We start from the raw sequence: 55,581 nt of genomic DNA on the forward strand, positions 1-55,581 counted from the left end.
CAGCCAATGCAGCCCGCTCGAGCGCCGTGGCCGACCTGGCCGCCCGCCGCGACAGCGCTTCGGCCGCCAAGGCGCAGATCGGCGCCGCCCAGGCCGCGCGCGACGTGGCCAAGGCGCAAGTGGCCGTGCTGCGCGTGCAACTGAAGGACGCGGAACAGCAGCTGCAATACAACCGCATCCTGGCGCCCGTCGCCGGCCGCATCGGTAAGCGCAACGTGGAAACGGGCATGCGCGTGCAGCCTGGCCAGCAATTGACGGCCATCGTGCAAGACAACGTCTGGGTCACCGCCAACTTCAAGGAAACGCAGCTGGCCGACCTGCACCGCGGCCAGAGCGTGCACGTGACGATCGACGCCATGCCGGGCAAGAAACTGGTGGGTACCGTGGACAGCTTCGCCCCTGCCTCGGGCGCGCAGTTCGCCCTGCTGCCGGCCGATAACGCCACCGGCAACTTCACCAAGATCGTCCAGCGCGTGCCGGTGAAAATCGTCTTCCAGCCGGAAGACATCAAGGCCATGAATGGCCGCCTGGTGCCTGGCATGTCGGTGATCGCCGAAGTGGAAGTGAACCAGCCCGTGTCGGAAAAGGATGCGCGCCACGCCGCCGCTCCTGCCGCCCAGACCGCCACCCGCTAAGCTTCCATGAGCAGCTCCTCCACCACGCTGGCGAAGCCGCCAGCGTTTCCCGTGATCGACGAGAAAGTCTCCGGGCGCACCTGGCTGGCGGTCGCCGCCGGCATGCTGGGCGCCTTCATGGCGGTGCTCGACATCCAGATCACGAACTCCTCGCTCAAGGACATCCTTGGCTCGCTGTCGGCCACCCAGGAAGAGGGCTCGTGGATTTCCACGGCCTACCTGGTCGCCGAAATTATCGTCATTCCCCTCACCGCGCTGCTGGCGCGCGTGTTCGGACTGCGTACCTACATGATCGGCACCACCGCCTTCTTCCTGCTGTTCTCCACCCTGTGCGGGGCGGCGTGGAACCTGGAAAGCATGATCGTCTTCCGCATGCTGCAGGGGTTTACGGGCGGCGCGCTGATACCGATGGCGTTCACCCTGGTGATGCTCAAGCTGCCGGCGTCGAAGCGCGCCGTCGGCATGGCCATCTTCGGCCTGACGGCCACTCTGGCGCCGGCCATGGGCCCGACCCTGGGCGGGTATCTCTCCGAGCTGTATGGCTGGCCTTCGATCTTCTACATCAACTGGGTACCGGGCGTGCTGCTGATCGCCGGCATGATCTATGGCCTGGACAAGGAGCCGATGCAACTGAAGCTGTTCTGGAAAGCCGACTGGCTGGGCATCTTCTTCATGGCCCTGGGCCTGGGTTGCCTGACCATCTTCCTGGAAGAGGGCAATTCGAAGGACTGGTTCGACTCGGGTTTCATCATCGCCTTCGCCGCGCTGGCCCTGACGGGCATCCTGGGCTGGGTCGTCACCAGCGCCACGCGCGCCGAACCGTTCGTCAACCTGGCCCTGTACGGTCAGCGCAATTTTCTCGTCGCCACCGTGCTGTCGGCCGTGACGGGCATGGGCCTGTATGGTTCGGCCTTTTTGCTGCCCCTGTTCCTGGGCCAGATCGCCGGCTATTCGCCGATGCAGATCGGTGAAGTCATCATGTGGGTGGGCTTGCCGCAGCTGTTCATCATGCCGTTTGTCGCCAAGCTGTCGTCGAAGGTGGACAACCGCATCCTGTGCTCGTTCGGCCTGCTGCTGTTCGGCGGTTCGTGCATGATGAATGCCTACATGGACGCTTCCACCGGCTACGACCAGTTGCTGTGGTCGCAGGTGGTGCGCGCGCTGGGCCAGCCCTTCGTCATGCTGACCCTGTCGAACTTCGCCATGAAGGGCATCGCGCCGAAGGACATGGCGTCCGCTTCGAGCCTGTTCAACATGACGCGCAACCTGGGCGGCTCGATCGGCATCGCCCTGCTGGCCACCGCCCTGAGCACCCGCGAGCACTTTCACTCGCAGCGCCTGGGTGAAGCGATCAACGCGTATTCCAGCGCCACGCAGCTGCGCATCGACCAGTTGACGTCCTCGTTCATGGCCAAGGGCTATGACGCCGTCACGGCCGGCAACCAGGCCTTGCAGGCGATCGACGGCATCGTGCGCCGCGAAGCGTATGTGATGGCTTACAACGACGGCTTCTTCCTCGTCGGCGCCATCCTGCTGGCCTGTATCGTGCCCCTGTGGCTGGCCGACAAACTCAAAGCCCCCGGTGGCGGTGGCGGCGGTCATTGACCGCGCACAGGCCGCACGTGCAGCACCTCAAGAACAAGAAGGTACACATCATGAACACAGTTATGACCAAAATCGCCGCAGCCGCCTCGCTGGCCGTGCTGCTTGCCGCCTGCGGCACCGTGGGCCAGGATTTCAAGGCGCCCGCCAATCTGGCCGGCATCGACACGGCCACGTTCCGCCACGGCGCGGGTAGCGCGGACGCCGCGCAATTGCCGGCCGAATGGTGGAGCGTGTTCGGCGACGACACCCTGAACCGGCTGGAACAAGCCGCGTTGCGCGACAACCCGAGCGTGAAAGCGGCCGGCGAACGCCTGCTGCAGGCGCTGGCGCAAAGCGGCACGGCGCGCGCCAACCAGGGCCCGAGCGTGAACGTCAGCACGGGCATCTCGAACTCGCGCACCTCGGCCAACACCTCGCAGGGCCTGGCCCTGGGCAACCGCTCCATCAGCGGCAACAATTTTTCCGTCGGCGGCACGCTGTCGTATGAAGTCGACTTGCTGGGCCGCGTCAAACGCATGGTCGAAGCGGCGGACTCGCAGGCGCTGGCGGCGCAGGCGGACCGCGACGGCGTGCTGCTGATGCTGTCGGCGCAAGTGGCCAGCAATTACTGGCAGCTGCGGGGGCTGGACGCGGAAATGGCGATTTTGAACGGTGCGCTCGATACGCGCCGCGAATCGGCCCAGCTGGTCGAGGCGCGCTTCAACGCGGGCCTGACGAATGAGCTGGACCTGGCGCGCGCGAAAGTGGAACTGTCGAACGCGCAAGCCGACCTGCATGAAGTCAAGCGCCAGCGCAACCAGCTGGAAAACAGCCTGGCCACCCTGACGGGCAAGCCGCCGTCGGCGCTGCAGCTGCCGGTGGCCGCCGAACCCTCGTCCTTGCCGCTGCCGCCAGGTATCCCTGTCGGCTTGCCTGCCAGCCTGCTGGCGCACCGCCCGGACCTGGTTTCCAGCGTGGCGGGCCTGCGCGCGGCGAATGCGCAGGTGGGCGTGGCCGAAGGCGCGTTTTACCCGTCGCTGCAATTGACGGGCAATTTCGGTTATGCGTCCGAAAAGCTGCGCGATCTGGCGCAGGGCGGTTCGCGCCAGTTCAGTTTTGGTCCGCTGGCCCTGTCCCTGCCCATCTTCGACGGTGGCCGCAACCAGGCCAACCTGGATTTGTCCAAGGCGCGCTATGCGGAAGCCGTGGCGAATCATGAAACCAAGCTCCTGACGGCCTTGCGCGAAGTGGAAGACGCCTTGTCCGACGTGGAGCAGCGCCAGTTGCAGGGCGACGCCCAGGCCCTGTCGCAGGCAGCGGCGGCGCGCGCCTACCTGGTGGCGCGCACGCGCTACGAGCGCGGCATCTCGACCTACCTGGACGTCACCGATGCGCAGCGCAGCTCGCTGGCGGCGGACCGTGCCGCCGCGCAGATCAAGACCCAGCGCCTGCTGGCCACCGTCGCCGTGGCCCGCTCGCTAGGTGCCGGCTGGCAGCCGGACGGCGAGCTGGCCAAGCTGGCGTCGGCGTCCGCCGCAAAGGTGAACTAAGCTTCCCGGTTACGTGAGCGTGGCCGGCGGCGGTGTCGCCGCCGGCCCGTAGCGTTCCAGCAGAAAATCGATGAAGGTCGTCAGCTTCGGCGTGGGCTGGCGGTCGCGCGCATACACGAGGTGCATGGGGCGCGGCGCCGGCACGTAGTCGGCCAGCAGCGGCACCAGCTTGCCGGCGGCGATATCGCCGGCCATCAGGATTTCCGCCTGCATGACGATGCCGAAGCCGTGCAGGGCCGCCACGCGCAGCGCCTGCCCATTGTTCGAACGGAAGCGGCTCTCGCGCACGGGGCTGCCGTCATCGTCGCCGCTCCTGGCCAGGCGCCAGCGCACATGGCGCGTCCATTGCATGAAATCCAGGCATTCGTGGCGTGCCAGATCGGCCGGTGTGCGCGGCGTGCCGTGTCTGGCCAGGTAGGCGGGCGCGGCGCAGATCACCATCGCATACGGCCGCAGCGCGCGCGCCACCATGGCGGAATCTTCCAGCTTGCCGATGCGGATGGCGGCGTCGAATCCTTCTTCCACCAGGTCCACCGTCCTGTCGTTCAGGTTCAATTCCAGGCTCACTTCCGGATACGCATCGAGGTAGTCGGCCAGCAGCGGCGCGATGCACTCGCTGCCGAACGACACGGGCGCCGTGATCTTCAGCTTGCCGCGCGGCGCCGTGCGCATGGCTTCCGCACCCCGTTCGGCCGCATGGATGCTGGCCAAAATCTGGCGGCACTGCTCCACATATTGCTGGCCGATTTCCGTCAGGCTTTGCCGCCGCGTCGTGCGCGCCAGCAGCCGCGCGCCCAGCCGCTCTTCCAGGTATTTGATGTGCTTGCCCACCATCACGGGCGAGATCTGGAACGCCTCGGCGGCGGCCGTGAAACTGCCCGCATCGACGACGGCGACAAAAATTTCCATGCTGCGCAATTTATCCATGGCGCCTTGATTGCAAACTGTAAATTAGTAATCTTGTAAATTCTAGCGTATTTATTCCTTTTTGTAAGCGGCGCATACTGGCTCCATCGTTCAACCAGACAAGGAAGCATCATGAAAATCGTTATCATCGGCGCCAGCGGCACCATCGGCACGGCCGTCGCCGCCCAACTGGCGCAACGCCATGAAATCATCGAGGTGGGCAGCCGCAGCGGCACGCATCAGGCGGACATGGGCGACATCGCGCAAGTGCGCGCCTTGTTCAAGCGCATCGGCAAGGTCGATGCCGTCGTCGTCACGGCCGGCAAGCTGCATTTCGGCCCGCTGGCCGAATTTACGCCCGAGCAATTCCAGCTGGGCCTGGACAGCAAGCTGATGGGCCAGGTCAACGTGGCGCTGGTGGCGCAGGAATACCTGAACGACGGCGGCTCGATCACGCTCACGAGCGGCATCGTGGCCGACCAGCCGATCCGTTTCGGCACGGCCGCCACCATGACCAACGCGGCCGTGGAAGGTTTCGTGCGGGGCGCCGCCATCGAGTTGCAGCGCGGCGTGCGCATCAATGTCGTCAGCCCCACGGTGCTGGAAGAGTCGCTGGAGTCGTATGGCCCCTTCTTCTACGGCTTCGAACCGGTCGCCGCCAGCCGCGTGGCCCTGGCTTACAGCCGCAGCGTGGAAGGGGCGCAGACGGGGCAGGTGTACAAGGTCTGGTAAGCCGCTTGCCATGCCATGGGGGCAGGTGGGACAATCGCAGGCTGAACAAGGAAGCGGCCGCGCCGTGATGGTGCGGCGCGCTTGCTTGCTGTGAACCATACACCGAGGCCCCATGAAAAACATCCTGATTCCCCTGCTGATGGCCGCCGCCGTCGGCAGCGCCTGCGCCGCGCCACAGGCAGCCACGCCGGCAACACCGGCCACCGCGCAACAACTGACCAGCATGAGTGCCCGCTATGCGCCCGTCGCCCTGACGGCCGATGTCACGCACCTGTCCGCAGGCGACCGCCTGGCCATCGCCAAGCTGGTCGAGGCGGCCAAGCTGGTCGACGTGCTGCAGCTGCGCCAGCGCTGGTCCGGCAATGAAGCGCTGTGGGCGGCCTTGAAGAAGGACAAGTCGGCCCTGGGCCAGGCCCGTCTGAACTATTTCTGGATCAACAAGGGGCCCTGGTCGGTGCTCGACGCCCACGCCTCGTTCATGCCGGCCAGCTATGCCGGTATCGCCATTCCCGCGCACAAGCCGGAAGCGGGAAACTTCTATCCGCAGGGCGCCACCAAGGCCAGCCTGGAAACGTGGATGAATGGTTTGTCGCCAGACGACAAACAGCAGGCGCAATGGTTTTTCACGACCATCCGCGCGGGCAAGGACGGCAAATACCAGACGATCAAATACTCGGACGAGTACAAGGTGGAACTGAAGCAACTGGCCAAGCTGCTCGACGAAGCGGCGGCCGCCACGGACAATGCATCGTTGAAGAAATTCCTGACCCTGCGCGCTAAGGCTTTCCTCGACAACGACTATCTGCCGTCCGACTTCGCCTGGATGGACCTCGATTCGCCCGTCGACATCACCATCGGCCCGTATGAAACGTATAACGACGAGCTGTTCGGCTACAAGGCCGCCTTCGAAGCCTACGTGAACATCCGCGACCAGGCGGAAACGCAAAAGCTGAACTTCTTCGCCAAGCACATGCAGGAGCTGGAAGACAACCTGCCGCTCGACGCCCAGTACCGCAACCCGAAAGTGGGCGCGCTGGCGCCGATGGTGGTGGTCAACCAGGTGTATGGCGCGGGCGACGGCAACATGGCTGTGCAGACGGCCGCCTACAACCTGCCGAACGACGAGCGCATCATCAGCGCGCGCGGCTCCAAGCGCGTCATGCTGAAAAACGTGCAGGAAGCCAAGTTCAAGGCCACCCTGACGCCGATCTCGAAACTGGTGCTGACGCCCGAAGCGCAGCAGGACGTGGATTTCAATTCTTTCTTCACGCACATCCTCGCGCATGAAATCATGCACGGCCTGGGCCCGCACTCGACCGTGGTCGACGGCAAGCCATCGACGCCGCGCCAGGACTTGAAGGAAGCGTATTCCACCATCGAAGAAGCGAAGGCCGACATCACGGGCCTGTTCGCGCTGCGCCACATGATGGACAAGGGGCAGCTGAACGATACCCTGGGCCAGGGCGACGTGGCCGAGCGCAAGCTGTACAACACTTTCCTCGCCTCCGGTTTCCGCACCCTGCATTTCGGCTTGACGGATTCGCATGCGCGCGGCATGGCCATCCAGATGAATTACATCCTCGACAAGGGCGGCTTTGTGTCGCTGGGCGATGGCAAGTTCGGCGTCGATTTCAGCAAGATCAAGCAGGCCGTGATCGACCTGGACCGCGAATTTCTGACCATCGAGGCGACGGGCGACTATGCGCGCGCGCAAGCGATGATGAGCAAATACGTGGTCATCCGCCCGGAAGTGCAGGTGGCGCTGGACAAGATGAAGGCCGTGCCGAACGATATCCGCCCGGAATTCGTCACGGCCCGCGCACTGGACAAGGCGGCGAAGAAATAAGCCCGAGCTTGATTATTATCAGTGTGAAAAGCCGGCGCTTTTGCGCCGGTTTTTTTTCGCCTTTATTTATGAAAAGTTGCCAGTTTTTCCTTGTGGAAATATCCGCGCCGCTTACCCTGCAATGGTTGCTGCCCCATTTGTCCTGTCGCCCCCATGCCCAATCCGCTTTTGCTGATGAGCTTGCTCATCGCCCTATCTCCTTTGCCTGCCGTGGCTGCCGCCAGTCTCACGGATCTGGAAGTGCGCTGGCTGCAGGCGGGCCAGCCCGTGATCGCGTTTGCGCGTGCGCAAGGTTTGCCCATCGATATCATCGTCCAGCCGCAGGAGGCCCCCGGCGCCGTGCCGCTGGCGCTCGGCTACGCAGCCGGGCGCTGCAAGCTGGTGCTGTCCTTGCGCGGCAATGCGCAGGCGGAGGGTATCTTGCAAGATGTCTTGCCCGCGCGCCAAGGTGTGATGATCGAAGCGATGACGGCGCATGAGATCGGCCATTGCCAGCGCTACGCGCAGGGCGACTGGCATGCCTTACCGCGCGGTTTTGTCGAGCCGCGCAGCATGCAGCGGGGCAAGTTGACACCGCTGGCGCAGGAGTTGCGCGAGACGCGCCGCGAAGAGGGCTATGCGGACCTGGTGGCCCTGGCCTGGACGCATGCACGCCACCCCGGGCAGTACCAAGAGGTGCTGGCCTGGATGCGCGGCGTGCGCGCGGCTGGCGAGGCCGTGGATGGTTCGCACGCCACGCAGGCATGGCTGGCGCTGGCCGATGGCGCGGGTGCATTTGATGACTCCGCTTCACCATTTGAACAGGCGCAAGTATTGTGGCGGAAGGGCTTGAGCGGCGACAAATAAACATGATTTTTTCCGCGGATGGCCTGTCAGCGTGTGCTGTCGCACGGAGCTTTGCGTCCGGCAGGGGTCTAATCTGGGCATCAATTAACCAGAGAGGAACCATCATGAACAAAATGATCGCACTCATGCTGGCCGCCAGTGCCAGCGCCTTGCTTGCCGCCACGCCCGCGTATGCGCAGGATGCCTCATACAAGAGTTTGACGGACAAGGCTTCAAATGATTACAAGCAGGCCAAGGCCGCCTGCGACAGCCACAGCGGCAACGCGAAAAAAGTCTGCGTGGAAGAAGCCAGGGTGGCGCGCGCCAAGGCCGATTCGGACGCCGTGGCCCAGTACCGCAACACGCCGCGCGAGCTGGGCAAGGCCCGCAAGGACGTCGCCAATGCCGAGTATGACCTGGCCAGGGCCAAGTGCGGCGACCGCACTGGCGCGGATAAAACCACGTGCATGAACGATGCCAAGGCAGCGAAAACGGCCGCGCTGGCTGATGCCAACACGGGCGCCAGGGCCGGCACCAACGTCGCGCAAAATCCGCCCGCCACGACGAAGGAAAATTGCGACGCCATGGAGGCGACGGCCAAGGCCGCCTGCGTGACGCGCAACGCGGCCGGCAGCACCAAGACGGCCGTGGCCGACTCCGTCATCACCACCAAGATCAAGGCCGACCTCGTCAAGGACAATGACTTGAAAGCGCTTGATGTGCACGTGGAAACGGTGAACGGCGTCGTCATGCTCAGCGGCTTCGTGCCTTCCCAGGCGCAAGTGAAAAAAGCGGCCGACCTGGCCCGTGGCGTGGAAGGCGTGACGGATGTGAAGAATGGCTTGAAAGTGAAGTAAGCGCATTTTGCACAGGCGTTAAAGCCAGGACTGGAGCCGCACGCAACAGTGCAGCTCCAGCTTTTTTTGATTGTATAAATTACGATCATCATATAACATGGGGGAGCCCGCCAGCAGGCGGCGCTGGGCTAACTCTTTTCTCATGGGGACTGCATGCTTTCCTATCCTTTTTCGCAATGGCTGGAGCGGCGCGGCATGCACTTTGCCTGGGTTATCGTCGCCATCACTTTTCTCACGGCATTAACCTCGTCTGCCGCGCTGGGCTTGCCGGGCGCGCTGATGCAACCCTTGAGCCGAGAATTCGGCTGGGATGCGGAGCAGATTTCCTCGGCCTTGGCCGTGCGCTTCGTGCTGTTCGGTTTGATGGGCCCGTTTGCCGCCATCCTGATGGAGCGCTTCGGCTTGCGCAATATCATTTGCGTGGCCCTGGGCCTGATCGCCGCCGGCATGCTGCTGGCCACGCGCATGACGCAGTTCTGGCACCTGGTGGCCCTGTGGGGCATCTTGCTGGGGTTGGGTTCGGGCATGACGGCGCTGGTCTTGAGCGCCGTGGTGGCGAACCGCTGGTTCGAGACGCACCGGGGCCTGGTGGTGGGCGTGCTGACGGCCAGCTCGGCCACGGGCCAGCTGCTGTTCCTGCCCGTGGGCGCCTGGCTGATCGAGCACTACGGCTGGCGCACGGCCGTCATGCCCGTGTTTGCCGCCTGCGCCATCGTCGCCGTGCTGGCCTTCCTGTGCATGCGCAACCGTCCGCAGGATGTGGCCTTGCGTCCATATGGCGCCGATCCGGCCACGCCGCTGGCGCCACCGCCAGCAGCGAAGATGACGTTTGCCACGCCCTTTTTGATCTTGCGCAGTGTTGCCGCGAATCGCACCTTCTGGATCCTGTTCGGCACCTTCTTCATCTGTGGCCTCAGCACCAACGGCTTGATCCAGACGCATTTCATTTCCCTGTGCGGCGACTCGGGCCTGTCCGCCGTGCCGGCCGCGTCCGTGCTGGCCATGATGGGCGCCTTCGACCTGTTCGGCACGATCCTGTCGGGCTGGCTGTCGGACCGCTATGACAACCGGAAATTGCTGTTCTGGTACTACGGCTTGCGGGGCTTGTCGCTGTTCTGGCTGCCGTATTCGGAATTCACCTTGTACGGCCTGTCGCTGTTCGCCATGTTCTACGGCCTGGACTGGATCGCCACCGTGCCGCCCACCGTCAAATTGGTGGGGGCCACGTTCGGCCGGGAGCGGGCGGGCATGGTGTTCGGCTGGATCTTCGCTGGCCACCAGCTGGGGGCCGCCGCGGCCGCGTATGGGGCGGGCCGTATCCGCACCCTGATGCTGACCTACAACCCGGCCCTGTTCGCGGCCGGCGCCGCCTGCCTCGTCGCCGCGCTGATGGTGCTGGCAATTCAACGCCAGAAGGCGGCCGTGGCCGCCGCCCAGCCCGCATGAAAAAAGCCAGGCCCGCGTGTGCGGAGCCTGGCTTTTTCATTTTTCAAGAACGTTTCAGGACTTATTTGAGGTACTTGGCCAGCCAGCCTTCCAGTTCGCTGTAGAAGAAGCGGCTGTTCTCGCCCTTCAAAATCCAGTGGTTTTCGTCCGGGAAGACCAGCAGTTTCGCCGGCACGTTCAGGCGTTGTTGCACGGCAAAGTTCATCAAGGCATTGTTGGCCGGCACGCGATAGTCGAGCTCGCCCACGGTGATCAGGATCGGCGTGGTAAAGCCCGTGCCTTTTTCGTGGTTGCCCGCTTGCATGACGGGGCTTTGGTCGCGCCACACGGGCAGGTTCGACCAGACGGGGCCGCCTGCATTCGTTTCTCGGCCGAAACCGCCGTCGCTGGTGCCCCACTGCATGATCAGGTCCATTTCGCCCGCGTGCGAGACGATGGCCTTGTAGCGCGTGGTGGTCGCTTGCAGCCAGTTGGCCAGGTGGCCGCCATAGCTGGCGCCGCCGGCGGCCAGTTTCGTGCCGTCGATGAATGGATATTTCTTGATGGCTTCATCGACGCCCTGGTTGACTTCGTCGCCCGGGCCCTTCAAGGGGTCGAACTGAATCGAACGCGAGAATTCCTCGCCATAGCCGGTCGAACCCTTGTAGTCCGTCAGCAGCACGACATAGCCGGGCTTGGCCAATAAATGATAGTTCCAGCGCAGCACGAACTGGTCGCGCCACATGCTGGCCGCGCCGCCGTGGATGACGGTAAACAGCGGATATTTCTTGTTCGGGTCAAAGTTGGCCGGCTTGACGAGCATATTGTGGATCTGGCGGCCGTCGGCCGTCGTGAACCAGAAGTGCTCGGGCGCCTGCCAGTCGATCTTGCTCGCCTTGTCTGTATTGAAAGCCGTCAGGCGTTTCGGTTGCTTGCCGTTGAAGGCATAGATTTCCGGCGGGTTGATGGCGGACTCCCACACGCCGACCAAGGCCTTGCCGCCGCTGCTCAGCGAGTTGATGGTGCCCGTAGGCAAGGATGGCTCTTCGCGCACGTCGCCGCCCCTGGCGTCGATCGAGTACAGCTTTTCCAGGCCCGCATGTTCATAGCTGAAGAGGACGCGCTTGCCGCCTTCGGGCAGCACGAAGCGGGAGATCGAACGGTCCAGCTTGGCCGTCAGGATGGTCGGTGCAGGGTTGCTCATCGGCCAGGCGAAGCTGGCCAGGCGCTTCACGTCATACACTTTACCGGGCGTTTGCGCGTCGCTGAGGGCGAACAGGGTCTTGCCGTCGGCGGCAAATTTCAGGGAACCGTAGCTATGTTTGTCCTGCGTCAAGCGCTGCGCTTCGCCGCCCGCCACGGGCAGCAGATACAGTTGCGAGTAGACGGCTTCGCGCTGGGCCGCATCGCGGTTGGTGGCGGCGTTGAAGACGACGGCTTTGCCGTCCGGCGTCCAGACGGCGTCCAGCGATTGTCCCTCGTCGCCCTGGCCGCCGCCAAAGCCCGGCAGAGTGACGAGTTGCGTGCCCGACAGGATGTCGCGCGGCGTGTTTTCACCTTTCGTATCAGGCTGCGCATCGACGATGAACAACCGCACCTGCTTGTCGGTCAGCCACTTGTCGAAATAGCGGGGCGCCGTCGTTTCATACGAACGGGCGCTGTATTTGCGTTCCTTGCGCTCTTTCGCGCTTTGCTTGACGTCGGCTTCCGTCTTGTTGCCTGGATAGATGTCGCTGATGAACAGCAATTGCTTGCCGTCCGGACTCCATTTCGGCATGCGCGCGCCCAGGGTGAGCGAGGTCAGGCGTTGCGCTTCGCCGCCGGCGGCCACGTCGAGGCGGTAAATCTGGCCTGCTTCATCGCCGTCGCGCTTGGCAACGAAGACCAGCTGGCGGCTGTCCGGCGACCAGGCCACGGCGCTTTCGCCGCCCTTGGAAGAGGTCAGGCGGCGCGCGGGGCTGTCGTCAAGCAGCGACTTGATCCACAGGTCGGACGATTGGTCTTGGCTAGAGTAGGCGCTGTCGACCACGGAAAACACGGCCCATCGCCCATCGGGGCTGGCGACGGGCGCGCCCACCCGTTTCATCAGCCACACGTCTTCATGCGTGATGGCGTGCCTGGCGTTGGCTTGCTTGGCGGCAATTGGCGATGCCGGCGTGGTATCGGCGGCGTGGACGGTCGTTGCCAGCGAGGCGCAGGCCGCTGCGATCAGCAGCGAGCCGAGGGAACGGCGAAGACGGGGTGAGGTCATGGGCGTGGTCCGGAGTAGTGAAAAAAGTACAGCGGGCAACATTATTGCCCATCGTTTCCTGCACTGCCAAGGCTGTGTACCGTTACTTACCAGGCCGGCGCACGCATGGCGGACGGGTGGGGCGTATCCGATCAGTTAAACTTGCCGCTTTACTCACGCTGGCGCCGATTCAACATGAAAATTAGTCTACCTTTATTGAAAACGCTATTGCTGGGCGCGAACTGCCTGCTGGCCGCCCCGGTTTTTGCCGCTGCCGCCGCATCGTACCCGAATACCAGCGCCATGGGCGTGGGTCACGCGGAAAGCACGGCCTGGTATGCGGCCTGCCTGAAGGTCAAGGATGCGGCGCCGCCGCCCGCGGACTTGCCGGCGCCGTCCGCCGTGGCGTCGCTGCAGCAATGCCAGGCAACGGACCTGTATTACGATACCAAGAGTATGTCCTCGCCCAAGCCGGCAGACTGGCGTCCCGCGCGCCATTGCGCCATGGCCACGCAGAACAGCGCCGTGCTGATGATGCTGTACCAGAATGGGCAGGGCGTGCAGAAAGACCCGTTGCTGGCGCTGAAGTATGCGTGCAGCATCGATGCGGCGCCGGCCGAGATGCGGGGGCGCATCGAACACTTGCAGCAGATCAATGCCAGCGGACGCGGCATGATCGACCTGTGCGACGACATCACCAGCGGCTACATGATGGGCGTGTGCAGCGCCATCGATGCGCGGCAAAAGCAGCGCGTGCGCGCGCAGGCGACCGGCAAGATCAGCGACGCCATGCCGGCCGTGGCGCAAGCGTCGCTGCAAAAGCTGCAGGCGGCGGCAAGCAAGTTTGCCGATGCGCGCGCGGCGAATGAAACGGATTTGAGCGGCACGGCGCGCGCCGCCCTGAGCATCGCCGCCCGCACGGCCGAGCTCGACCAACTGGCGCACGATCTGCGCGAGTATGAAGCGGGCAAGTTGCCAGAAAGCATGTCCAAGGAACAGGCGGCGGCGCTCGACAAGGAGCTCAACGCCATCTACGGCAAGCTCATGAAAAAGCCGGCGGAAACCCATGCGGGCGCCGTGGGCAAGGATGGCATCCGTGCCACCCAGCGGCTGTGGCTGGCGTACCGCGACGCCTGGATGAATTTTGGCGCCGTGCGCTATCCAGCCGTGACGAGCGAGACCTGGGCCGGCCGGCTGACGTCGCGGCGCAATGTGCAACTGCAAGATTTGCTGGGGAATTGAGCCATGCGGGAAGCCTACTACCACGAAGACGATTTTTGCATGATCGAATTGTTGCCGCTGGATAATTTACAGCACTGTCTGGCGCAGATGGGCGAGCAGCAGGCGTTCGCCGACGCGCACCGCAGCGGCGCCGGCTGGACGGACATGTACGTCCAGCCGGCGCCGCCGTCGCCGCTGCGCGCGCTGGGCCTCACGGCGGACCAGCTGCGCCTGGCGCTGGCCGATGCCTTGCCGCCCTACGACGCCGTGTACACGGGCTACAGCAGTTACCGGGTGGAATGCAAGAACGTGCTGGCCTTCGGCGGCGAGCACACGGAAACCCTGTTCGCCGGCCTGGACGACAAGGGCATCGTGTGCGACCTGTGGTGCAGCGATGGCATGCCTGAGCTGTTGCTGCTGCCCTTGAAGGAACGGTTGCTGCTGGCCGACTGGGGCGCGGGGTTTGCCTGTCCGCTGGCCGATGGGGAACTGTTCGCCCGTTATCTGCAGGAATACGAACTCGACTGATTTATTCGCAGGCGATGGCGTTCGGTTGCGCCACTTTGATGACCGACGCCAGGCGCGCCATGTCGTTGCCGTCGCCTTGCTCCACATACGGTTGATACGTATCAATGACGATGCGCGCACGCGCTTGCCAACCGCAATTGTCGGCCTGGCGCGCTGGCACGCGCAGCAGCCGCCGCGCTTCGCCATCGTTGCTGAAACAAAACCACGCATCGTGCGTGGCGGCAGGCCGGGGCAAACGGCCCCACTGCGCCTTGTCGGGCGCGAAGCAGACGCGGTTGCCGATGATTTCCAGGCTCATCTCGTCAGTGCGCGCGCTGTACAGGCCGTCGAGTACGATGGGCGTTTGCGCCTGCGCGGACAGGCAGGCGCAGGTCAGGAAGAGGGCGGCGGCAAGTTTCATGTGTTGCTTTCAGGGCTGGCAAGACGAAGAGCCAGTATAACCGGGGGCTGGAAACGAAAAAAGCCAATCCCGGAGGATTGGCTTTTTAGTACTGCGCATTCGTGGTAGGCCGTGCGGGATTCGAACCTGCGACCAACGGATTAAAAGTCCGCTGCTCTACCAGCTGAGCTAACGACCCGAAAGAGGCCGCATTATATATCAGTTGAAAAAGAATGCAAAGCATTCCTGCGAGAAAGTGCCGGCCTGCTAAGGCAGGGCCGCCGTGAGCTTCAGTACTTCGTCGAGACTGGTCGTGCCATCGATGATCTTGCGCGCGCCAGCGATGCGCAGCGGCGTCATGCCGTCCAGCAGGCTCTGGCGGCGCAGCGCGTGCAGGTCGGCACCCGCCTTGACCAGCTGGCCGAACGTTTCCGTCACGCCCAGCAGTTCATAGATGCCGGCCCGCCCCAGGTAGCCGCTGTGCCGGCACAGGGCGCAGCCGACGGGGCGGTACGTTGCGGCCGGCCGTTCCAGCTGGCCGCCCGTCAGGCGCTGCCAGGCAGCGGCGCCGGGGGCGGCGTCCAGCTCCTTGCAGGCCGCGCACAGGCAGCGCAGCAAGCGCTGCGCCAGCACGCCGGCCAGGCATGCTTCCAGCAGATAGGCGGGCAAGCCCAGTTCCAGCAGGCGCATGACGGCCGAGGGCGCATCATTGGTGTGCAGGGTCGACAGCACCAGGTGCCCCGTCAGCGCCGCCTGGATGGCCATCTCGGCCGTGGCCAGGTCGCGGATTTCACCCACCATGATGATGTCGGGATCTTGCCGCATCAGCGCCCGCACGCCATCGGCAAACGACAGTTCGATGCCGGCCTGGGTTTGCACCTGCATCTGGTTGAAGGCCGGTTCGACCATTTCGATGGGGTCTTCCACCGTGCACACATTGACTTCGCTGCCGGCCAGCGCCTTCAGGGTGCTGTACAGGGTGCAGGTCTTGCCCGAACCGGTGGGACCCGTCACCAGCACGATGCCGTGCGTGCGCGCCGTCAGCTGGCGCCAGCGTTCGGCGTCCGCGGGTGGAAAGCCCAGCTCGGCGAGGCTCTTGACGGCCACTTCCGGGTCGAAGATGCGCATGACGAGCTTTTCGCCGAAGGCCGTGGGCAAGGTCGACAAACGCAGTTCGATTTCCTGGCCCTGCGCATTGCGCGTCTTGATGCGGCCATCCTGGGGGCGGCGCTTTTCCACCACGTCCATGCGTCCGAGCAACTTGATGCGCGCCGTCATGGCCAGCAGCACCACGGGCGGCAGCTGGTAGGCCTGGTGCAGGCGGCCGTCGATGCGCAGGCGCACGAGGCCCGCGTCGCGCTTCGGTTCCAGATGGATGTCGGAGGCGCGCTGGGCAAACGCGTATTGCCACAGCCAGTCGACGATGCGCACCACGTGCTGGTCGTTGGCGTCCAGGTTACCCTTGTTGCGCCCCAGTTCCACCAGTTGTTCGACATTCTGGCGCAGCGCCAGGTCTTGCGTGGAGGCTTGCCGGGCCACCTTGACGGAACTGGCCAGGCTGAAAAATTGCGCGATGGCGTCAGCGATGTGCAGCGGATTGGCGATGACCAGGCTCAGCTTGCGCGGCGCCAGCTTGCCCAGCTGGGCCTGCCAAGCGAGCGCGTACGGCTGGGCCGTGGCGATGACGATGCGCTCCGGCGTGCTTTCCACGGGCAGGATGTTGAAGCGGGCCGCATAGCCGGCCGTCATGACGTCGGCCACCTGGCTGAAATCGATGTGCAGGGGATCGATGCGCACATACGGCAGGCTTGCGCGTTGCGCCAGCCAGGCGCACAGGGTGTCGAGCGTCAGCGCACCGTGGGCGATGCTGCACAGCGGATGCAGGGCCGGCGTCGGCAGCAGGGCGGCTTGGGCGCCGATGGCGGCCGCTTGCGCCGCGTCGAGCAAGCCGTCTTCCTGCAGCCAGGCCAGCAGTTGCGGCAGTTGCAGCGGCGTATCGGGAGAAGGAGGGGATGCGGGCATGGCCGGCGCCTTTCCGGGCTGCCGGCCTTGCCTGGACTTGCCGGCGGTTACAGGGTGCTGACGATGCCCTTGACCCAGGACTTGGCGGGCAGCTTGGTCTCGGCGACGATCTGCTTGGCGCGCTCGAGCAGGGTGGCTTGCGCTTCGGCATCGAGTGCCACTTTCGTCTTGAAAGCGATGGCCACCACGTTCCCATCATGGACTTCCGGCAGGCAGATCACCTGTTCGAACGCAAACTTCATCGCCTTGATGTTCTTTGCATAGCTGGGGTGGTCGCCAAACAGGTTGACCGTCATGATGCCGTGCGGCGCCAGGCAGGCGCAGCAGGCGGAATAGAACTCGGCGCTGTCGAGCACGGGACCGCGCGCCGTGGCGTCGTACAAGTCCACTTGCAGGGCGTCCAGGCTGCCATGGTTGGCCTCATCGTTGACGTAGTCGAGCGCATCCATCTCGCGCACGTGCAGGCGCTCGTCGTTGGGCGGCAGCTTGAACATCGAGGCGCAGATGGTGATGACGGACGGGTTCAGTTCGATGGCCTCGACCTGTGCCTGCGGGAACTGGCGGTAGCAGAACTTGGTCAGCGCGGCCGTGCCCAGGCCCAGTTGGGCGAGGCGCTGCGGCTGCTCGATCCACAGCATCCACGCCATCATCTGCTGCGCGTATTCGAGTTCCGGCCAGTCCGGCTTGCGGATGCGCATGGCGCCCTGCACCCATTCCGTGCCGAAATGCAGATAGCGCACGCCATCCATTTCCGACAGGGTGACAGGGGCGTAGCGTGGCTTGCGCGCAGGGCGCGAGGATTCGACTTGTTCGATGGATTTTCGTTTGATAAGCATAAGGCGGCCTGAAAGTGTGCCGCATTATAGCCCGTGCCGGGGCGCCATAAAAAATGCCAGCCGCTGGGGCTGGCATGGTACGGGCCGGTTGCCGCGCTTACTGTTGAGCAGGCTCGATGGAGACGCGCAAGCGGATGCGTTCGCCCGGATCGTAGGACATGATGCTCGTGTAGTTGCGGCCGCGGTAGTCGTAGGTGACCTGGTAGCCATTGTTGCGCGATTCCCAGTGGTCGACCTGACGGCATTGCTTGACGGCTTGTTCCTGCATGCCGCCCTGGTAATTGTTCTGGTTGTCGACACGGTCGCCGACGACGGCACCGGCAATCGCGCCAGCGGCTGCCGCGGCCGTGCGGCCATTGCCGCCGCCGACCTGGCTGCCGAGCAGGGCGCCGGCGATACCGCCGACGATGGAGCCGCCAGCGCTGCGCTGTTGCGGTGGTGCCTGGACTTGCACATATTCCGTACGGCATTCCTGGCGTGGACGATTGATCTGTTCCACTTGCGGCACGACGCGCACGACCTTGCCGAAATCTTCAAAGTCGGCGGCCTGGGCGAGTGGCAATGCACCGATACAAAGGGCTGACATCATCAATTTGGCTTGCAAGTTCATTTGTAACCTCGTTATCTAGAGAATCTTTCAGGGTATTTTTTACAACTTGGGGCTATAGTAATCCCGCCGGGCGGCGACAAGTGTTTCGCGTGGCAACAAAATGTAACAGCCCAAGCCCCTTGCCCCACAGTCTGTAACATGCACTTTCAATCGATACAAGATGTTGAAGTGACTTGAAACCAGCGGTTTGTAACAAATCTTGCGTTTGACATCATATTCGGGTTGATTCATGCAGGACAACACGTTACCCTAATACGCGTATGGCTTATATAAAATCGCACTGAATCGCATAAAAGTTGATACAGATCGAATCACCGCGTGCGCATTGACCCGCGTGCGGGGATGCAATAAGAAGAGCAGCTAGAAGATATCCATACATAACAGGTCGATTTGAGGGAAAAATGAGTTTGTTACTAACCGTGCCGCCCAACCTTGTCCAGTCCATCCGTGCCTTTCGCGTGACCGAATTACAAGACGAGGCGATCCGTCTCGGGCAGCACTTTTTATATGCGCATTGCAACGCTGGACAGACCAAACAACAAGTCATCGGCATTATTGCAGAAGCATTCCTGTTTCCGAAGAACCTAGCGAAGAATTTCGACGCCCTGCGCCTGTGCCTGACGGATACCATGTTCAAGGCGGGCACGCAAACGGGCTTCCTGGTGGTGCTCGAGCAATTGCCAAATACGCAAAAATTCGACAAGGAAGCGCGCGAGATCCTGCTCGACGTGTTCCGCGACGCGGCCGACTACTGGGCCGAGAAGAAAGTCCCGTTCCGCGTCTTCTATTCGTTCGAGTAAATACTTACTCTTGCCGCAGCGCCCTCAAGCGGGCCTCCGGCGCAGGTGAAAACCGGCATCGCCGGGCGGCTGCGGCGCGCCGGCGCTCATGTTGCGCCGCAACAATAATACCGGCCTTTCTAGATTCGCATCGCCATAGCGGGTACAATGCGCGCTATGAAAAATATCGTTATCCTCATTTCCGGACGCGGCAGCAACATGGAAGCGGTCGTCCGCGCGGCGCAAGCCGAGCAATGGCCAGCCCGTATTGCCGCCGTCATCAGTAACCGGGCCGATGCCCAGGGACTGGTTTTTGCCGCGGAACATGGGATAGCGACGGCAGTCGTTGCCAACAAGGATTATGCCAGCCGCGAACAGTTCGATGCGGCGCTGCAAGCCGTGATCGACGGCTTCGCCCCCGACCTGGTCGTGCTGGCCGGTTTCATGCGCATCCTGACGCCGCCCTTCGTCGAGCATTACGCGGGGCGCATGCTCAATATCCACCCGTCGCTGCTGCCGCTGTTCCCGGGCATGGCGACGCACCGCCAGGCGCTCGAGGCGGGCGTGACGGAACACGGCGCGACCGTGCATTTCGTGACTGCCGAGCTTGACCATGGCCCGGCCGTGGCGAGAGCGGTGGTGCCAGTCTTGCCAGGCGACACAGAAGACAGCTTATCGGCGCGCGTGCTGGTACAGGAACATCTGCTTTACCCGCGCGCCATCCGCCTGTTCATTGACGATAAACTGTCAGTCGAGCATGGCCAGGTCCGCGTGGACCCTCAATAAAATATTACAGGAAGAATAACAATGAGATTGCCACCAGCGATACTTGCCAATGCTGAAGAAGTATTGCGCGAAATTTTACGTTTTACGGCTCCGGCCGACACCACCCTGTCGCGCTATTTCCGCGACCATCCGCGCCTCGGTTCGCGCGAACGCGGCGCCATCGCCGAAGGCATTTATGCCGTCCTGCGCAACAAATCGTTCTTCACGGACTTCGCCGAAGCGGGCAGCGGCCCGACCATGCGCCGTTTGACCATCCTCGGCCTGGCCGAAGCCGTCGGTGCCGACTCCCTGGGCGGCTTGACGGAAGAAGAAGTGGAATGGCTGGAACGCATCACGCAGATCGACCGCAGCCTGATGCCGTCGAACATGCGCGCCAACATGCCGACCTGGCTGTTCGACAAGCTGATCGCCCAGTTCGGCGAAGCGGAAACCATGAAGCTGGCCGATGCGCTGAACGCGCCGGCGCCGCTGGACTTGCGCGTCAACTCGCTCAAGGCCACGCGCGACGACGTGATGCTGGCCCTGGCCGAAGCGCCTATCCTCAGCACGCCGACGCCGTACGCCCCGCTGGGCTTGCGCGTGATCAAGAAGCCATCGTTGCAAAACCTGCCATTGTTCCAGAGCGGCGCCATCGAAGTGCAAGATGAAGGCAGCCAGATCCTGTCGCAGATCGTCGGCGCCAAGCGCGGCGAGATGGTCGTCGATTTCTGTGCCGGCGCGGGCGGCAAGACCCTCGCATTGGGCGCGCTGATGCGCAACACGGGCCGTTTGTACGCGTTCGACGTGTCGGAAAAGCGTTTGGCCAAGCTGAAGCCGCGCATGGCCCGCAGCGGCCTGTCGAACGTGCATCCGGTGCAGATCGCGCATGAGCGCGATGCCAAGATCAAGCGCCTGGCTGGCAAGATCGACCGCGTGCTGGTCGACGCCCCATGCAGCGGCCTGGGCACCCTGCGCCGCAATCCGGACGTGAAATGGCGCCAGCAGCCGAACTCGATCGTGGAATTGCAAGCCAAGCAGGCAGCCATCCTGGCCGGCGCGGCGCGCCTCGTCAAGGGCGGCGGCCGCCTGGTGTACGCCACCTGCAGCTTCCTGAACGAAGAAAACGACTTTATCGCCGAGCAATTCCTGGCCGCCCATCCGGACTTCACCCTGGTGCCGATGAGCAAGGTGCTGGCCGAACAGAAGATCGAGCTGGAAATGGGCGACTACCTGAAATTGTTGCCGCACTTGCACCAGACCGACGGCTTCTTCGCCGCCGTGTTCGAGCGCAAGGTCATGCCGAAAAAAGTCTACGCCGATGAAAAACCGGCCGACGACGCTGACGCTGAACAAGCCGAATAAGCCGTCACGGGCCGCCGCTGCACCTGGCAGTGGCGGCTTTCAATGCCGCCAGCCCGCCTGGCGGCATGGGCCTAGCCCCTCCGTATCACCTCCGTCCCACCCGTCTCACCTTCCGGACCGCATCCGCCATGAATGAAACCCCACTGCTGAATCTGATCACTGACTTTGTCGACGATTTCCGTCAACCGGCCATCCTGTGGCAGGCGCTGGTCATCGTCGCCTGCCTGGCGCTGAGCTGGCTGCTGGTGCGGCAGTTGCGCGTGTTCCTGCATCAGCGGGCGGAAGCGGCCACCGTGCCGGCCACGCCGGAAACCTTGCAGCGCACGGATAGTTTCATCCGCATCCTGACGCCCGTGCTGGCGGCCATGCTGCTGGGCATTGCGCAGCATTTCCTGGCCAAGTTCCAGTCCGTGAACCTGCTCAGTATTGCCATTCCCCTGTGCACCTCGATGGCGCTGGTGCGCTTCGGGTTTTATGTGCTGCGCCGCATTTTTGCCCGCCATGGCGACATCAGCCCGACCATGTTGCTGCTGGAGAAGATCTTCACGGTGGTGGTGTGGGCCGGCATGGCCCTGTACATCACGGGCCTGTGGCCGGAATTGCACACCTTCCTGGAAAGCATCGTCGTGCCGCTGGGTCGCAACAAGGTGTCCGTGGCTGCCATCTTGCAAGCCGCTATTTCCGTGGCCGTGCTGCTGGTGCTGGCCATGTGGGCCGGTACTTCGCTCGACGAGCGCCTGATGAAAATGCAGGGCTTGCACACTTCCTTGCGCGTGGTGTTGTCGCGCATGGGGCGCGCCGTGCTGATCCTCGTTTCCGTGCTGGTCAGCCTGTCGCTGGTGGGCATCGACCTGACGGTGCTGTCCGTGTTCGGCGGCGCCTTCGGCGTGGCGCTGGGCTTCGGCTTGCAAAAGATCGCCGCGAACTTCGTGTCCGGTTTCATCATCCTGCTGGACCGCAGCCTGACCATCGGCGACATGATTACGGTGGGTCAATTCACGGGCAAGGTCACGCAAATCAATACGCGCTATACTGTGTTATTGGGTGGCGATGGCGTTGAATCCATCGTGCCGAATGAAATGCTGATTTCCGGCGGCGTGCAGAACATGTCGCTGAGCAACCGCATGGTTTGGCTGTCGACGGCCGTGTCGGTGGGCTATGAAACGGATCTGGATGTCATCTTCCCCTTGCTGGAAGCGGCGACGGCCAAGGTGCCGCGTGTGTCGCAAAGCAATCCGCCATCGGCCACCCTCGTGCGTTTCGGCGCCGACGGCCTCGATGTGCAGATCGGCTTCTGGATCGCGGACCCGGAAAATGGCACCGGCGGCGTGAAGTCGAATGTGAACCGCGCCATCTGGCGCACCTTGCAGGAACATAAGGTCACTGTAGCGTTTCCGCAACGCGAATTGCGTATTGTTGGTACGCCTCCTGCCCCGCTCGCCAGCGCGGCAGAGGGTGAGTCCGCTCCATCCGGCACCCAGCCTTAACCTCGCTGCCTGCCTCCGATTTTGCCTGACCGCACCCATTAGGGCGTACAATCACGCCTAAAATTAACTCTGCCGGACCTCCAGAGTCACTGGAGCGACCGTGCGCACGCCCTGTCCACTTGGAGTAGTAGTAATGACATTGAGTTCCGTTTTACACGACGTTTTGCAGTTCATGGCAACTGGCATTACCGATCTGTCTGCATGGCAAGTTTTCCTGTACACCATGGTGGTCACGCATATCACCATCGCCAGCGTCACGATTTACCTGCACCGCCACCAGGCCCACCGGGCGCTGGAATTGCATGCGATCCCCAGCCATTTCTTCCGTTTCTGGCTGTGGCTGACGACGGGCCAGGTGACCAAGGAATGGGCGGCCATCCACCGCAAGCACCACGCCAAGTGCGATACGGAAGAAGATCCGCACAGCCCCGTGACGCGCGGCATCAAAAAAGTCTTCTGGGAAGGCGCCGAGCTGTACCGTGCTGAATCGAAGAACATGGAAACCATGGCCAAATATGGCCACGGCACGCCGACGGACTGGATCGAGCGCAACCTGTACACCAAATACAGCTGGCTGGGCGTGGTGTCGCTGTTCGTCATCAATTTCATCCTGTTCGGCGTGATCGGCATTTCCGTGTGGGCCGTGCAAATGATGTGGATCCCCATCACGGCGGCCGGCATCATCAACGGCATCGGCCACTATTGGGGCTACCGCAACTACGACTGCGCCGATGCGGCCACCAACATCATTCCGTTCGGCATCCTGATCGGCGGCGAAGAGTTGCACAACAATCACCATACCTATGCGACTTCGGCAAAGCTGTCGTCGAAATGGTATGAAATCGATATCGGCTGGGCCTATATCCGCGCGCTGGAAATGCTGGGCCTGGCCAAGGTGAAAAAGCTGGCTCCAGAGCCGAAGTTTTCGCACGGCAAGCTGGAAGCGGACTTCGAGACCTTGCAATCGGTCATCGCCAACCGTTACGACGTGATGGCCAAGTATGCGAAATCAATCAAGCATGCCTGGAAGGAGGAGCTGGAACACTTGAAGCACAAGGCGGAACTGGAAAAGCGCTTCCTGAAATCGTCGCGCAAGCTGATGCAGCGCGAGCCGGGCAAGCTGGCCGATGCGCACCACGAACAGCTGTCGGAATTGTTCCAGCACAGCAAGGCGCTGGAAACCATGCACCACATGCGCGTGGAGCTGGGCGCCATCTGGGAACGCTCGCACTTTACGCGTGAGCAATTGCTGCAAAAGCTGCAAGACTGGTGCACGCGCGCCGAAGCGTCTGGCATCAAGTCGCTGCAAGACTTCTCCTTGCGCCTGCGCAGCTATGCCTGAGTAAGCTGTTGCGTCATATCAAGGCCCTGGTTTCCAGGGCCTTTTTTTCGTCCCGGCACAAGGGGAGAGCGGCGAGATGAAAATCAGGGCGAAAAAAAAACCGCTCATCGGAGCGGCTCTTTTTACAGAACACAATATCAATTACTTGATTTTGGTTTCTTTGTACGTTACGTGCTTGCGTGCTTTAGGATCGAATTTCATGATCTCCATTTTCGCAGGCGTCGTACGCTTGTTTTTGGTGGTCGTGTAGAAGTGACCCGTACCGGCGGTCGATTCTAACTTGATTTTGTCGCGGCCTGATTTTGCCATGATAGCTCCCTTATTCTGCTAATTAGACTTTTTCGCCACGAGCGCGCATATCGACCAATACGGCGTCGATGCCGACTTTATCGATGACGCGCAGACCGGCGTTGGACAAACGCAGGGAGACCCAGCGGTTTTCAGATTCAACAAAAATACGACGATTCTGCAAGTTAGGCAAAAAACGACGTTTGGTTTTGTTGTTTGCATGGGAAACATTGTTGCCGACCATCGGCTTCTTCCCAGTGACTTGGCAAACACGTGCCATGGCGCACTCCTTAAAGATATTCCAAATTGGAAAAACGAGAGTATATCCAAAATAAGCCGATTTATCAATGACTTGCGAAAAACAATTGTGTCATGTTGTATTGAAATAATTTAACAATTTGACTTTTCCCCTTCTTCATAGGGAAAGGCACTGGTAAACAGCGCTGTTTACTGTTAGATAAGCGTCTCGCTGCAGTGACGTATGTCCTTGTTTACACATGGTTAACTGTCGCCTGGCCAGCCCCGGCCTAGATCTGGCCGTGTTCCGCGAACGAATGCACGTGCCGTCCGGCCACGACGAAATGGTCGAGGATGCGCACGTCGACCAGCGACAACGCTTGCACCAGCGCGCGCGTCAGCAATAGATCCGATTCGCTGGGCTCGGGCGCGCCGGACGGGTGGTTGTGCGCCAGCATGACGCTGGCCGCGTTGTGCAGCAGTGCCTGCTTGACGACTTCGCGCGGATATACGCTGGTGTGGGTGAGGGTGCCGCGAAACATTTCCTGGGTCGTGATCAGGCGGTTCTTGACGTCCAAAAACAACACGTGGAATGCTTCATGCGCCAGGTGGCCCAGGGTCAGGCGCAAATAGTCTTTCACGGCGTGCGGGGAATTGAGGGTCTGGCCCGCCTGCAAGTCTTCGATGATGGCGCGCCGCGCCAGTTCCAGCACCGCTTGCAGCTGGGCAAATTTGGCGCTGCCCATGCCGTGCACGGCGGAAAAACTCACGAGGCTGGCGCCAAACAGGCCCCGCAGGGAGCCGAAGTGCTCGACCGTGTCGCGCGCCAGTTCCACGGCGCTCTTGCCGCGCACGCCCGTGCGCAGGAAGACGGCCAGCAATTCCGCGTCCGACAGCGATTGCGCGCCATCCTCGATCAGGCGTTCGCGCGGCCGTTCGCCGGCCGGCCAATCCTTGATGCCCATCTTGCCTCCCGTTCGCGCCCGGCTGGTCGTGGCGCCTGCCGATGATTGTCGCGCCTTCCCCGGGCGGCCATGCTGCGCTAGCTCGTCTTCATGGCGAATCATATGAAAAAAACAAAAACCAAGATGCCCGACCCGGCCATTTTCAAGCGCTATGATTTGCCTGTCGTTGCATTCCATGCAAGTTGCAGCGGCGGGGAGTCAGGGCCCTGAACTCAATGTCTTCCACTTGTTTGACAGGAGTCGTCATGCCGTACATCAAAGTTATCAATGGAGTCATGCAAGAGTTCAACGCCGCCGGCGTCAACACGGGCAAGGTCAGCGGCATCGGCCTCAATGCGCACGCGTATCTGGAACACCGCAACTGGAGCGTTACCGCACCGCTGACGCCGGACGTGAAGAATCCTGATTACAGCACCGATTTTCCGTATCTTGCGGCCAACGACTTCAAGTACCTCCAGGTGATGCTGGCGCCTTTCAACGGCAAGGATGGCGGTTGGAACTGGGGCGAGGTCGTTGGCAAGCCCGATTTCGCAACCGACAACACGCTGACCGCACTCAATATCAAGCCCGCATACTGGGCCGCGATCCAGGCGCTGCTCGATTGCGCGCTGGCCAATGGCATCGGCATCATCGCCTGCCCATTCTGGAATCCCTACGCCGTGCCGCAATTGGTGGGCGAGGCGGGCCCTGCGGGCGCCACAAAAGACGAGCAGGCCGCCGCCGCGCGCGTCGCACTGGCCAATCCGCAGTCGAAAACACGCCGCTACATGCGTGCCTTTGCACAGGCTTTTGCGCAGCACTACAGCAACCACCCCGGCATCGCCGCCTGCATGGCTGCGCAGGAACTGAAGGGCGTGACGGAGATGAGCTTGAGCGTTTGCCGGGAAATCATCCAGGAAACGGCGCAATTGCTGCGTGACAACGATGGCCTGGCGCGCATGATTTCTTCCGGTAACGCGGGCATTGCCCATACTTGGCCCCGGCAAGGCTCTTTGCAGCAATACGTCACGGAAACCCTGCCATTGATGAATCCGGACCCGGTCGACTGCCTTTGTGAAAACCTGTTTCTGGGTAATGAATATGTGAGCAGCGCCCTGGACAACAGCGCGGATTTGCCGGCCGACTTCGTCTCGTCTTCGCTCGCTTACCTGCAAGTGATGCAGCGCGCGGCCAAGGCCTTGGGCAAGCCGTATTACCTTGGCAGCTTTTGCCTGTCGGAAAAGCAGGAGCAGGCGTTGCAAGATACCGAACGGCAAGACAACCTGCACGCCTTGCTGAGCGCCATACGCCGTACGGGCGTGCAACTGGCATGCTATTGGGACTGGAACGGCGGCAAGTCCATGCAAGACGACGGTCTGAACCTGGTGGAAACACCCGCCTACAGCAACGGACGCAAGGCCGTCTGGGACGCCTTGCGCGGCGACGACGCCGTCCGTCAGGCGCCGCCCACGCCTTGCTTCGGCGTCATGAAAACCTTGCAATTCCAGCCTGGCCTCCTGCTCACCGTGCCGTCATCCGTGCGCTACGAGAGCGCCGATTTCTCGCTGTCGTATTGCATCCGGCAGCAGGCATTTTCCACGATGGTGGGCCGGGGCGGGGCTTTTGTCGCGCGTCAGGCGAACCTGAAAGGATGGACGCTGCTGACGCAGGATATCCAGACGTTCCTGTTCCTGCGCAACAGTGCTGGTGCGGGCTTCAATAACAATGGTCACGGCGTGAACGTGGATGGCGCCAACCGCTGGTTTCGCTGCACCTACACCGTCAGGCATGATGGTTCCATCAGCCTGTACGTCGACGATTTCCTGATGTCGCAGGGCAGCAAGATGGTGACGCCATTCGTGCAGGCCATCGGCGCGCCCCTGGTGATCGGCCGCACCGTGGATGCGCAGGAGCAGGGCGCGCCAGCCTGGCAGTTGTCGGACGTCATCCTGTACGACCGCGTGCTGACGCCGAAGGAAGTGTATGACTATGGCCAGTATGGCATTGTGCACCGGCCCGTGGGACGCTGGAAGCTCGACGGCAACCTGGAAGACAGCTCCGGCTTCGGCAATCACGCCAGCACGGCGGGCGGGTTGACGTACGTCAACGTCTGATTCGCCGATTCGACGTCGGATGTGTTGCACGGCCATGTTTTTTGACAAAAGCATGGCCGCGCCGAGATGGCATGGGGCGCGCTGGCTCAGGGTGGCTTACAATATCGTTTTGCACCAGTTACTTGAAAACTACTATGTCCAACGAGCAACCAGCAGTCGTCACCGAAGCGGCTTACCTCACCCTGCATTATCGTCTTGCCACTGTTGACGGTACTGACATTGTCACGACCTTCAGCGGCAATCCCGCGACCTTGATGCTGGGACAGGGCCAGCTGGCGCCGTTCCTCGAGCAGCGCTTGCTGGGCTTGCCTGAAGGCACGCACCAGACGTTCGAGCTGGCGGCTGGCGAAGGTTTCGGCGAGCGCAATCCCGAGCTGGTGCAGTCCGTCTCGCGCGCCACGCTGGACGAGAACTCCGTGCCGGGCGCCGACTACAAGATCGGCGACCTGGTCGATTTCGCCGCGCCGGGCGGCGGCCGCTTTGCCGGCGTGCTGCGCGAAATGCGCGAGGACTCGGCCCTGTTCGACTTCAACCATCCGCTGGCTGGCCAGCCGCTGCGTTTTGAAGTCAAGCTCATCTCGGTCCTGTAAGGAGTAGCGATGGATAAGGAACTGTTACTGGCCCAGCCCCGCGGCTTTTGCGCTGGCGTCGATCGGGCTATCGAAATCGTCGAGCGCGCCTTGCAGCAATTTGGCGCACCGATCTATGTGCGCCATGAAATCGTCCACAACGCCTATGTGGTGGCCGACTTGCGCAACAAGGGCGCCATCTTCATCGACGACCTCGATGACGTGCCTGCAGGCAATACGCTCGTGTTTTCCGCGCACGGCGTGTCGAAAGCCGTGCGCGCCGAGGCGGAATCGCGCGGCCTGAGCATTTTTGACGCCACTTGCCCGCTGGTCACCAAGGTGCACATGGAAGTGAGCAAGATGCGCCGCGAAGGCCGCGAGATCATCATGATCGGCCACGATGGCCATCCCGAGGTGGAAGGCACGATGGGCCAGGCCGATATGGGCATGCATCTGGTGGAAACGCTCGAGGATGTGGCGAAATTGCAAGTTGCCAATCCGGAAAGCCTGGCCTATGTTTCGCAAACAACGTTGTCAGTTGACGACACTAGCGACATTATTGCGGCCTTGAAAGCGAAATATCCGAATATCGCCGAGCCGAAAAAAGGCGACATCTGCTACGCCACCACCAACCGCCAGGAAGCCGTGAAATTCATGGCCCCGCAAGTGGAAGTGGTGATCGTCGTGGGCAGCCCGAACAGCTCGAATTCGAACCGCCTGCGCGAAGTGGCCGAGAAGATGGGCACGCCTGCCTACATGGTCGACAATGCCTCGCAAATCGATCCCGCCTGGCTGGAAGGCAAGCTGCGCGTGGGTGTGACGGCCGGCGCCTCGGCGCCCGAGGTGCTGGTGCAAGCCGTCATCGACCGCTTGAAAGAGTGCGGCGTGAAGAGCGTGCGCCCGCTGGACGGCGTGCAGGAAGCCGTCACGTTCCCGATGCCGAAAGGCCTTGATGGCCTCAAGCGCGACGTCGCCTGAGTCTGCAGGACGATTGAGTATCGGTGAAATAGTTACCTCAAAACCGAATTTAATTCGGAAATGATCGATTTATTCCAAGCTTAGTTTTTGCAAAAGATCGTTATGATTGCCTCAAGCTTGAATATGTTGTCGTTATGACTAAGCAAGGTCACGCCCTTTTTGAGTGCGTGCACCATGCTGGTGAGAACGGTCCAGGGATGGCACTGCAGGAATTCTTCCTCCGGTGCCGTTTTTGTATCAGCGACCCATGTTCTGGCGGAAGTTGTTCCCGAAAAATGCATATTTGATAGGGCAATCATGGATACATTCATCCAGCAGATCATCAACGGCTTGGTGTTGGGCAGCATGTATGCCTTAGTCGCCCTCGGTTACACAATGGTGTATGGCGTCTTGAATCTGATCAACTTCGCCCACGGCGACGTGCTCATGATCGGCGCCATGGTGGGCTTGAGCATTCTCAAGCTGCTGGGCATTTATGTACCGGACTGGCCCGGCTATTTGAAACTGGCCACCGCCATCCTCGGCGCCATTCCCATCTGTATTCTGGTCAACATCATCATCGAGCGGGTCGCCTACCGCCGCCTGCGCAACGCCCCCCGCCTCGCCCCCCTGATTACCGCCATCGGCGTCTCCATCCTGCTGCAAACCTTCGCCATGATGATCTGGACGCGCAATCCCTTGCCTTTCCCGCAATTGCTGTCGACGGACCCCATCAACATAGGCGGCGCCGTGATTTCGCAAACGCAAGTGCTGCTGCTGGCCCTGGCCGCGCTGTCGATGGGCGGATTGGTGTTGCTGGTGGAAAAAACGAAAATGGGCCGCGCCATGCGCGCCACGGCGGAAAATCCCCGCGTGGCGGGCCTCATGGGCGTCGATTCCGACAAGGTCATCGTCGCCACCTTTGCCATCGGCGCCGCGCTGGCCGCCGTGGCGGGCGTGATGTGGGGCGCCAATTACGCGTCCATCCAGTTTTCCATGGGCGCCATCCCCGGCTTGAAAGCCTTTTGCGCGGCCGTGCTGGGCGGCATCGGCAATATCTACGGCGCCATGCTGGGCGGTGTCTTGCTGGGCATTATCGAGAGCCTGGGCGCCGGCTATATCGGCGACATCACGGGCGGCTTCCTGGGCAGCCACTACCAGGATATCTTTGCCTTCGTCGTGCTGATCATCGTGCTGACCCTGCGCCCGTCCGGCATCATGGGCGAACGTGTGGCCGACCGTGCCTGATGTGAAACTGGGAGACTGAATCATGGCACTACTCGATTTTGACGCTAAGAAAAACCCGACCAAAGCCTACGCCGGCATGCTGGGCCTGGCCGCGCTGCTGATGGTGTTCCCGTTTTTTGCCGCGCAGTTCGGCAACTCGTGGGTGCGCATCATCGACATGGCCTTGCTGTACATCATGCTGGCCCTGGGCTTGAACATCGTCGTCGGCTTCGCCGGCCTGCTCGACCTGGGCTATATCGCCTTCTATGCCGTGGGCGCCTACCTGACGGCCTTGCTGGCGTCGCCCCAGTTCGCCATCCTGCTCGAATCGGTGGTGAATCAATATCCGGTGCTGGGTGCATCCCTAGTGCATCTGATGGGGCCGGAAATCCGCGAAAACGGCATCCACCTGTCGATCTGGATCATCGTGCCGCTGGCCGCTGCCGTGGCAGGCCTGTTCGGCGCCCTGCTGGGCGCGCCAACCTTGAAACTGCGCGGCGACTACCTGGCCATCGTGACCCTGGGTTTTGGCGAGATCATCCGCATTTTCATGAACAATTTGAACGACCCGATCAATTTCACGAACGGTCCGCAAGGCATCAATTTGATCGATCCGATCCGCATCTTCGGCGTCAACCTGGCGGGCGAGGCGGGGACCAACAGCACCGTGACGGTGGCCGGTTTTTCCATGCCGTCCGTCAACGCTTATTACTTCCTGTTCCTCTTCCTGTGCATCGCCGTCGTGTTCGTCACCAAGCGCCTGCAACATTCGCGCCTGGGCCGCGCCTGGGTGGCCATCCGCGAAGACGAGATCGCCGCCAAGGCCATGGGCATCAACACGCGCAACGTGAAATTGCTGGCCTTTTCCATGGGCGCCTCGTTCGGCGGCGTGGCTGGCGCCATGTTTGCGTCTTTCCAAGGCTTTGTCTCGCCGGAATCGTTCTCGCTGACGGAATCGATCGCCGTGCTGGCCATGGTGGTGCTGGGCGGCATCGGCCATATTCCCGGCGTGATCCTCGGCGGCGTGATCCTCGCCTCGATACCGGAAGTGCTGCGCCATGTGGTGGAACCGGCCCAGCAGGCGCTGTTCGGCCATGTGGTGATCGAGGCGGAAGTGCTGCGCCAGCTGCTGTACGGCCTGGCCATGGTGTTGATCATGCTCAATCGTCCTGCGGGACTGTGGCCATCGCCGAAGCACGAAGACCGGCCCGACCACGATGTGGACCAGCCGAACAAATCCACCGGCGTCGTGTCCGCTTAAGGGAGGGATAGTATGAGCGAACAGATCATTCTCAATATCGCCGGCGTAAACAAGCGTTTCGGCGGCTTGCAGGCGCTCACCGACGTGGGCATCACCATCCGCCAAGGGCAAATCTACGGCTTGATCGGCCCGAACGGCGCCGGCAAGACGACGTTTTTCAATGTCATCACGGGCCTGTACCAGCCCGACACGGGCACCTTCGAGCTGGCCGGCAAGCCGTATTCGCCGTCCGCGCCGCACCAGGTGGCCAAGGCGGGCATCGCGCGCACCTTCCAGAATATCCGTCTGTTCGGCGACATGACGGCGCTGGAAAACGTCATGGTGGGGCGCCACGTGCGCTCGCACCAGGGCGTCTTCGGCGCCATCTTCCGCCACAAGGCGGCGCGCGAGGAAGAGGCGTCCATCCGCAAGCGGGCCATGGAGTTGCTCGATTTCGTCGGCATCGCCCAGTTCGCCAACCGCACGGCGCGCTTTTTGTCGTATGGCGACCAGCGGCGCCTGGAAATCGCCCGCGCGCTGGCCACCGACCCGACCCTGCTGGCGCTCGACGAGCCGGCGGCCGGCATGAATGCGACGGAAAAGCTGGCCCTGCGCGAGTTGCTGGTGAAAATCAAGGCAGAAGGCAAGACCGTGCTCCTGATCGAGCATGACGTGAAACTGATGATGGGGCTGTGCGACCGCATCACGGTGCTCGAATATGGCAAGCGCATCGCGGAAGGCTTGCCGGCCGAAATACAACAAAACCAGGCCGTCATCGAGGCTTACCTGGGGGGATCGCACGCATGAGCAATATATTGAAGGTGGCGGGCCTGCACGTGGCCTACGGCGGCATCAAGGCGGTGAAAGGCATAGACCTGGAAGTCAACGAGGGCGAGCTGATCGCCCTGATCGGCGCGAACGGCGCGGGCAAGACGACGACCTTGAAAGCCATCACGGGCACTTTGCCTGCCTGCAAGATCGAGGGCACGATCAGCTACCTGGGCGAATCGCTGAAGGGCACGAAATCGTTCCACCTGGTGGAAAGGAAACTGGCCATGGTGCCGGAAGGGCGGGGCGTGTTTACCCGCATGTCGATCCGCGAAAACCTCATGATGGGCGCCTACACGCGCACGGACAAGGCGGGCGTCGAGGACGACATCGCCCGCTGGTTCGACGTGTTTCCCCGCCTGAAGGAAAGGGCGGCGCAGATGGCCGGCACCCTGTCCGGCGGCGAGCAGCAGATGCTGGCCATGGCGCGCGCCCTGATGAGCCATCCGAAGCTGCTGCTGCTCGACGAGCCGTCGATGGGCCTGTCGCCCATCATGGTCGAGAAAATCTTCGAGGTGATCCGCAAGGTGTCGTCCGAAGGCATCACGATCTTGCTGGTCGAACAGAATGCCCGCCTGGCCCTGCAGGCGGCACACCGCGGCTACGTGATGGATTCCGGCCTGGTCACCATGGGCGGCAACGCGGCCGCCATGCTCGACGACCCGCGCGTGAAGGCGGCGTATCTGGGCGAGTAAGCGCGTTCGGGAAGTGTTCAGGCATAAAAAATGCCCCAGCTGGGCTGGGGCATAATGGCATCCGTCGGGGAAGTGCGGGATGGATGCCTGGAGGAGCTGGTAACAGCAGACCGCCGTGGCGGTCGCTTGATAATTACTTGGCGGCAGTGCGCGGCACGATTTTTTCAGCCGCTTGCGTGAACTGGTTCACGGCCGACGTCAGGTTCGCTTCGATGGCTTCGACGGCTTGCTTGCTGGTTTTCGAGAATTGCTCGTAGCCTGCATTGGCGTTGCCGATGGCGCTTTTCAGGATGGCGACGGCGTTTTCCGAACCGGCTGGCGCGTTCTTGGTGACTTCTTCCACCAGCGACAGGACTTTACGGTTGGTTTCAGCGATTTGCGATTCAGCAGCTTTGCTGAATTCGGCTTGCGTGCCCGACGTGATGGCAGCCAGGTGACGGCCGTAAGCGATGGCTTTTTCGGCGCCAGGCTGGGCTTGGGCAGAGGCCAGCGAGAAGAATTCTTGTGGATCTTTTGCCGACAGCAATTGCTTGGCGGCGGCGGTCGATTCTTCCAGCGTTGCCTTGGCAGCGGTCAGATTCAGTTCGACGATCTTCTCGATGCCTTCGAAGGCCTTGCCCGTCAGCGACGAGAACAGGGCGAATTGGGCTTCCAGGTTGGCTTTGGTAGCGGACGAAAATTGCTCAGGAATTGAAAACATATAAATCTCCAAAAAATCGAAATCTGGTTAATTTGATGCTGCGTGTACCGTTTGGGAAAGCAGGTGAATCTAAATTTTTCAAGCTGAACAAGAATTGTGCAACGCAACAAACCCTATTCTACGGCGAAAAAAACGTAAGTCAAGCGATTCTTGTGCGATGCAACAATTGAATAGATTTGCATCAAAAGTCATTGTTTCTAAAGAGAAATATTTGATTTCTACCTGTTAATGGTTTGTGCTTAAACTATCGTTTCCAGTGCCTGCGGGGACGATCGCGGCGCAGCATGCTAGACTTTGCCTCCCGCACTGGGCAACGCCCCGGTGCCGATCCCGTTTCCCGAGTCGATACCATGTCCAATCTTCCCGCCGCGGCTGGCGCCAGCGGCAAAGCCTCTTTCCTGACTAACCTGGCGCCGATGGCCTTGCCCGGCTTCTTTGTGTTGTTATGGAGCACAGGTTTTATTGTGGCCAAGTTCGGCTTGCCGTATGCGCCGCCGCTGACTTTTTTGCTGCTGCGCTTCCTGGGCGTGCTGGTCATTCTGCTGCCGCTGGTGCTGCTGTTGCGCGCACCGTGGCCCGTGGGCCAATTCCGCCAGATCGCCGTGGCCGGCATCCTGATGCAGGCCGGCTACCTGGCCGGCGTGTGGTGCGCCATCAAGCTGGGCATGCCGGCCGGCCTGTCTGCGCTGATTGTCGGCATGCAGCCCGTGCTGACGGCCTGCGCCGCGCCCCTGATCGGCGAATCCGTGCGCCCGCGCCAGTGGCTGGGCCTGTTCTTTGGCTTGCTGGGCGTGGCCCTCGTCGTGTATGCGAAGATCAACCTCGTGGGCCTGACCGTGGAAAGCGTGCTGCTGTGCGTGTTCGCGCTGCTGTCGATGACGGCCGGCACCATGTACCAAAAACGCCACTGTCCGCACTTTGACTTGCGCACCGGCACGGTGGTGCAGTTTGCCGCCTCCATCGTGGTGGTCTTGCCATTCGCCCTGTATTACGAAGGATTGGACTTGTATTTCAGCAATGTTCAATGGACGGCGAATTTCATCGGCGCCTTGCTGTGGTCGGTGCTCGTGCTGTCCATCGGCGCCATCTTCCTGCTGTTCGCCCTGATCCGCCGCAGCGATGCGACGAAAGTGACGGGCTTGCTGTACCTGACGCCGCCCACGACGGCCGTGATGGCCTGGCTGATGTTTGGCGAAGCCTTTAATATGCTGGGCATCGCCGGCATGCTGGTGGCCGTGGTCGGCGTGGTGTTCGTGGTCAAGAAATAATAAGCTATAGCGGGAGAGCAGGGCAGTGAACAAGCAAGCATTGGAAACACCCGCGGCGCAGCAAGCCGTCGATAGCGTCATCCTGTCGCGCCGTTCCATCCGCGCCTTTTTGCCCACGCCGGTGGCGCAGGACGAGATCGCGCGCATCCTGGAAGTGGCGGCGCGCGCGCCTTCGGGCGCCAACATGCAGCCGTGGAAAGTGTATGTGCTGTCGGGCGAAGCCCGCCTGCGCCTGTCGCAGCGCATCCTGGCCGCCTACGCCGCACCGAAGGCGCCCGATGCGCCCGCGCGCACGGCCTCATATATCTATTACCCGCGCCAGTGGACGGCGCCGTTCATCGAGCGCCGCCGCAAGATCGGCCTGGACCTGTACCAGCTGCTGGGCCTGGAGCGGGGCGACACGGCCGGCATGGCGGCCCAGCATGGGCGCAATTTCCAGTTTTTCGATGCGCCCGTGGGCCTGATCTTCACCATCGAGCGGGTACTGGAACAGGGTTCCTGGCTCGACTACGGCATGTTTTTGCAAAACATCATGCTGGCGGCGCGCGCGCGGGGACTCGACACGTGCCCGCAGGCGGCCTTCATCCATTACCATGACATCATCCGCGACGAACTGGGCGTGCCGGCCGGTGAAATGGTGGTGTGCGGCATGGCCCTCGGCTATGCCGACCCGGACAAGGTCGAGAACCGCCTGAACACGGAGCGCGAGCCGCTGGCCGGCTTTGTTAAATTCATGGACAAATAGACATTACTGGCGACGGGCGGAGAAAAACAGCCGGTTAAGGATGAGTTTGTTTGCTGATCGCCAACGATTTGTATTTCATTGCTGCAATAAATACTGTCCTAACTGTTAAATAGGCTTGCGATTGCTCTGCATTTCGCTACACTGCAATAAGGCAACAGCTTCACGGGGAATTATCGAATGGCTAAGTTTAAACTTGCGCTGGGTATCCTGGCTTCCCTGCTGTTTGCACTGGCGCCGGCTGCGGCCGTGCACGCCAAGGAAGCGAACGGCAAATCCTCAGCCTCGAAGAAACACAACACCAAGAAAATCAAAGTCGTGCTGCGCAAGGGCGCGACGGCCGCGCCGCGCGAAAAGACCGTGCGCCGGGTCGTCATGGTGCGCGGCAAACGCAAGGTCATCTATCAAAAAGTCAGCAGCGTGGCCGTGCCCATGGCCGCACCGATGCCCACCATGGGCGACCTGGCGGGCCTGAACCTGACGCGCGATCCGCTCGACCTGAAGTCCAGCGTGGCGCTGGTGCTGGACCAGGCGAATGCGGAAGTGTTGTTTGAAAAGAATTCCAATGTGGCCCTGCCCATCGCCTCCATCACCAAGATGATGACGGGCCTGGTGGTGGTCGAAGCGCACCAGGACATGGATGAGTTGCTGACGATCACGGACGAAGACGTCGACCGCGCCAAATTCAGCAGCTCACGCCTGAAAGTGGGCTCGCAATTGACGCGCGCGAATATGCTGCACATCGCCCTGATGAGCTCGGAAAACCGCGCCGCCTCGGCGCTGGGCCGCAATTATCCGGGCGGCTTGCCGGCGTTTGTCGACGCCATGAACAGCAAGGCGCGCCAGCTGGGCATGATGGATACGCATTACGTCGATTCCAGCGGCTTGTCGAAGATGAACGTGGCCAGCGCGCGCGATCTGGGCAAGCTGGCCATGGCCGCTTTCCGCCATCCGCTGCTGCGCGAATATTCGACGGATCCGAAAGCCATCGTCGAAGCCAGCGGCCAGCCCATGCAGTTTGGCAATACGAATCACCTGGTGGCCAATCCGGGCTGGGAAATCGGCTTGCAAAAGACGGGCTTCATCAATGAGGCGGGACGTTGTCTGATGATGCAGGCGGTCATCGAAGGACGGGCCGTGATCATGGTCTTCCTTGATTCCAAGGGGAAACAGTCGCGTACGGCCGATGCGGGACGCATGCGCAAGTGGCTGGAAGCATTGAAACCTGCCAATATGAGCTTGCCAGGGGGGTAAGGTGTCCAAGGCGGCACGGCTGCCCTGCATTCTTATTACTCTTGAGGAATGAATCCCAAGGTCACGGAAATCTGGTTCGCCGTCTCCACCAGGTCCACCAGCCACTCATCCTGCAAACGGTCGGCTGGCGCCGAGATCGACAGGCCGGCGATCAGCTTGCCTGTATCGTCGCGGATGCCGGCTGCCATGCAACGCACGCCCAGCTCCAGCTCTTCATTGTCGCGCGCATAGCCGCGCTCGCGCACCAGGCTCAGCTCGCGCTCGAGTTTTTGCAGATCCGTGATGGAATTCTTGTTGTGCCCGGCCAGTCCCGTGCGCGTGGCGTAGGCGCGGATGGCTTTCGGCTCGTCCACGGAGAGGAACAGCTTGCCCGTCGAGGTCAGGTGCAGCGGACCGCGGCCACCGATGGCGCGCACCACCTGCATGCCCGAGCGCTCGGAAAAGGCGCGGTCGATGTAGACGATCTCGTCGCCCTGGCGCACGGACAGGTTGATGGTTTGCTGGGTTTTCTTGTGCAGCTGGCGCATGAAGTCCAGCGCCGCTTCGCGCACGCTGAGGCGGCTTTTCACCACATTGCCCAGTTCCAGCAAGCGCATGCCCAGCCGGTACGTGCCCGGTTCGATGCGGTCGACAAAGCGCGTCAGCACCATGTCGTTGAGGATGCGGTGCGCCGTCGAGGGGTGCAAACCGGAAACCTTGGATAATTCCTTCAGGCTGACCGGGTCGGAATATTTGGCCAGGGCATCGAGCAGGGCGACCATGCGTTCGATCACCTGGATCGTCGTCTTCGGGGCAGCGACCGGTTCAATTTTCATGATGGATTTGGTGCAATGCAGTATTCATGCTTCTTTATACCATGATGTGAAAAAATAGTGAAATGTTCCGAGATAGTCAGCGAATAAATTGTCACAATTCTCATGTTGGCCGTCATAATTGGCGGCTGGATGGACTTTGAATCATGGAAAACTATGCAACCTGTAAATGAATTCAAAAGCAAGAGTGGCTTGAAACGGATTTTCTCCGCTTTTTTCTACTCGCTCGATGGCTTGAAAGCGGCCTGGCGCCATGAACACGCGTTCCGCCAGGAGCTCGGTTTGTTCGTCGTCGGCACCGTGATCGCCTTGTTGCTGCGCATCTCCGCCTTTGAAAAACTGGTGCTGATCGGCGTGCTGCTGCTGGTGCTGATCGTCGAACTGATCAATTCCGCCATCGAAGCCGTGGTCGACCGCATCTCGCTGGACCGCCATCCGCTGTCGAAGAACGCCAAGGATTTCGGCAGCGCGGCCGTGCTGCTGACCTGCATCCTGGCCTTCGCTACCTGGGCCGTCGTATTATTTAACCGTTTCTATTAAGCGCTTTATCCCCGTTGCGTACCGTCCATATGCGAAAAATGTATATCAAACGGCGAAACGCTTCGTTCTCTTTGCGGCCATAGCGCCGTAATCTGGTGGCTCTGAAAGTTCAACCACACGGGGATCTTAGATGCTGTCGAAAAAAATCATCACTGCCGCCGCCATCAGCGCGTTTGCCCTTCTGCAAACGGCGCAGGCTGCCGATATCACCCTGCTCAACGTGTCATACGACCCGACGCGCGAGCTGTACCAGGATGTGAATACGGCGTTTGCCAAGGAGTGGAAAGGCAAGACGGGCGACAACGTCAAGATCAAGCAATCGCACGGCGGTTCCGGCAAGCAGGCGCGCGCCGTCATCGACGGCCTGGAAGCGGACGTGGTCACTTTGGCCCTGGCCTACGACATCGATGCGCTGGCCGAGCACAAGCTGCTGGCCGCCGACTGGCAAAAGCGTTTGGCGCACAACAGCTCGCCTTACACCTCGACCATCGTGTTTCTGGTGCGCAAGGGCAACCCGAAAGGCATCAAGGATTGGAATGACTTGATCAAGCCGGGCGTGTCCGTCATCACGCCGAACCCGAAAACCTCGGGCGGCGCCCGCTGGAACCATCTGGCCGCGTGGGGTTATGCCTTGCGCCAGCCGGGCGGCAACGAAGCCAAAGCCAAGGATTTCCTCGGCAAACTGTATAAAAACGTGCCCGTGCTCGATTCCGGCGCGCGCGGCGCCACCACCACGTTCGTGGAACGGGGCATCGGCGACGTGCTGATCGCCTGGGAGAACGAGGCTTACCTGGCCGTCAAGGAACTGGGTCCGACCAAGTTCGACATCATCACGCCATCCGTCAGCATCCTGGCCGAGCCGCCCGTCGCCGTCGTCGATAAATTTGCCGACAAGCACGGCACGCGCAAGGTGGCCGAAGCTTACCTGAACTACCTGTACACGGACGAAGCGCAAGACATCATCGCGAAGAACTACTACCGTCCGGCAACGGACAAGGCGGCAAAGAAATACGCGTCGCAGTTCGCCAAGGTCAACCTGTTCACCATCGAGCAAGTGGCCGGTGGCTGGACGGCAGCACAGAAGGCGCACTTTGCCGACGGCGGCATCTTCGACCAGATCTATCAGCCGAAGTAATCTTCACCGGCAGGCGGCAACGCTTGCCGGAATCGATCACGCAAGGACACATCATGGCGCTGCGCAGCTTTTCCGATTACCGGGTACTGATCGTGCCGGGCTTGCATAACAGCGGTCCCGAGCATTGGCAGAGCCGCTGGCAGCGCCTGTATCCGCAATTCGAGCGGGTCGAGCAGGACGACTGGAACGCTCCCGACCTGACTACCTGGTCGGCGCGCCTGGACCAGGTGCGGCGGCAAGATGCGCGTCCCACGCTGATCGTCGCCCACAGCTTCGGCTGCCTGACGACGGCGCACAGCCTGGCCCGCGACCCGCAGGGCGTGGCCGGCGTGCTGCTGGTGGGGCCGGCCGATCCCGACAAGTTTGGCGTGGCCAAGGCCTTGCCGCAAAAGCGGCTGCCTTGCCCCGGCATCCTGATCGCCAGCCAGACGGACCCGTGGATGACGGCCGAACACGCGGCGCAGTGGGCACGGCGCTGGAATTGCAAGTATATTGATGGCGGTGCGCTGGGCCATATCAACGCCGAGTCGCGCCTTGGTGACTGGGTCTATGGCCAGGCGCAACTGCAAACACTGTTTGATCTGGCGCAAAGCGACAAACGCCACCGTCAGGCAGCCTGATTCGACGCACATCCCATTGCCACACAACCTCTCAAGGAGATCACGATGACTTTACGCCTGGGCGATGTCGCCCCTGATTTTGAACAAGACAGCTCGATCGGCCCCCTCAAGTTCCACGAGTGGGCGGGCAATTCCTGGGTGGTGCTGTTTTCCCACCCGGCCGACTTTACCCCCGTGTGCACGACGGAACTGGGCTTGACGGCCAAGCTCAAGCCGGAATTCGACAAGCGCAACGTGAAGGCCATCGCCCTGTCCGTGGATGCGGCCGAGTCGCACAAGAGCTGGATCAAGGATATCGAAGAGACGCAAAACACGGTGGTGGGCTTCCCCATCATCGCCGACGTCGACAAGAAAGTGTCGGTGCTGTACGACATGATCCACCCGGAACAGTCCGTCACGGCCACCGTGCGCTCCGTCTTCATCGTCGACCCGAACAAGAAAGTGCGCCTGATCCTCACGTATCCGCTGAGCACGGGCCGCAACTTCAATGAAATCCTGCGCGTCATCGACGCCCTGCAACTGACGGACGGCTACACGGTGGCCACGCCAGGCAACTGGAAAGATGGCGACGACGTCATCATTCCACTGACGGTGCAAGATCCGGACGTGATCAAGCAGAAATATCCGAAGGGATTTACGGCAGCGAAGCCATACTTGCGCCTCACGCCGCAGCCAAACAAATAAGAGCACCGAAAAAACGTTCATGGCGTTATTGCATTGCCTCGCCATACATTCGTACTGTCTTCGGCAAGGCGCCTAGCCCTGAACGTTTTATTCGGCGCTCTTGTTCCCACAAAAACGCACCTCACCGGTGCGTTTTTTTTCGCCCAACGATTCTGCAAGCAAGTATGCAAAATCCATCTAAGCAAATGAGAAATGGTTAGTTCTTTTTATAACGATTGCATGTGATTATTGCACTCTATAACTCAAAAATGTAATAAGAAGGAGTTTCTATGTCTGCAGCATCAGCAGCACCGCTCAAGGCGCGCGGAGCGCCGTTTCGGGTCATGCCGGGGTTTAAGCTGTCACTGGGCTTCACGCTCTTTTACCTGGCCTTGATCGTTCTCATTCCGCTGTCGTCGGTGTTCCTGAAAACTTTCACCATGACATGGGACGCCTTCTTCAGCGCCGTCACGTCCGACCGCGTGATGGCGTCGTACCGCCTGACGTTTGGCGCTTCGCTGATCGCCGCCCTGTTGAACGTGGTGTTTGGCGGCATCCTGGCCTGGGTGCTGGTGCGTTACAAATTCCCCGGCAAGCGCATCATCGACGCGCTGGTCGACTTGCCGTTTGCCTTGCCGACGGCCGTGGCCGGCATCACCCTGACGGCCTTGTATTCGTCGAACGGCTGGTTCGGCCAGTTCATCGAAGGCGTGCTGGGCATCAAGGTGGCGTTCACGCCGCTGGGCGTGGTGGTGGCGCTGACCTTCATCGGCTTGCCCTTTGTCGTGCGTACCGTGCAACCGGTGCTGGAAGACGCGGAAAAGGAACTGGAAGAAGCGGCCGCCAGCCTGGGCGCCAATTCGCTGCAAACGTTTATCCGCGTCATCTTCCCCACGATCCTGCCATCCTTGCTGACGGGCTTTGCGCTGGCGTTTGCCCGCGCCACGGGCGAGTACGGTTCCGTGATCTTTATCGCCGGCAACATGCCGATGGTGTCGGAAATCACGCCGCTGTTCATTATTACCAAATTGGAACAATACGATTACGCAGGCGCCACGGCCATCGCCGTGGTGATGCTGGTGGTGTCTTTCCTGCTGTTGTTGACGATTAACCTGCTGCAAGCATGGACGCGCGGAAAGGCGAAGAAATCATGAGTACGAATACGACTAGCGTCGCTGGCGTGGACAATGCGCGCCCGGCAGTGCGCCGCTTCGAGCCGAATGTCGGCCCCGTCGTGCTGGAACCGCTGTGGGTACGCACGGTCCTGATCACCGTCGCCTTGCTGTTCCTGACGGCGTTCCTGATCGTGCCCCTGGTGGCCGTGTTCGCGGAAGCGTTCAAGAAGGGCTGGGAAGCGTATATCGCCGCCATCATCGATCCGGACGCGATTTCCGCCATTAAATTGACCCTGATCACGGCCGCCATCGCCGTGCCGCTGAACCTGGTGTTCGGCGTGGCCGCTTCCTGGTGCATCGCCAAGTTCGAATTCCGCGGCAAGAGCATCTTGCTGACCCTGATCGACTTGCCGTTTTCCGTCTCGCCCGTGATTTCCGGCCTGATCTATGTGCTGATGTTTGGCGCCCAGGGCTGGTTCGGCCCATGGCTGCAGGCGCACGACATCAAGATTTTGTTCGCCGTACCCGGCATCGTGCTGGCCACCATCTTCATCACCTTCCCGTTCGTGGCGCGTGAATTGATCCCGCTGATGCAGTCGCAGGGCAGCGAAGAGGAAGAGGCCGCCATCGTGCTGGGCGCCTCGGGCTGGAATACCTTCCGCCGCGTGACTTTGCCAAATATCAAGTGGGGTCTGCTGTATGGCGTGATCCTGTGTAACGCCCGCGCCATGGGCGAGTTCGGCGCCGTGTCCGTCGTGTCCGGCCATATCCGTGGCGAAACCAACACCATGCCGCTGCAGGTGGAGATTCTGTACAACGAGTACAACTTCGCCGCCGCGTTTGCCGTCGCCTCCCTGCTGGCCCTGCTGGCGCTGGTGACCCTGGCCTTGAAAGCTTTCATTGAGTGGCGTTTGAACGAGAGCAACGCCGACGATTCCGCCTTACGTTCCACGGAGCACTGATATGACCATCGCAGTTAAAAACATCCACAAGCGCTTCGGCGATTTCGTTGCCCTCGACAATATCTCGCTGGACTTTCCCGCCGGCGAACTGACGGCCTTGCTGGGCCCGTCCGGTTGCGGCAAGACAACCTTGCTGCGCATTATTGCTGGATTGGAACATCCGGACAGCGGCCAGGTGCTGCTGGACGCGGAAGACGCGTCGAACCGCCATGTGCGCGAGCGCCAGGTCGGTTTCGTGTTTCAACACTATGCCCTGTTCAAGCACATGACCGTGTTCGAGAACGTGGCCTTCGGCTTGCGCGTGAAGTCGCGCAGCGAGCGCCCGTCGGAAGACCAGATCCGCCGTAAAGTAAAAGATTTGCTGGAGCTGGTGCAGCTCGATTGGCTGGCCGACCGCTATCCGCCGCAATTGTCGGGCGGGCAACGCCAGCGCATCGCCCTGGCGCGCGCGCTGGCCGTCGAGCCCCGCGTGCTGCTGCTGGACGAGCCGTTCGGCGCCCTGGATGCCAAGGTGCGCAAGGAATTGCGCCGCTGGCTGCGCCGCCTGCATGACGACTTGCACGTCACCAGTATTTTCGTTACGCATGACCAGGAAGAAGCGCTGGAAGTGGCCGACCAGGTCGTACTGATGAACAAGGGCACGGTCGAGCAGCTCGGTTCCCCAGAGCAAGTCTATAACCACCCCGCGTCGCCGTTCGTCTACGGTTTCCTCGGCAACGTCAACCTGTTCCACGGCCGCGTGCACGACGGCGTGATGGCCACGGGCGACGCCAGTTTCGAGGTGCCCGATTACGCGGGCGTGAGCGACAGCAAGGGCACGGCCTATGTGCGGCCGCACGACCTGGAAATCGACCGCTACACGCAGGGCGCGGAAGGCATCGTCGTGAAATTGAGCCGCGCGCATGCCATCGGCCCGCTGGCCCAGCTGGACTTGCAGCGCGTGGATAACAGCGAACTGATCGAAGCGGTGATGTCGAACGAGCGTTTTACCCATCTGCAGCTGAAGGAAGGCGAGACATTGGTTGTCCGCCCGAAACGCCTCCATGTATTTGTTGAACCCACCCGAACTTGATACAGGATAGCCATGAACTTTCAACAATTGCGATCGATCCGCGAAGCGGCCCGCCGCGGCTATAACCTGACGGAAGTGGCCAACGCCCTGTTCACGTCGCAACCGGGCGTGAGCCGGCAAATCCGCGAACTCGAAGACGAGCTGGGCGTGGTGATTTTCGAGCGCAACGGCAAGCGTTTGACGGGCTTGACGGAGCCGGGCAAGGGTATCCTGAAGATCGTCGACCGTCTCTTGATCGAGGCGGAAAACCTGCAGCAGGCCAGCCTCGAATACAGCGGCCAGACGAGCGGGACCTTGTCCGTGGCGGCCACGCACACGCAGGCGCGCTATGCGCTGCCGAAAGTGGTGCAAAGCTTCCGCGCCGCTTTTCCCGAAGTGCGTATTGCGCTACAACAAAGCGCGCCCGAGCACATCGCGGAATGGGTGCTGTCCGGCAAGACCGATATCGGCATCGCCACGGAAGGCTTGAGCCAGTTCCCCGACCTCGTGTCGTTCCCGTGCTACCGCTGGAGCCATCTGATCGTCGTGCCCGACGGCCATCCGCTGCTCGAGCACTCGCCCATCCGCCTGGAAGACCTGGCGAAATATCCGCTGATTACCTACGACAAGGGTTTCACGGGGCGCGGGCATATCGACGACGCCTTTGCCAAGGCGGGCGTGGCGACCGATATCATCCTGACGGCCATGGATTCCGACGTCATCAAGCAATACGTGGCGCTGGGCCTGGGCGTGGGCATCGTCGCCTCGATGGCCTTCGACCATGGCCGCGACAAAGGGCTGCGGGCCGTGGAAGCGTCGCATCTGTTCGCCACCAACACGACGCGCCTGGCCGTGCGACGGGGCGCCTACCTGCGCGCCTACGCCTACGAGTTCATCCTGCAACTGGCGCCGGACCTGACGCGCGAAGACATCGACCGCGCCATGGCGGGCGAGGACGCCCTCTAGGCGATGGCCGCCCTTTGCGCGCGTGTCAGGCTGGCCACGGCGCGCGCGTAGCTATCCTGCACCAGTTCCGTCAGGTAATCGGCCGGGAAGCGCGCCACGTCGACGATGGTCACCCAGTGAAAGCGGCCCATGTAGCGGGCCGGTTTCACGCCGGGCATGTCCGTCAGCTCGATAAAGCGCCCGGCGCTGGCGCGCAGGCTGAAGCGCCACTGTTCCGGCATGCTGGTTTTAAAGTACGCAAATTTTTTCCCCGCCACTTCATACACGAGGATGTTCGACGGCGCACCGTATAGCAAGGCTTGCGCGCCGGGCAGGGCCGCGCAAAATTCCTTCAATTCATCTATTGTCATTCGTCCACCGCCATGAATTGTTGCGTGTTGTGGTCGAAGGCGAACGCCGACCCGGCGGGCGCGTCGAGCAGCGCAATGAAGCGGTCATCCACGCCGAGCACGGCGCCCAGCGACACGAGGGCCACGTTGGCGCTGTCGTTGATGTAGTCGTCGCTTTCATCGTTGGCCGTGAAGCGCCAGCCGCTGTCGTCGTCGTTGTCCGGTTCCTCGCGGTACAGATAGCCGACGGGCGCGCCGTCTTCCAGCACTTTTTTCGTCACGAAGCACAGGCCCGCGTAGAGGTTGACGAGGTTATCGTCATCGTCGTGCTGCGTATTGATGATGTGGCGTGCCGCGAAGGCGACGGGGTCTTTGGCTTGCAGATCACGGATGTAGCCTGGCGTGTTGTCGAGCTTGCCGGTGAAGTGTCCGTGCGGCTCAACTGTGTCGACCAGCACCCACATGCGCTCGGCGCCCGGCGCCTGCGGATCGTCGCTGTGGAAGGCGAAGATCAGCTTGACCACCTCGCCGGGGCGCACCTGGGCGATGGCCTCGGGCGGCGATTTGTAGAAGGTGTAGGGATGGCGCGCCGCCAGTTCGGCGGCGTCGGCCAGGTGCCAGCTGGGCATGGTTGCTTATCCGTGATCAAAAAGAGTAAGACCCATGGTAGCCGATTGCGTGCCAGGATGACCACGCCTACCTGCCGGCTTGCCGTTGCCGCAGGGCTACACCGCTATCTGGCATGTGCCGATCTACAACAATCCTGCTGCCAGGAGCGGCGCCCGGACATGGCGGCATGCCCCGCGATAGCTGGCACCGGCCATAAATTGATAAGGCCAATTGAAAATGCCAATGGTAAAAATTGTTTCTTTTATTGCATTTCGATTTCCTGAATGATATCTTTTGCTCTGCGATGTGAAAGTGATAGAAAAATAATTAATATTGCAATTATTGAAATATTTATATCAGGGGAATATATGAACACGACCAAACGTGCGTTGCTGGGTCTTTGCCTGACCGCTGCGGCTTGCCTGGCGCCATTGGCCCAGGCGGCGAGCTGGGTGGAAATCACCGATCCTGCCATGACGGGCTTCTCGGTGGGCGGCAAGACCGTCACCTATGGCAGCGTGGCAGCGGACTCGGTCTGGGTCTATGACGGCGCCAACCCGCCCGGCGCGCAAAGCGCGGCCGCCATCCAGAGTTTGGTCAGCAGCACGTTTGGCCTGCCGTCCAGCGGTACCGGCTCCTTGGTCTTTGCCGCCCAGGGCGACTTGGCCAGCAGCAACTCTGGTTCGTTCACCGTCAACTCCAGCTTCGACTACCTGGCCGTGCATTATGGCCGTGGCGAACTGTTGTTCCACTGGGACACGCCGCTGGCCGCCAATACGGTTGTCACCATTGCCAACCTGCCGCGTGGCCTGAGCAATTTCCGCGCGTTCAATTCGGTATCGGCAGTGCCTGAGCCAGCGACCTACGGCATGCTGATGCTGGGCTTGGGCCTGGTCGGATTTGTCGCGCGCCGCCGCCGCGCCTGAGCCTGCAGCGCCTGCGGGCGCATGCGCTGACGCATGAAAAAAAAGCCTGGAAACGCGATGCGTTCCAGGCTTTTTGCATGGCAGAGCGCCATTTACCAGCTATAGCCGGCCTTGGCGTAGTAATAGCGGCCGTTGAAGCCGTTCGGCGCGAAGCCGCTGTACGGCTGGGTGCCGCCATTGTTGAAGTTGCCCACGCTGGTGACCTGGTCAGGATAGCGGTTGGTGACGTTGTCGATACCAGCCACCAGACGCCAGTTCTTGCCCAGTTTCACGGAACCGGACACGTCCAGCACCCATTGCGGATCGTAATGCTGGTCTTGCAGGGCATTGTTTTGCGGCACGATGAAACTGCCGTAGCGCGTTACGACGCCGTGCGCATTCCAGATGCCGACGCTGTAGTCGGCGGCCAGGCTGAACTTGTCCTTTGGCGAACCGACGGTGGCGCGCTGGATGGTCTGGCGGTCGATCAGTTTCAGGTTGTTGGCCGTCAGGATGGCCGGATTGTCCGCCAGTTTCTGTACCGAGGTCTTGTTGTGATTGTAGGCCACGGTCAAGTCCAGGCGGTCCTTGTCCTGCAAGTCGATGCGGTAGGTGCTGACGATGTCCACGCCTTCCGTGCGCGTATCGACGGCGTTGGTGAAATAGCGTCCTGCGCCCACCGGCGTGCCCTGCGCGGCGAGGGTTTTTTTCAACGCCTCGCTCAGGAGCAGGTTGGCAGAGAACAGGATGCGGTCATCGATGTCGATGCGGTAGGCGTCGATCGTCGTCGTGAAGTTGCGCGTGGGCTGGAATTGCAGGCCCAGGCTGTAGTTGCGGGCTTTCTCCGCTTTCAGGTCCTGTGCGCCCAAGGCGCGCGCCTGCGGCGTGTTGACGGCAAAGGTGCCCGTTTCGATGGCCGTATTCGTGCCATTGATGACCTGGAAGTTGGTGGTGGTGATGGTGTAGTACTGCTGCGCCAGCGACGGTGCGCGGAAGCCGCTCGACACGGTGCCGCGCAGGGACAGGGCGTCCGTGAAGGCATAGCGGGCCGAACCTTTGGCCGAGGTGGTGCTGCCGAAATCGCTGTAGCGCTCATGGCGCAGGGCCACGCCGCCGGACAGTTTTTTCGTCGCTTCCGCTTCCAGGTTGACGTAGATCGATTCATTGTGGCGGCTGTGGCTACCCGCGTTTTCGGGACGGAAGCCGGCAAAGCCCTGCGAACCGGTACCGGTATACGATGCTTGCTCGCCAGCGCCGATCGTGTATTTTTCATGGCGCGCTTCGGCGCCCACGGCCACCGTCAGCGGCCCCGTAAAGTAAGCGACGGGAAATTCGCGCGCCGCGTCGAGATTCAGGACGGTCTGCTCATTTTTCAGCGAGCCCACATAGAAGTGCGTGGGACTGGCTGCAGCCAGGTCGAAATTGACGGTATTGTCGAGATCCAGCTTGAACTTGTTGCTGCCGTAATTCAGGCTGGCATCCCAGCGCCAGCCGGCCGCCTCGCCGCGCAAGCCTGTCACCAGCGACTGGTCGGTCAGGGTGCTGTTCTGGATCGGCAGGAAGCCTTCGGGGAAGATCGACGAGCGCGTGACGTATTGTCCATTTTTGTCCTTCACCAGGCCTGCGCGCCAGGTGGCGCCGGCCGAGGTGTCGCGCTGGCCGTAGCCGCCGAAGGCATACCAGTCCAGGTTGTCGCCGAGATGGTATTCGCTGTTGATGAAGACGGTAGCCGGCTTGCTCTCGGCATCGCCGTAGCGCAGGTTGACCTTGCCGTAGCGCGGTTCCAGCGGGTTGCTGAAATCGCGGCCGGCGCGGTTGGTGGGACCGCGATCGGCCACTTCCGCCGAGACGCGCACCCAGCCGTCCTCGCCCAGGGCGAAGCCGGCCGAACCCTTGATGGATTTCTGCTTGCCGTCGCGCTCCTGCGTCTGGCCATAGCCCACTTCGATGTCGCCGCCGGCCGCGCCTTTTTTCAGGATGATGTTGATCACGCCGGCAATCGCATCGGAACCGTACTGGGCCGCCGCGCCATCGCGCAGCACTTCCACGTGGTCGATGGCGGCCAGGGGGATGGCGTTCAGATCGACAGGCGCCGAGCCGCGGCCCAGGGTGCCGTTGACGTTGACGACGGCCGAAGTGTAGCGGCGCTTGCCGTTCACCAGCACCAGGGTCTGGTCGGGCGACAGGCCGCGCAGCTGGGCAGGGCGCACGGCGTCGCTGCCATCGGCACCCGTCGGACGGGGGAAGTTCATCGATGGCAGCAGGCGCGCCAGCACGGTGGCCAGTTCGGCCGAGCCCGTGCTTTGCAGGTCGCGCGAGGTGAGGATGTCGATCGGCGATTCGGAATCGATGGTGCGGCGGTTCTTGGCGAAGGTGCCGGTGACAACCACCGATTGCAATTCGCCTTCGGCCGGCAGCTCTTGCTGCGCTTGCGCCTGCATGGGCAGGCTGAAGCAGGCGATCAGGCTGGCGGCGATAACGGTTTTCACGGGCAGGGCGGGAAGCTGGGAGCGGGCGTTGCTTGAACTCATCGACGATATCTCTTCGGTTGGTGGTTACGCGGACCATGGCGGTCCGACGATGAAATCAGATTAACAGTGGGCACGTGGCGTGCTTACGAATCGTTCTGTCTATCGATATGCAATAAATATCTGAAACACGTCAACATGGCGCGAGTAGCGCATATGGCCTCGTTTCCAGCATACGGCCGGGCAAGGCAAGGCCGCAATGCTGCACAGCAGTAAATTGCCAGCTGTTGTATAAAAACGACTATCTGCGAGGAGAGGGGGGAGCCTGGCGGCGGCATGCGCCGCCAGACGCAGGGCGTTTACTGCCCCGGATTGGGCGCACTGGCGTGGATGGCGTCGACGGCCGCCACCAGTTCCGGTGACAGGGTGACTTGATGGGCGTCGATATTTTGCTGCAACTGCTCCACGCTGGTGGCGCCGATGATGGTGGAGGCCACGAACCAGCGCGTGTAGCACCAGGCCAGCGCCAGCTGCGCCGGCGTCAAGCCGTGCGCGCGGGCCAGCGCCGCATACTGGCCGGCGGCCGCGATGGTGGCGGGGCGCACGTAGCGGGGGCTCCAGCCGGCCGGAAAGCGCGTCAGGCGGCCCTTGGCTTGCGGATCGTCGAGGTATTTCGCCGTCAGCTGGCCGAACGCCAGCGGGCTGTAGGCCAGCAAGCTGACATTTTCCCGGTGGCAGGTTTCGTCGAGCAAACTCGTCTCGAAATGGCGCGCCGTCAGGTTGTACAGGTTCTGGATGGAGGCGATGCGCGGCAAGCCCTTCAGTTCCGCCTGCTTGATGTATTCGCACACGCCCCACGACGATTCGTTCGACACGCCGATGTGGCCGATCTTGCCTTCCTCGACCAGCTTGCCCAGCACGGCCAGCGTGTCTTCGATGGCGACGCAAGCGTGCTCCTTGCGCGGGTTGTACACGCTGGCACCGAAGATGGGCAGGTTGCGGCTGGGCCAGTGCAATTGATACAGGTCAATGTGCTCCGTCTGCAGCCGGCGCAAGCTGTCTTCGACGGCGGCGCGGATGTTGACCGCGTCGTGGTCCGTCTTGCCCTTGCGTATCCAGTGCATGCGCGAATTCGGCCCGGCCACCTTGCTGGCCAGCACGATGCTGCCGCGCTTGCCGCTTTTCTTCAGCCAGCTGCCGATATGGCGCTCGGTGCTGCCCTGCGTTTGCGCGCTGGCCATCACCGGATACATCTCGGCCGTGTCGATGAAGTTGATGCCCCGTTCCAGCGCGTAATCGAGCTGGCTGTGCGCTTCGGCTTCCGTGTTCTGTTCGCCGAAGGTCATCGTGCCCAGGCAGATCCTGCTGACTTCCAGGCTGCTGGTACCCAGCGTGATCTTTTCCATGCGCTGTCCTTAGCGGGCCTGCTTGCCGTGCAGCGCGCGCGCGCAATCCTTGATCAGCGCGGGGCCGGCGTAAATCAGGCCGCTGTACAGCTGCACCAGCTGCGCGCCCGCCTCGAACTTGGCCACGGCGTCGCTGCCCTGCATGATGCCGCCCACGCCGATGATGGGCAGCGCGTCGCCCAGTTCCGCCTTCAGCAGGCGGATGACATTGTTCGACAGCTCGAACACGGGCGCGCCCGACAGGCCGCCCGCTTCCGCGCCGTGCGGCATGCCTTCGACGGCGCTGCGCGACAGGGTCGTGTTGGTGGCGATGACGCCGTCGATCTGGTGGCGCGTGAGCGACTCGGCGATGCTTTTCACCTGTTCGCCATCCATGTCCGGCGCGATTTTCAGGGCTAGCGGCACGTAGCGTTTGTGCTTGTCCGCCAGGCGCGCCTGGGCATCTTTGAGCTGCGACAGCAGGGCGTCGAGTTCCGACGCGCCCTGCAGCTGGCGCAAATTCTTGGTGTTCGGCGAGGAGATGTTCACCGTCACATAGCTGGCGTAGGGGTAGACTTTTTCCAGGCACAGCAGGTAGTCGTCGGCCGCGCGCTCGATGGGCGTGTCGGCGTTCTTGCCGATGTTCAGGCCCAGCACGCCGGCGCGGTTCTGGTAGAACTTCGACGCCTGCACGTTGGCGACAAACGCATCCACGCCGCCATTGTTAAAGCCCATGCGGTTGATGATGCCCTGCGCCTGCGGCAGGCGGAACATGCGCGGTTTCGGATTGCCCGCCTGCGCGCGCGGCGTGACGGTACCCACTTCGATGGAGCCAAAACCCAGGTCGGCCAGCGCGTCGATGTAGGCGCCGTCCTTGTCCAGGCCGGCGGCCAGGCCGACCGGGTTCGGGAAGGTGATGCCCATCACCGTGCGCGGGTCCGCCGCCGGTTTGCCGGCCAGCTTCGTCAGGCCCAGCGCGCTGGCGCGTTTCAGGGCGGGCAGAGTGAGATGGTGGGCCGCTTCGGCATCCATCGAAAACAGCAAGGGGCGGGCGAGGGAGTACAGGAATTTTTCAGACATGGGGCGCTTTGAGTAGGTATGCGGGCTGCCGGGAAGGGCTGGCGGCGCGCGAAATAAGTGGCGTATTTTACCGTGTTCCACGCGGCTGCCGGGTGTATAGTTCTTGTTGGTCAAATGCAATATTGATCCATTGATAATTCGCATTCGGCCGTGGACTTTCCTGTTTCTTCTCTGTTCTGTTGACTTCATAAGCGAGACATCGATTGAAAAAGACACGCATCCTGACCGCCATCGCGGCCGCCAGCGCACTGCTGCTGAGCCACCCGGCCCTGGCCCTGCCCAATACGCAAGACACCCGCATGCTGAGCGAACCGGCCGTCTCCAGCCGCCACATCGCCTTCATCTATGCGGGCGACGTATGGCTGTCGAACCTGGACGGCGGCGGCGCGCGGCGCCTCACCTCGGACCTGGGCGACAAGTCGAATCCCGTGTTTTCGCCCGACGGCAGCCTGATCGCGTATAGCGCGAACATCGACGGCAATGTCGACGTGTATGTGATCGCGGCCGCCGGCGGCGTGCCGCGCCGCCTGACCTTCCACCCGGGTGTTGATCTGGCGCAATCGTTCACCCCCGATGGCCAGTCCGTGATGTTCACCTCGCCCCGCGCCGCCTTCAACAACCGCTTCCAGAAGCTGTTCACGGTGCCGGTGGCGGGCGGCGTGGAAACCCAGCTGGAGATCCCCAACGCCTCGCGCGCCACGTATTCGCCCGACGGCAAGCGCATCGCGTACAACCCGCTGGCGCCCGCCTTCAAGCAGTGGAAGCGCTACCGGGGCGGCACCAATTCCTGGCTGTGGCTGTTTTCATCCAGCGATAAATCGATTGAAAAAATCCCCCAGCCGACGACGCGCTCGAACGACGTCGATCCCATGTGGATCAAGGATACCGTGTACTTCCGCTCGGACCGCAACGGCGAATTCAACCTGTTTGCCTACGACGTCAAGACGAAAGCCGTGCGCCAGTTGACGCAGCACAAGGATTTCCCCGTGCTGAACGCGTCGGCCGCGAACGGCACCATCGTCTACGAGCAGGCCGGTTATCTCCACTCGCTCGACATCGCCAGCGGCCAGGCGCACAAGCTGGCCATCGCCGTGGCCAGCGACCTGGGGCAGGCGCGCCCCCGCTGGGTCAAGAACGCGAAATACATCCGCGACGCGTCGATTTCGCCGTCGGGCGCGCGCATCGCCTTCGAATACCGGGGCGAGATCGTCACCATCCCCGCCGACAAGGGCGACGTGCGCAACCTGACGCAGACGGCCGGCGCCCACGAGCGCACGCCGATCTGGTCGCCCGATGGCCGCTCGGTCGCGTATTTCTCGGACGAGTCGGGAGAATATGAACTGCATGTGCGCTCGCAGGACGGCAAGGGCGCCGTGAAAAAGCTCAAGCTCAATGGCAGCGGTTTCTATGACAACGCCGTCTGGTCGCCCGACAGCCGGAAGATCGCGTTTGCCGACAATGGCTGGAGCATGTACGTGATCGATGTCGGCAACGGCAAGGTGCAAAAAATCGCCACGGAGCCCATGTATGGCGTCGACAAGAGCATGCGCGCCTCGTGGGCGCCCGATTCGCGCTGGCTGGCCTATACGCTCAATTCACCCACCTACACGCGCAGCGCCTACATCTATTCCGTCGAGCAGAACAAGTCGATGCCCGTGACCGACGGCTTGTCCGACGTGGCCCAGCCCGTGTTCGACAAGAGCGGCAAATACCTGTACTTCTTCGCTTCGACGAATGCTGGCCCCAGCAACAACTGGTTCTCGCAGCAGAACGAAGACAACCTGGTGACGCGCACCGTGTGGATGGCCGTGCTGCGGCGCGACCTGCCGTCGCCCCTGATCAAGGAAAGCGACGAGGAAAAGGCGGCCGGCGCGGAGAGTAAAAAAGACACGGTGAAGGGGGAAGCGGAAGCGAAGAGCGAGCCGAAGGTCGATCCGAAGACGGGGCGCGACGACCCGAAAGTCACGGTCGCTCCCGTGGCGCCGATCCACATCGATTTCGACGGCATCGCCACGCGCATCGTCGACTTGCCGCTGCCGGCCGCGCAGTTCTCCAATTTGACGGCTGGCGCTGCGGGGCAAATCTTTTTGCTGCGCGAAAGCGACGGCAAGAAGGCCGTGCAGCGCTTCGATCTGAAGGAGCGCAAGGCGGAAACCGTGGTGGCGGAAGCCGATGATTTCGAAGTCTCGGCCGATGGCAAGAAGCTGCTGTACCGCCAGAAGGACAATTGGGCCATGGGGTCGGCCACGGGCAAGCTGCTGGCGCCGGGCGAGGGCAAGATCAAGGTCGACGCCATCGAAGTGAAGGCCGATCCGCGCGCCGAATGGACGCAGATTTTCAACGAGGTATGGCGCATCAACCGCGATTACTTTTATGACCCGGGCATGCATGGCGTGGACTGGAAGGCCATGCGCGACAAGTACGCCGTGTTCCTGCCCGAGCTGTCCAGCCGCGCGGACTTGAACCGGTTGATACAGTGGATGTGCAGCGAACTGGCCGTGGGCCACCACCGGGGCGGCGGCGGCGACGACTTTATTGAGGCAAAGAAAGTGCCGGGGGGCTTGCTGGGCGCCGATTATGAAGTGCGCGACGGCCATTACCGCTTCAAGAAGGTGTATGGCGGCTTGAACTGGAATCCGGCCCTGCGCGCGCCGCTGACGGAGCCGGGCCTGAACGTCAAGGCGGGCGAATACCTGCTGGCCGTCGACAGCCGTCCTTTGCTGCCGCCGACGAATATCTACAGCGCCTTCGAGAACACGGCCGGCAAGGCCATCGACCTGACCGTGGGACCGTCGGCCGACGGCAAGGGCGCGCGCACGATCACCGTGGTGCCCGTCCCGACCGAGGATGCCTTGCGCAACCGCGACTGGATCGAAGGCAATATGCGCAAGGTCAATGCGGCCACGGGCGGCAAGGTGGCGTATGTGTACGTGCCGAATACGGCGGGGCTGGGCCACACCTACTTCAAGCGCTATTTCTTCCCGCAGGCGGACAAGCAGGCCATCATCGTCGACGAGCGTTTCAACGGCGGCGGCAGCGTGGCCGATTACTACATCGAGATCCTGCAGAAGAAGGAAATCGCCTGGTGGACCATGCGCTACGGCGCCGACATGAAGACGCCGTCCGCGTCGATCCAGGGGCCGCGCGCCATGCTGATCGACGAGACGGCCGGTTCGGGCGGCGACCTGCTGCCGTGGATGTTCCGCAAAAACAACATGGGTCCGCTGATCGGCAAGGCGACGTGGGGCGGCCTGGTGGGGGTGCTGGGCTTCCCCGTGCTGATGGACGGCGGCTTCATCACGGCGCCGAATCTGGCGTTCTGGACGCGCGAGAATGGCTGGGGCGTGGAAAACGAAGGCGTGCCGCCCGATATCGACGTCGAGCAAACGCCGGCCGACGTCATCGCCGGGCGCGATCCGCAGCTGGAAAAGGCGATCGAGGTGATCCAGGCCGAACTGGCGAAGAATCCGCCCGTGCAGCCCAAGCGTCCTGCGTTTCCGGACAAGAGCAGGTAAGCCGGTACGGCAGGCATGAAAAAAGGGGCGCAAGCCCCTTTTTTTACAGGATGACCCACTGCCCCTTGATGCGGGCTTCCAAGGGTTTGAAGTTGATCTTGTACGCCATCTTCGGGCTTTGCTTTATCCAGTAGCCCAGGTAGATGTAGGGCAGGCCCAGTTCGCGCGCCTGGGCGATTTGCCACAGCACGTTGTAGGTGCCGTACGAGGCGCCCGGCACGTCCGGATCGAAAAAGGTGTAGACGGACGACAGGCCGTCGGCCAGCACGTCGATGATGCTGACCATGCGCAGGATGCCCTCGGCATCGCGGAATTCCACCAGGCGCGTGTTGACCCGGCTTTGCAGCAGGAATTGCGCATACTGGTCGCGGCTGTCCTGATCCATGCCGCCGCCCGCGTGGCGCGTGCTCTGGTAGCGCAGGTACAGCTCGTAGTGCTCGTC

General features: G+C 61.9%; 53 protein-coding genes and 1 tRNA gene (2 of these 54 cut by a window edge). 35 read left to right on the top strand and 19 right to left on the bottom strand.

The genetic code is table 11. From position 1 onward, the window contains the following. The 3 genes from VPH40_RS23160 to VPH40_RS23170 all read left to right on the top strand — a co-directional run. Positions 1-635, top strand: partial view of an HlyD family secretion protein gene (locus tag VPH40_RS23160; RefSeq protein ID WP_328574624.1) — the 3' portion only. The gene continues 559 nt to the left of window position 1, outside the view; only the last 635 of its 1,194 coding nucleotides appear in the window; its start codon lies off the left edge, out of view; it ends in the stop codon at positions 633-635. A 6-nt stretch (positions 636-641) separates the two neighbouring features. Continuing rightward, positions 642-2,240 carry a DHA2 family efflux MFS transporter permease subunit gene (locus tag VPH40_RS23165; RefSeq protein WP_077408028.1) on the top strand — a complete coding sequence of 533 codons (1,599 nt, stop codon included), beginning with the start codon at positions 642-644 and terminating at the stop codon, positions 2,238-2,240. Between the two features lie 62 nt (positions 2,241-2,302). Then, positions 2,303-3,769, top strand: coding sequence for an efflux transporter outer membrane subunit (locus VPH40_RS23170; protein ID WP_328574625.1), 1,467 nt, complete (start codon positions 2,303-2,305; stop codon positions 3,767-3,769). A 9-nt stretch (positions 3,770-3,778) separates the two neighbouring features. Here the strand turns inward: VPH40_RS23170 and VPH40_RS23175 are convergent, their stop codons facing one another. Next, positions 3,779-4,696, bottom strand: coding sequence for a LysR family transcriptional regulator (locus tag VPH40_RS23175; RefSeq protein ID WP_251350662.1), 918 nt, complete (start codon positions 4,694-4,696; stop codon positions 3,779-3,781). Between the two features lie 111 nt (positions 4,697-4,807). On the opposite strand from VPH40_RS23175, the gene VPH40_RS23180 reads away from it, so the two are divergent. Next, positions 4,808-5,407 (top strand): short chain dehydrogenase, encoded by a 600-nt coding sequence (locus tag VPH40_RS23180; protein ID WP_099666779.1) that lies wholly within the window; start codon positions 4,808-4,810, stop codon positions 5,405-5,407. A gap of 112 nt (positions 5,408-5,519) precedes the next feature. Continuing rightward, positions 5,520-7,253, top strand: a complete 1,734-nt coding sequence (locus VPH40_RS23185; protein ID WP_328574626.1) for a dipeptidyl-peptidase 3 family protein — start codon at positions 5,520-5,522, stop codon at positions 7,251-7,253. Positions 7,254-7,315: 62 nt separating this feature from the next. Here the strand turns inward: VPH40_RS23185 and VPH40_RS23190 are convergent, their stop codons facing one another. After that, positions 7,316-7,441 (bottom strand): hypothetical protein, encoded by a 126-nt coding sequence (locus VPH40_RS23190; protein WP_285817169.1) that lies wholly within the window; start codon positions 7,439-7,441, stop codon positions 7,316-7,318. Between VPH40_RS23190 and VPH40_RS23195 the strand changes: the two genes are divergently transcribed. From VPH40_RS23195 to VPH40_RS23205, 3 genes are all read left to right on the top strand, one after another. Further along, the gene (locus VPH40_RS23195; RefSeq protein WP_328574627.1) at positions 7,428-8,099 is read left to right on the top strand and encodes a hypothetical protein; all 672 of its coding nucleotides are present in this window, start codon (positions 7,428-7,430) and stop codon (positions 8,097-8,099) included. The two genes, VPH40_RS23190 and VPH40_RS23195, sit on opposite strands and share 14 nt — an antisense overlap. A gap of 104 nt (positions 8,100-8,203) precedes the next feature. Then, positions 8,204-8,935 (top strand): BON domain-containing protein, encoded by a 732-nt coding sequence (locus VPH40_RS23200; protein ID WP_328574628.1) that lies wholly within the window; start codon positions 8,204-8,206, stop codon positions 8,933-8,935. A 153-nt stretch (positions 8,936-9,088) separates the two neighbouring features. Further along, complete coding sequence (locus tag VPH40_RS23205; RefSeq protein ID WP_328574629.1) at positions 9,089-10,381, top strand: MFS transporter; 1,293 nt, start codon at positions 9,089-9,091, stop codon at positions 10,379-10,381. Positions 10,382-10,442: 61 nt separating this feature from the next. Here VPH40_RS23205 and VPH40_RS23210 read toward each other — a convergent pair whose 3' ends face one another. Next, on the bottom strand, positions 10,443-12,611 hold the full coding sequence (locus tag VPH40_RS23210) for a S9 family peptidase (RefSeq protein ID WP_328574630.1): 2,169 nt from the start codon (positions 12,609-12,611) through the stop codon (positions 10,443-10,445). Positions 12,612-12,785: 174 nt separating this feature from the next. Between VPH40_RS23210 and VPH40_RS23215 the strand changes: the two genes are divergently transcribed. Both VPH40_RS23215 and VPH40_RS23220 read left to right on the top strand, forming a co-directional pair. Beyond that, entirely contained in the window at positions 12,786-13,832 is a 1,047-nt protein-coding gene (locus VPH40_RS23215; protein ID WP_328574631.1) for a lysozyme inhibitor LprI family protein, read from the top strand. Positions 13,833-13,835: 3 nt separating this feature from the next. After that, on the top strand, positions 13,836-14,339 hold the full coding sequence (locus tag VPH40_RS23220) for a hypothetical protein (protein ID WP_328574632.1): 504 nt from the start codon (positions 13,836-13,838) through the stop codon (positions 14,337-14,339). Between the two features lies 1 nt (position 14,340). On the opposite strand, the gene VPH40_RS23225 is transcribed toward VPH40_RS23220, so the two are convergent. From VPH40_RS23225 to VPH40_RS23245, 5 genes are all read right to left on the bottom strand, one after another. Next, on the bottom strand, positions 14,341-14,739 hold the full coding sequence (locus tag VPH40_RS23225) for a hypothetical protein (RefSeq protein WP_328574633.1): 399 nt from the start codon (positions 14,737-14,739) through the stop codon (positions 14,341-14,343). A 102-nt stretch (positions 14,740-14,841) separates the two neighbouring features. Further along, a tRNA-Lys gene (locus VPH40_RS23230) sits at positions 14,842-14,917 on the bottom strand. Between the two features lie 68 nt (positions 14,918-14,985). Beyond that, positions 14,986-16,740, bottom strand: a complete 1,755-nt coding sequence (locus VPH40_RS23235; RefSeq protein ID WP_328574634.1) for a GspE/PulE family protein — start codon at positions 16,738-16,740, stop codon at positions 14,986-14,988. Positions 16,741-16,787: 47 nt separating this feature from the next. Then, positions 16,788-17,576, bottom strand: coding sequence for a spermidine synthase (locus VPH40_RS23240; protein ID WP_328574635.1), 789 nt, complete (start codon positions 17,574-17,576; stop codon positions 16,788-16,790). A gap of 97 nt (positions 17,577-17,673) precedes the next feature. Continuing rightward, on the bottom strand, positions 17,674-18,186 hold the full coding sequence (locus VPH40_RS23245; protein WP_034785134.1) for a glycine zipper 2TM domain-containing protein: 513 nt from the start codon (positions 18,184-18,186) through the stop codon (positions 17,674-17,676). Between the two features lie 401 nt (positions 18,187-18,587). On the opposite strand from VPH40_RS23245, the gene VPH40_RS23250 reads away from it, so the two are divergent. The 5 genes from VPH40_RS23250 (at position 18,588) to VPH40_RS23270 (ending at position 23,921) form a co-directional block, all read left to right on the top strand. Further along, positions 18,588-18,986 (top strand): barstar family protein, encoded by a 399-nt coding sequence (locus VPH40_RS23250; protein WP_034747450.1) that lies wholly within the window; start codon positions 18,588-18,590, stop codon positions 18,984-18,986. 156 nt (positions 18,987-19,142) lie between these two features. Further along, positions 19,143-19,751, top strand: a complete 609-nt coding sequence (gene purN, locus VPH40_RS23255; protein ID WP_328574636.1) for a phosphoribosylglycinamide formyltransferase — start codon at positions 19,143-19,145, stop codon at positions 19,749-19,751. Positions 19,752-19,772: 21 nt separating this feature from the next. Next, complete coding sequence (locus VPH40_RS23260) at positions 19,773-21,092, top strand: RsmB/NOP family class I SAM-dependent RNA methyltransferase (RefSeq protein ID WP_099666789.1); 1,320 nt, start codon at positions 19,773-19,775, stop codon at positions 21,090-21,092. A gap of 128 nt (positions 21,093-21,220) precedes the next feature. Beyond that, positions 21,221-22,579 carry a mechanosensitive ion channel family protein gene (locus VPH40_RS23265; RefSeq protein ID WP_328574637.1) on the top strand — a complete coding sequence of 453 codons (1,359 nt, stop codon included), beginning with the start codon at positions 21,221-21,223 and terminating at the stop codon, positions 22,577-22,579. A gap of 172 nt (positions 22,580-22,751) precedes the next feature. Beyond that, the gene (locus VPH40_RS23270) at positions 22,752-23,921 is read left to right on the top strand and encodes a DesA family fatty acid desaturase (RefSeq protein ID WP_369811458.1); all 1,170 of its coding nucleotides are present in this window, start codon (positions 22,752-22,754) and stop codon (positions 23,919-23,921) included. Positions 23,922-24,062: 141 nt separating this feature from the next. On the opposite strand, the gene rpmG is transcribed toward VPH40_RS23270, so the two are convergent. From rpmG to radC, 3 genes are all read right to left on the bottom strand, one after another. Then, positions 24,063-24,230: a 50S ribosomal protein L33 gene (gene rpmG / locus VPH40_RS23275; protein WP_010400929.1), complete on the bottom strand. Its 168-nt coding sequence runs from the start codon at positions 24,228-24,230 to the stop codon at positions 24,063-24,065. 22 nt (positions 24,231-24,252) lie between these two features. After that, positions 24,253-24,489 carry a 50S ribosomal protein L28 gene (gene rpmB / locus VPH40_RS23280; RefSeq protein WP_010400928.1) on the bottom strand — a complete coding sequence of 79 codons (237 nt, stop codon included), beginning with the start codon at positions 24,487-24,489 and terminating at the stop codon, positions 24,253-24,255. A gap of 247 nt (positions 24,490-24,736) precedes the next feature. Continuing rightward, positions 24,737-25,411: a RadC family protein gene (gene radC, locus VPH40_RS23285; protein ID WP_099666791.1), complete on the bottom strand. Its 675-nt coding sequence runs from the start codon at positions 25,409-25,411 to the stop codon at positions 24,737-24,739. Positions 25,412-25,656: 245 nt separating this feature from the next. Between radC and VPH40_RS23290 the strand changes: the two genes are divergently transcribed. The 7 genes from VPH40_RS23290 to VPH40_RS23320 all read left to right on the top strand — a co-directional run bounded on the left by VPH40_RS23290 (position 25,657) and on the right by VPH40_RS23320 (position 33,020). Then, a complete protein-coding gene (locus tag VPH40_RS23290) occupies positions 25,657-27,504 on the top strand; it encodes a LamG-like jellyroll fold domain-containing protein (RefSeq protein WP_328574638.1) in 1,848 nt (615 codons plus the stop codon). 134 nt (positions 27,505-27,638) lie between these two features. Next, on the top strand, positions 27,639-28,094 hold the full coding sequence (locus tag VPH40_RS23295; protein WP_070224501.1) for an FKBP-type peptidyl-prolyl cis-trans isomerase: 456 nt from the start codon (positions 27,639-27,641) through the stop codon (positions 28,092-28,094). A gap of 9 nt (positions 28,095-28,103) precedes the next feature. After that, complete coding sequence (gene ispH / locus VPH40_RS23300) at positions 28,104-29,051, top strand: 4-hydroxy-3-methylbut-2-enyl diphosphate reductase (protein WP_099666793.1); 948 nt, start codon at positions 28,104-28,106, stop codon at positions 29,049-29,051. A 297-nt stretch (positions 29,052-29,348) separates the two neighbouring features. After that, entirely contained in the window at positions 29,349-30,278 is a 930-nt protein-coding gene (locus tag VPH40_RS23305) for a branched-chain amino acid ABC transporter permease (protein ID WP_077407985.1), read from the top strand. Positions 30,279-30,300: 22 nt separating this feature from the next. Next, positions 30,301-31,518 (top strand): ABC transporter permease subunit, encoded by a 1,218-nt coding sequence (locus tag VPH40_RS23310; protein ID WP_289916900.1) that lies wholly within the window; start codon positions 30,301-30,303, stop codon positions 31,516-31,518. Positions 31,519-31,530: 12 nt separating this feature from the next. Next, the gene (locus tag VPH40_RS23315) at positions 31,531-32,304 is read left to right on the top strand and encodes an ABC transporter ATP-binding protein (RefSeq protein WP_099666795.1); all 774 of its coding nucleotides are present in this window, start codon (positions 31,531-31,533) and stop codon (positions 32,302-32,304) included. Further along, positions 32,301-33,020: an ABC transporter ATP-binding protein gene (locus tag VPH40_RS23320; protein WP_070256673.1), complete on the top strand. Its 720-nt coding sequence runs from the start codon at positions 32,301-32,303 to the stop codon at positions 33,018-33,020. The genes VPH40_RS23315 and VPH40_RS23320 overlap by 4 nt, the downstream gene beginning before the upstream one ends. Positions 33,021-33,153: 133 nt before the next feature. Here VPH40_RS23320 and VPH40_RS23325 read toward each other — a convergent pair whose 3' ends face one another. Beyond that, positions 33,154-33,720, bottom strand: coding sequence for a phasin family protein (locus tag VPH40_RS23325; protein WP_099666796.1), 567 nt, complete (start codon positions 33,718-33,720; stop codon positions 33,154-33,156). Between the two features lie 350 nt (positions 33,721-34,070). On the opposite strand from VPH40_RS23325, the gene VPH40_RS23330 reads away from it, so the two are divergent. The 3 genes from VPH40_RS23330 (at position 34,071) to VPH40_RS23340 (ending at position 36,984) form a co-directional block, all read left to right on the top strand. Then, the gene (locus VPH40_RS23330; protein WP_442906681.1) at positions 34,071-34,988 is read left to right on the top strand and encodes a DMT family transporter; all 918 of its coding nucleotides are present in this window, start codon (positions 34,071-34,073) and stop codon (positions 34,986-34,988) included. Between the two features lie 25 nt (positions 34,989-35,013). Beyond that, positions 35,014-35,733: a nitroreductase gene (locus tag VPH40_RS23335; protein WP_099666798.1), complete on the top strand. Its 720-nt coding sequence runs from the start codon at positions 35,014-35,016 to the stop codon at positions 35,731-35,733. Between the two features lie 177 nt (positions 35,734-35,910). Then, complete coding sequence (locus tag VPH40_RS23340) at positions 35,911-36,984, top strand: serine hydrolase (protein WP_289898690.1); 1,074 nt, start codon at positions 35,911-35,913, stop codon at positions 36,982-36,984. 35 nt (positions 36,985-37,019) lie between these two features. Here VPH40_RS23340 and VPH40_RS23345 read toward each other — a convergent pair whose 3' ends face one another. Then, positions 37,020-37,799, bottom strand: a complete 780-nt coding sequence (locus VPH40_RS23345; protein ID WP_099378009.1) for an IclR family transcriptional regulator — start codon at positions 37,797-37,799, stop codon at positions 37,020-37,022. 153 nt (positions 37,800-37,952) lie between these two features. Here VPH40_RS23345 and VPH40_RS23350 point away from each other — a divergent pair, with 153 nt between their 5' ends. From VPH40_RS23350 to VPH40_RS23385, 8 genes are all read left to right on the top strand, one after another. After that, positions 37,953-38,336: a diacylglycerol kinase gene (locus VPH40_RS23350; RefSeq protein WP_077407968.1), complete on the top strand. Its 384-nt coding sequence runs from the start codon at positions 37,953-37,955 to the stop codon at positions 38,334-38,336. A 130-nt stretch (positions 38,337-38,466) separates the two neighbouring features. Then, positions 38,467-39,471, top strand: coding sequence for a sulfate ABC transporter substrate-binding protein (locus tag VPH40_RS23355; protein ID WP_099666802.1), 1,005 nt, complete (start codon positions 38,467-38,469; stop codon positions 39,469-39,471). 53 nt (positions 39,472-39,524) lie between these two features. After that, the gene (locus tag VPH40_RS23360; protein WP_225242381.1) at positions 39,525-40,091 is read left to right on the top strand and encodes an RBBP9/YdeN family alpha/beta hydrolase; all 567 of its coding nucleotides are present in this window, start codon (positions 39,525-39,527) and stop codon (positions 40,089-40,091) included. A 45-nt stretch (positions 40,092-40,136) separates the two neighbouring features. Next, a complete protein-coding gene (locus tag VPH40_RS23365; protein ID WP_034785187.1) occupies positions 40,137-40,775 on the top strand; it encodes a peroxiredoxin in 639 nt (212 codons plus the stop codon). A gap of 323 nt (positions 40,776-41,098) precedes the next feature. After that, on the top strand, positions 41,099-41,908 hold the full coding sequence (gene cysT / locus VPH40_RS23370; protein WP_099408869.1) for a sulfate ABC transporter permease subunit CysT: 810 nt from the start codon (positions 41,099-41,101) through the stop codon (positions 41,906-41,908). Continuing rightward, the gene (gene cysW, locus VPH40_RS23375; protein ID WP_251350677.1) at positions 41,905-42,831 is read left to right on the top strand and encodes a sulfate ABC transporter permease subunit CysW; all 927 of its coding nucleotides are present in this window, start codon (positions 41,905-41,907) and stop codon (positions 42,829-42,831) included. The genes cysT and cysW overlap by 4 nt, the downstream gene beginning before the upstream one ends. 1 nt (position 42,832) lies before the next feature. Further along, entirely contained in the window at positions 42,833-43,903 is a 1,071-nt protein-coding gene (locus VPH40_RS23380; protein ID WP_034747519.1) for a sulfate/molybdate ABC transporter ATP-binding protein, read from the top strand. Positions 43,904-43,915: 12 nt separating this feature from the next. Next, a complete protein-coding gene (locus tag VPH40_RS23385; protein WP_034785189.1) occupies positions 43,916-44,848 on the top strand; it encodes a CysB family HTH-type transcriptional regulator in 933 nt (310 codons plus the stop codon). Here the strand turns inward: VPH40_RS23385 and VPH40_RS23390 are convergent. Together VPH40_RS23390 and VPH40_RS23395 are read right to left on the bottom strand one after the other, a co-directional pair. Next, entirely contained in the window at positions 44,845-45,198 is a 354-nt protein-coding gene (locus VPH40_RS23390; RefSeq protein WP_328574639.1) for an MmcQ/YjbR family DNA-binding protein, read from the bottom strand. The genes VPH40_RS23385 and VPH40_RS23390 overlap by 4 nt on opposite strands. Continuing rightward, on the bottom strand, positions 45,195-45,806 hold the full coding sequence (locus tag VPH40_RS23395) for an immunity protein Imm33 domain-containing protein (protein ID WP_328574640.1): 612 nt from the start codon (positions 45,804-45,806) through the stop codon (positions 45,195-45,197). The genes VPH40_RS23390 and VPH40_RS23395 overlap by 4 nt, the downstream gene beginning before the upstream one ends. 348 nt (positions 45,807-46,154) lie before the next feature. On the opposite strand from VPH40_RS23395, the gene VPH40_RS23400 reads away from it, so the two are divergent. Next, positions 46,155-46,712, top strand: coding sequence for a PEP-CTERM sorting domain-containing protein (locus tag VPH40_RS23400; RefSeq protein ID WP_328574641.1), 558 nt, complete (start codon positions 46,155-46,157; stop codon positions 46,710-46,712). A 92-nt stretch (positions 46,713-46,804) separates the two neighbouring features. On the opposite strand, the gene VPH40_RS23405 is transcribed toward VPH40_RS23400, so the two are convergent. The 3 genes from VPH40_RS23405 to VPH40_RS23415 all read right to left on the bottom strand — a co-directional run bounded on the left by VPH40_RS23405 (position 46,805) and on the right by VPH40_RS23415 (position 51,624). Beyond that, on the bottom strand, positions 46,805-49,222 hold the full coding sequence (locus VPH40_RS23405; RefSeq protein WP_328574642.1) for a TonB-dependent receptor plug domain-containing protein: 2,418 nt from the start codon (positions 49,220-49,222) through the stop codon (positions 46,805-46,807). Positions 49,223-49,518: 296 nt separating this feature from the next. Continuing rightward, positions 49,519-50,565, bottom strand: a complete 1,047-nt coding sequence (locus tag VPH40_RS23410; RefSeq protein ID WP_328574643.1) for an aldo/keto reductase — start codon at positions 50,563-50,565, stop codon at positions 49,519-49,521. A 9-nt stretch (positions 50,566-50,574) separates the two neighbouring features. Next, on the bottom strand, positions 50,575-51,624 hold the full coding sequence (locus tag VPH40_RS23415; protein ID WP_099666807.1) for a quinone-dependent dihydroorotate dehydrogenase: 1,050 nt from the start codon (positions 51,622-51,624) through the stop codon (positions 50,575-50,577). A 203-nt stretch (positions 51,625-51,827) separates the two neighbouring features. On the opposite strand from VPH40_RS23415, the gene VPH40_RS23420 reads away from it, so the two are divergent. Then, a complete protein-coding gene (locus tag VPH40_RS23420; protein WP_328574644.1) occupies positions 51,828-55,139 on the top strand; it encodes a S41 family peptidase in 3,312 nt (1,103 codons plus the stop codon). Positions 55,140-55,182: 43 nt separating this feature from the next. Here the strand turns inward: VPH40_RS23420 and VPH40_RS23425 are convergent, their stop codons facing one another. Further along, positions 55,183-55,581 carry the 3' portion of an arginyltransferase gene (locus VPH40_RS23425; RefSeq protein WP_099666809.1) on the bottom strand. The gene runs 324 nt beyond the window's last position, so 399 of the gene's 723 nt are visible here — the last part of the coding sequence; its start codon lies off the right edge, out of view; the stop codon is at positions 55,183-55,185.

The sequence above is a fragment of the Janthinobacterium sp. P210005 genome (assembly GCF_036231865.1).
GTDB classification, from domain to species: Bacteria; Pseudomonadota; Gammaproteobacteria; order Burkholderiales; family Burkholderiaceae_D; genus Janthinobacterium; species Janthinobacterium kumbetense.

What these genes read in the sequence shown, in the direction of transcription:
- VPH40_RS23330 (WP_442906681.1), top strand. Translation starts at nt 34,071, where the DNA reads ATGTCCAATCTTCCCGCCGCGGCTGGCGCCAGCGGCAAAGCCTCTTTC.
- VPH40_RS23340 (WP_289898690.1), top strand. Translation starts at nt 35,911, where the DNA reads ATGGCTAAGTTTAAACTTGCGCTGGGTATCCTGGCTTCCCTGCTGTTT.
- VPH40_RS23390 (WP_328574639.1), bottom strand. Translation starts at nt 45,198, where the DNA reads ATGACAATAGATGAATTGAAGGAATTTTGCGCGGCCCTGCCCGGCGCG.
- rpmB (WP_010400928.1), bottom strand. Translation starts at nt 24,489, where the DNA reads ATGGCACGTGTTTGCCAAGTCACTGGGAAGAAGCCGATGGTCGGCAAC.
- VPH40_RS23170 (WP_328574625.1), top strand. Translation starts at nt 2,303, where the DNA reads ATGACCAAAATCGCCGCAGCCGCCTCGCTGGCCGTGCTGCTTGCCGCC.
- ispH (WP_099666793.1), top strand. Translation starts at nt 28,104, where the DNA reads ATGGATAAGGAACTGTTACTGGCCCAGCCCCGCGGCTTTTGCGCTGGC.
- VPH40_RS23355 (WP_099666802.1), top strand. Translation starts at nt 38,467, where the DNA reads ATGCTGTCGAAAAAAATCATCACTGCCGCCGCCATCAGCGCGTTTGCC.
- VPH40_RS23325 (WP_099666796.1), bottom strand. Translation starts at nt 33,720, where the DNA reads ATGTTTTCAATTCCTGAGCAATTTTCGTCCGCTACCAAAGCCAACCTG.
- purN (WP_328574636.1), top strand. Translation starts at nt 19,143, where the DNA reads ATGAAAAATATCGTTATCCTCATTTCCGGACGCGGCAGCAACATGGAA.
- VPH40_RS23180 (WP_099666779.1), top strand. Translation starts at nt 4,808, where the DNA reads ATGAAAATCGTTATCATCGGCGCCAGCGGCACCATCGGCACGGCCGTC.
- VPH40_RS23195 (WP_328574627.1), top strand. Translation starts at nt 7,428, where the DNA reads ATGAGCTTGCTCATCGCCCTATCTCCTTTGCCTGCCGTGGCTGCCGCC.
- VPH40_RS23220 (WP_328574632.1), top strand. Translation starts at nt 13,836, where the DNA reads ATGCGGGAAGCCTACTACCACGAAGACGATTTTTGCATGATCGAATTG.
- VPH40_RS23200 (WP_328574628.1), top strand. Translation starts at nt 8,204, where the DNA reads ATGAACAAAATGATCGCACTCATGCTGGCCGCCAGTGCCAGCGCCTTG.
- VPH40_RS23185 (WP_328574626.1), top strand. Translation starts at nt 5,520, where the DNA reads ATGAAAAACATCCTGATTCCCCTGCTGATGGCCGCCGCCGTCGGCAGC.
- VPH40_RS23385 (WP_034785189.1), top strand. Translation starts at nt 43,916, where the DNA reads ATGAACTTTCAACAATTGCGATCGATCCGCGAAGCGGCCCGCCGCGGC.
- VPH40_RS23270 (WP_369811458.1), top strand. Translation starts at nt 22,752, where the DNA reads ATGGCAACTGGCATTACCGATCTGTCTGCATGGCAAGTTTTCCTGTAC.
- VPH40_RS23265 (WP_328574637.1), top strand. Translation starts at nt 21,221, where the DNA reads ATGAATGAAACCCCACTGCTGAATCTGATCACTGACTTTGTCGACGAT.
- VPH40_RS23295 (WP_070224501.1), top strand. Translation starts at nt 27,639, where the DNA reads ATGTCCAACGAGCAACCAGCAGTCGTCACCGAAGCGGCTTACCTCACC.
- rpmG (WP_010400929.1), bottom strand. Translation starts at nt 24,230, where the DNA reads ATGGCAAAATCAGGCCGCGACAAAATCAAGTTAGAATCGACCGCCGGT.
- VPH40_RS23310 (WP_289916900.1), top strand. Translation starts at nt 30,301, where the DNA reads ATGGCACTACTCGATTTTGACGCTAAGAAAAACCCGACCAAAGCCTAC.
- VPH40_RS23235 (WP_328574634.1), bottom strand. Translation starts at nt 16,740, where the DNA reads ATGCCCGCATCCCCTCCTTCTCCCGATACGCCGCTGCAACTGCCGCAA.
- VPH40_RS23350 (WP_077407968.1), top strand. Translation starts at nt 37,953, where the DNA reads ATGCAACCTGTAAATGAATTCAAAAGCAAGAGTGGCTTGAAACGGATT.
- cysT (WP_099408869.1), top strand. Translation starts at nt 41,099, where the DNA reads ATGCCGGGGTTTAAGCTGTCACTGGGCTTCACGCTCTTTTACCTGGCC.
- VPH40_RS23415 (WP_099666807.1), bottom strand. Translation starts at nt 51,624, where the DNA reads ATGTCTGAAAAATTCCTGTACTCCCTCGCCCGCCCCTTGCTGTTTTCG.
- VPH40_RS23395 (WP_328574640.1), bottom strand. Translation starts at nt 45,806, where the DNA reads ATGCCCAGCTGGCACCTGGCCGACGCCGCCGAACTGGCGGCGCGCCAT.
- VPH40_RS23225 (WP_328574633.1), bottom strand. Translation starts at nt 14,739, where the DNA reads ATGAAACTTGCCGCCGCCCTCTTCCTGACCTGCGCCTGCCTGTCCGCG.
- radC (WP_099666791.1), bottom strand. Translation starts at nt 25,411, where the DNA reads ATGGGCATCAAGGATTGGCCGGCCGGCGAACGGCCGCGCGAACGCCTG.
- VPH40_RS23320 (WP_070256673.1), top strand. Translation starts at nt 32,301, where the DNA reads ATGAGCAATATATTGAAGGTGGCGGGCCTGCACGTGGCCTACGGCGGC.
- VPH40_RS23400 (WP_328574641.1), top strand. Translation starts at nt 46,155, where the DNA reads ATGAACACGACCAAACGTGCGTTGCTGGGTCTTTGCCTGACCGCTGCG.
- VPH40_RS23240 (WP_328574635.1), bottom strand. Translation starts at nt 17,576, where the DNA reads ATGCTTATCAAACGAAAATCCATCGAACAAGTCGAATCCTCGCGCCCT.
- VPH40_RS23410 (WP_328574643.1), bottom strand. Translation starts at nt 50,565, where the DNA reads ATGGAAAAGATCACGCTGGGTACCAGCAGCCTGGAAGTCAGCAGGATC.
- VPH40_RS23175 (WP_251350662.1), bottom strand. Translation starts at nt 4,696, where the DNA reads ATGGATAAATTGCGCAGCATGGAAATTTTTGTCGCCGTCGTCGATGCG.
- VPH40_RS23190 (WP_285817169.1), bottom strand. Translation starts at nt 7,441, where the DNA reads ATGAGCAAGCTCATCAGCAAAAGCGGATTGGGCATGGGGGCGACAGGA.
- VPH40_RS23360 (WP_225242381.1), top strand. Translation starts at nt 39,525, where the DNA reads ATGGCGCTGCGCAGCTTTTCCGATTACCGGGTACTGATCGTGCCGGGC.
- VPH40_RS23245 (WP_034785134.1), bottom strand. Translation starts at nt 18,186, where the DNA reads ATGAACTTGCAAGCCAAATTGATGATGTCAGCCCTTTGTATCGGTGCA.
- VPH40_RS23250 (WP_034747450.1), top strand. Translation starts at nt 18,588, where the DNA reads ATGAGTTTGTTACTAACCGTGCCGCCCAACCTTGTCCAGTCCATCCGT.
- VPH40_RS23405 (WP_328574642.1), bottom strand. Translation starts at nt 49,222, where the DNA reads ATGAGTTCAAGCAACGCCCGCTCCCAGCTTCCCGCCCTGCCCGTGAAA.
- VPH40_RS23315 (WP_099666795.1), top strand. Translation starts at nt 31,531, where the DNA reads ATGAGCGAACAGATCATTCTCAATATCGCCGGCGTAAACAAGCGTTTC.
- VPH40_RS23290 (WP_328574638.1), top strand. Translation starts at nt 25,657, where the DNA reads ATGCCGTACATCAAAGTTATCAATGGAGTCATGCAAGAGTTCAACGCC.
- VPH40_RS23260 (WP_099666789.1), top strand. Translation starts at nt 19,773, where the DNA reads ATGAGATTGCCACCAGCGATACTTGCCAATGCTGAAGAAGTATTGCGC.
- VPH40_RS23165 (WP_077408028.1), top strand. Translation starts at nt 642, where the DNA reads ATGAGCAGCTCCTCCACCACGCTGGCGAAGCCGCCAGCGTTTCCCGTG.
- VPH40_RS23205 (WP_328574629.1), top strand. Translation starts at nt 9,089, where the DNA reads ATGCTTTCCTATCCTTTTTCGCAATGGCTGGAGCGGCGCGGCATGCAC.
- VPH40_RS23380 (WP_034747519.1), top strand. Translation starts at nt 42,833, where the DNA reads ATGACCATCGCAGTTAAAAACATCCACAAGCGCTTCGGCGATTTCGTT.
- VPH40_RS23365 (WP_034785187.1), top strand. Translation starts at nt 40,137, where the DNA reads ATGACTTTACGCCTGGGCGATGTCGCCCCTGATTTTGAACAAGACAGC.
- VPH40_RS23215 (WP_328574631.1), top strand. Translation starts at nt 12,786, where the DNA reads ATGAAAATTAGTCTACCTTTATTGAAAACGCTATTGCTGGGCGCGAAC.
- cysW (WP_251350677.1), top strand. Translation starts at nt 41,905, where the DNA reads ATGAGTACGAATACGACTAGCGTCGCTGGCGTGGACAATGCGCGCCCG.
- VPH40_RS23210 (WP_328574630.1), bottom strand. Translation starts at nt 12,611, where the DNA reads ATGACCTCACCCCGTCTTCGCCGTTCCCTCGGCTCGCTGCTGATCGCA.
- VPH40_RS23305 (WP_077407985.1), top strand. Translation starts at nt 29,349, where the DNA reads ATGGATACATTCATCCAGCAGATCATCAACGGCTTGGTGTTGGGCAGC.
- VPH40_RS23345 (WP_099378009.1), bottom strand. Translation starts at nt 37,799, where the DNA reads ATGAAAATTGAACCGGTCGCTGCCCCGAAGACGACGATCCAGGTGATC.